Origin of the sequence: Paenarthrobacter sp. RAF54_2, assembly GCF_052113945.1 — a bacterium.
In the GTDB taxonomy this organism is placed as follows: Bacteria; Actinomycetota; Actinomycetes; order Actinomycetales; family Micrococcaceae; genus Arthrobacter.
On the sequence record NZ_JBFRDV010000006.1, the window covers coordinates 283684 to 340253 of the forward strand.

Genomic DNA, 56570 nt, shown 5'->3' on the forward strand with positions numbered 1-56570 from the left:
CTCCAGATGCGTGTCGTCGCGGCTACGCCCCCGCTGCGCTGGACGGTGATTTTCATGACCGGCTACTTCTCGTTTGACGTACTGGCGGCAAGCCGACGACGACGGGACTGCCCGGGCCGGACGGTCCCGCCGACTGGTCTAAACCTTGACCTTCACAGTCTCCCATGCCTTCAGGACGGCGTCATGCTCTACTGAGCCAACGCCAAAGAGTTCTTCGGCGGTAGCCGCAGTGGTCTTGGCGAACTTGCCAAAGGTACAAGCTGGCGGCAGCGACCCGCTGGTGAGTGTGCCATACCAGATCTGCCCTGGCACACCCCATGCATTGCCGCCCAACTCCGCGGCAACAAGGTAGAACGCCCTGTTGGGGATGCCCGAATTGATGTGTACGCCACCGTTGTCGGCACTGGTCCGAACGTATGTGTCCATCGAGTCCGGCTGCGGGTCCTTACCCAGGATGTCGTCATCATAAGCGGTGCCCGGGGCCTTCATCGAGCGCAAGGCGGCACCTTGGACCTTGTCGGTAAAAAGGCCCTCCCCGATCAGCCAGCTTGCTTGCTCAGTGGTCTCCTTCTTGAAGTATTGCTCCACGAGTACACCGAAGACGTCCGACAAGGACTCGTTCAAGGCGCCTGCCTGGTTGCGGTAATTGAGCCCGGCCGTGAACTGTGTGACCCCATGAGCGAGTTCGTGGCCAATGACACTGACGGACTTGGTGAATCGCTGGAAAATCTCCCCGTCGCCGTCCCCGAAGACCATCTGTTTTCCGTCCCAAAAGGCATTGTCGTACAGATTGCCGTAATGAACGGTGGCGTCCAGCGCCAGGCCGGCACCGTCGATGGAATCCCGGCCGAAGATCTCTGCATACAGTCGGTGCGTACTCCCCAAGCCGTCATAGGCCTCATCGGCAGCGGCGTCCCCAACAGGAGCAGTTCCTTCCTTGCGGACCAAGCGGCCGGGCAGGTTTTCCGAGGTGTCGGCATCGTAGATGGTGCGCTTTGGCGGGCCGGGCTTTGCCGCCACTGCACTGGGGGGAACGGAGGGTGCCGGCGCCGCGCGAACCGCCTGGAGATCCTTGATGTGCAGGAGTGACTCCTTCGCGGCACGGGCAACAGCCCAAAGCCGTGGTTCACTCTGGGCGGCAATCCTTCGAAGCATGTAAGGCGGAACGATTGAACAAATCACGGCAACCCCTTTGGCTCTTGGCGACTGGCAACTGTGATCAGCCTAGGAGTGGGGGGTGACAATTTTGGGGTGTTCGCCCGGCAAGCCCTGAATTGATAGTGGCGACCCGGGTAGCGGTGGCTGGAGTGGGCGTTGGAACACAAAAAATACCCCGCCAGTTGGACTGGCGGGGTATCGTGTGTGCCCTCGATAGGATTCGAACCTACGGCCTTCTGCTCCGGAGGCAGACGCTCTATCCCCTGAGCTACGAGGGCATCCGGGGTTCCCTCCGTTGCCGGTGGGACGTCCTAGAGCTTAGCAGCCACCGCGCCCCAAAAGAAAACCCGGCCATGATCTTTAGCGCCCTGCACCTTAGGGTCCACCGGTACCTGCAGCTCAGTACCCCGCAAACGAGTCAACATGCACCCGCCGCGCACCTGCGCCGCGCGCCGCGGCACGCAGGGAATCCACGCTCGCCGGGGAACCGGAGACGTAAACCTCGCGGGCCTCGATGTCCGGTACCAGCTCCTTCAGGCGCTGTGCATCGATCCGGGAAGTACCGGCGTCGTGCATGAAATCGGGGGGAGTAGAGCCGTCCGCAAGCCGGGCGATCACTTTTGCCCCCGATGCCTCCAATTGCTCACACGCGGCTAGTTCATCTCGCCCCTGGGCAAGGTAAAGGACCATGGTGTCGCGGGGTGCGGCGTCGGACGCAAGGTGGGAAAGAAAGGGAGTGATGCCAATACCTGCGGCAATCAGCAAGACCGGCTTGGCGGCGCCGCGCGGGAGCACGAAGTCTCCGCCAACCGCTGTGGCGGAGATCATGTCACCAGGCTTTAGCGCCAACAACGTCTTCTTGGCAGTGGACAAGGGCTCGGCAGTTCCGACGCCGAAAGTTACTTCTGGAGCACCCGGGGCGCTGGTGATGCTGAAGACACGGCGGCGGCCTTTGCCATCTGACCCCGAATGCGGAAGGTTCAGCTCCATGAATTGACCCGCCGCGTAGCGGACTGGGCGCCTTGGCTCGAAGCGGAACTCCCTGGTCCCCGGCGTTAGGGCCCGGGATCCCTTGAACGTCAGTTCCACGCGGCCCCGCTGGCCCAGGAAGAAAGCGATGAGGTTCCCCACCAGGAGCGCGAGTTCAGGGGAATTGGCCACGAAGCCAAAGTTGTACGGAACCGCAAAGACAACACCTACGACGCCGGCAAGCGCCAATTGCTGCCAACGGCGTGGGGGGAGCGTGAGCGGCTCGGTAAGCATGAAGCCGACAAAGAAGAGCAGGGGGCGCTGAGCCAACGGCTGCCACAGGGCCTGGCCGAAGGTCATGCCGCGGCCCAACAATTCGACACAGACGATGCTGGTCGCCACCAGCAGGAAAACTGTTGCCATCAGCATTTTGCGTGTGCGGTACAGGACAGCCAGGACGCCGGGAACGAGGAGCCACAACATGGCAGGCGTTGCAGCCCACCACGTAGCTATGTTCAGTCCGGTCAAGCCCGTGATGAAAGCCCCTGCGGCCGCAGGGTTGAAAATGTGGCGCCCACGGAAAGCCAAAGCATACTTCGAAGCGCTGGCCAGGACACAAGCCAAAGCAACACCGAGCATGTCAGTGGGGACGAATGTGGGCCAGAACAGGAAATACAGGAGCAGGCCAGTGATGAGTGAAGACTCCGAATGTGGCGTGGTTCGGAAAAGCAAGGCCAGCAGGCGGTTCGATCCATAGGTAAGTCCCAGGCACAGGCATACGTGAACCAGCATCTGTGGCAGGCCGAACGTCAGCCACCCCAAGACGTTCAGAAGCAGGCTGTAGGCCACAAGTACCCCGAGAACCCACAAAATCAAGCGGTACATGGTGAAGCGGCCCAACCAGGTGTCCAATCGCGACTTCATGGCATTCATGTGAACAGTCTCCCCTCAAAGCCAGCCGAAAATGTGGCAGTCCCATTCGAAAACACCCGGAGCCAGGAAAAATCGAACTCAGCCTCCAGGGCAGCCGGCTCCACCATGAAGAGTGCCGTAGCCAGGGCATCTGCCACCATCGCGCTCGCGGCCATGGTCCACGTGGCTACTGTGGTTTGGATTGGTTGCCCCGTGATTCCGTCCAGTACATGGTGCAGCCCGTCGCCCCAGGCCCGCCGGTTGGAGGCGGAAGCGCAGAGGGCGGAATTGTCCAATTCCACAGTGCCGATTGCCTTCCTAGGGTTATAAGGATGCTCCAAGGCCACAGTGACGGGCATGCTGCCGGCATGCAGCATGTCGCCGCTGCCATCCACCAGGAAGTCAACATAGCCGGTCGAGCGGAGGACTTCAGCGAGCAGGTCCACGAGCTGTCCTTTTCCTGCGGCGCCGATGTCCAATACGAGCGGGACCTTGCCCGACACCGTGGTTCCCGACCATTCAAGGACGTCGTCTTCCCACTTGGCTGCGCCCTCAGGGGCTCCTGAAGGAACCAGGGAGTAGCCGGCATCGTAACCAAGACGGTTCAAACTGCTGCCGATCAGGGGTGTCATGGAGCCTCCACTGAGCCGGTACAGGGCCTCGTAGACGTCATGGAGGGCCACAGAGTGCCCGGGCAGGGAAATGCTGCCGGGGCCGCGCTGCAGAGCGGACACCAGGGAATCAGGCCTGAACCGCGAATACGTGTGGTCGTAATCCGCCACCGTTCCAAGCAGTTGGCGCTGCACATCCGGCGCAAGCGTCGACGACGTCGAGATCTCCCAGTGCGTACCGATCCCTTCGAAGCTAAAGCGGCTCCAGCCCGGATGCGGCATGACTGCTACTTTGCCTGGGACTTGATCTGCTCCACGGCCTCGTTGAAGCCGCCGGAGGTCAAGGAGGAACCGGCCACCTTGGAAACGTTGAGTTCGTCGATGTCTTTGCCAACGATCTGCGCCGCGATACCGCTGGCAAACTCGCCTTGGAACTTCTTGGTATTGGGGTTGGAGGGGTGGACGGTGATATTCACTGCCTCCACCTTGTCCGCGGCCAGCGTGAGCTGAACGCCAACCGTCTCCTGGCCGTTCGGCGATGTGTATGTTCCGTCGGCGCTGTACGTGCCGTCCTTGTAGGTGGAACCACCCTTTCCAGCCGAAGAGGAGGAAGAAGGGCTGCCAGTGGAGGCCTGGCCACCATTCTGGGTAGCGGGTGTCTGGGTTGACGGGGCTTCCGTTGTGGGGGCACAGGCAGCTGCGGTCCCGATGATGGAGACGCTGGCGAACCCGACGTAGAGGCTCTTGCGGAGTGACGTAGTCATGTTCTGCTCGTTTCAACTGGACAAGATGTAATCATCAACATGCGGTCAACGGATGGTTGCGGTCTCTGGACGACCGTTAAGGCCACCTCTTACGTCTTCACAACGTTGAAATCAGCCTAATGGTTCAGTCTGTGAGTGCCCCCCGCCGTTAATGTATAGGTGCTATGTCCAGTCATGGATAGGCGCAGTGTCCAAGATATCCACATAAACGAGCCTTAATTCCTCGAGTTCGCGGGCCCCCGGTAGGCTGGATGGGTGACTCCCGAAGAACTCTCTGCTGCCATATCCACCTGCCTTAAGGATGCCGTCTCTGCCGGCGAAATTGCCTTGGCGGAATCCGCTGTCCCCGACGACGTCCGGGTGGAGCGCCCCAAGAACAGGGACCACGGAGACTGGGCCACCAATATTGCCCTGCAATTGGCCAAGCAGGCCGGCACGAATCCGCGCGTCTTCGCGGGAATCCTCAGCCACCGCCTACAGGAAATCGCCGGCGTGACCGCAGTGGAAATCGCAGGTCCGGGCTTCCTGAACATCACCGTTGATGCTGCTACGGCAGGCGCGCTTGCCAAGGCAATCGTTGAGGCGGGTTCCACTTACGGAACCAACCAGGCGCTCGCAGGACATGTTGTGAACATGGAATTCGTTTCCGCCAATCCCACGGGTCCTCTTCACATCGGCCATACCCGGTGGGCCGCCCTGGGCGACGCGATCGCCCGCGTGCTGCGGGCTTCGGGCGCGGACGTCACCGCCGAGTACTACATCAACGACGCCGGTTCGCAGATGAACGTCTTCGCCAACTCAGTCCTTTCCCGGCTCCACGGCCGTGGCGTCCCCGAGGGCGGCTACCCGGGCGAGTACATACGCGAGCTCGGTGATGAAGTACTCAAGGCGCACCCTGATATCCGTGAACTCACAGACGAGGCTTCCCTGCCGGTCATCCGTGCTGCTGCCTACGAGGCACAGATGGCGGATATCAAGGCAACGCTGGCAGATTTCGGCGTTGAGTTCGACGTCTTCTTCTCGGAGAAAGAACTGCACGACGCCGGTGCCATCGAATCTGCCGTTGCCCGCCTCCGCGAACAGGGCCATGTGTTCGACGACGGCGGCGCCGTTTGGCTGCGCACCACTGACTTCGGTGATGACAAAGACCGCGTCATGATCCGCGCGAATGGGGAACCCACTTATTTCGCCGCCGATGCCGCGTACTACCTCTCCAAGAAGGACCGCGGTTTCACCGAGAAGATTTACCTTCTTGGCGCCGACCACCACGGCTACATCAATCGCCTCAAGGCTATTGCAGCGTGCGCGGGCGACGATCCCGAGGTAAACATTGAGGTTCTCATCGGACAGCTGGTGTCCGTCAACGGCGCCAAGTTGTCCAAGCGTGCGGGCAACATCATTGAACTCAAGGACCTCATTTCCTGGTTGGGCAAGGACGCAGTGCGCTACTCCCTTGCCCGGTTCCCTGCCGACTCGCCGCTGACACTGGACCCGGAACTGCTCAAGAAGAACAGCAACGAGAACCCCGTGTTCTACGTGCAATACGCCCATGCCCGCTCCAGGGGAACGGCGCGCAACGCCGCCGAGGCGGGGGTCGACCGATCTGTGTTCGACGCATCGCTGCTGGATCACGCCACGGAGAACGAGCTTCTTTCCTATTTGGGCAGCTACCCTTCCATCGTGGCCAAAGCAGCCGAGCTCCGCGAACCGCACCGCGTTGCCCGCCATCTTGAAGTCATCGCCGGTGCCTACCACCGCTGGTACGACGCCTGCCGGGTCTCCCCGCTGGGCGAGGAACCAGTGCTTGACGTGAACCGGACCCGTCTCTGGCTCAACGACGCAACGAGCCAGGTGCTTGCCAACGGACTCGGACTGCTGGGCGTTTCCGCGCCGGAACGGATGTAAGGCCATGACCACAAACGCCGCACCAAATTCACCCCAGGCCTCTCCGCTTGCTCCCGAATGGCTGGCCGTCCCGGAAGACCTTAACGCCCTTCAAGCACCGATGTGGGCAGCCGGTGTGGAGAAGAACGAAGCCGGTGAGGTCACCATTGACGGGATTTCAGTCAGCGATCTCAAGGCGCAATTCGGCACTCCTCTCTTTGTGATGAGCGAATCTGACTTCCGCGCGCGTGCCCGTGCTTTCAAAGACGCCTTCGACGACGCTTTCGCGGACATCTGTGGGGGAGTGGATGTCTACTATGCAGGCAAGTCTTTTCTCTGCACGTCGGTGGCACAGTGGGTGGCAGAGGAAGGCCTTCGCCTGGACACATGTTCCGGAGGTGAACTGGCAGTTGCCGCCCGCGCAGGAATCCCCGGGCCCAACCTGGGGCTGCACGGTAACAACAAGTCCGACGCCGAGATCAACCGGGCACTGGATATGAGGGTGGGCCGAATCGTGGTGGACAGCCTCGATGAATTGGAACGGGTCGCCAAGATTGCCTCCAGCCGCGGCGAGACCGCCAAGGTCATGCTGCGCCTCACGCCAGGGGTGCACGCCCACACCCACGAATTCATCGCCACAGCGCACGAGGACCAAAAATTTGGCCTGTCCATGGCTGAGGACTCCACAGAGGAAGCTGGCCTGTCCGCCGCTGAAGAAGCAGTGGCAGCCGCGACGTCGTACCCGAGCGTGGAGCTCCTGGGATTGCACTGCCACATCGGCTCCCAGATCTTCGAAGCCGACGGATTCGCCCTGGCCGCAGAAAAGCTCCTCGGCTTTCAGGCAGCGATGCAGGCCAAATACTCCGTCATCCTGCCGGAATTGGACCTCGGGGGCGGCTATGGAATCGCCTATACGCCAGTGGACACCCCCCGCCCTCCGGCGGAAATTGCGCAGGCGATGGCCGCCGTCGTGCGTTCAAAGTGCGCAGAACTCGGCATCGAACCGCCCCGCGTTTCCATCGAACCTGGACGCGCGATCGTCGGGAGCACTACGTTCACTTTGTATGAGGTAGGCACGCTTAAAACTGTCCGCGTGGACGTTCCGGGCACCGAAACAGGTCCAGAGAACGTTACGTATCCGCGCCGGTATGTGTCGGTGGATGGCGGAATGAGCGACAACGCCCGTCCGGTGCTTTACGACGCGGATTATTCGGCGATTTTGGCGTCCCGTGACTCGGATGCAGCTCCGCAACTGTCCCGCGTAGTGGGCAAACATTGCGAGAGCGGCGACATAGTTGTTAGAGATGTATATCTGCCCGCGGATGTGGCAGCCGGTGATTTGCTCGCAGTACCGGGTACCGGCGCCTATTGCTGGGCCCTCTCAAGCAACTACAACTACCTGGCCCGGCCTGGCGTTGTCGCTGTGCGCGACGGAGCCGCCAGGCTCATTGTCCGCGGGGAAACCGAAGAAGATCTCTTGAACCGCGACATGGGAGTGGCGAATGTCTGAAGTGCGAACCCTGAAGGTGGCCCTGCTGGGCTGTGGCAATGTAGGGGCCCAGGTCGCGCGCATTCTTATTGACGACGCCGAGGCACTGGCCGCCCGAAGTGGTGCCCGCCTCGAGCTGTCCGGTATTGCCGTGCGCAACATCGACTCGCCGCGCGACGTCGAACTGCCTCGTGAGCTCTTTACCACGGACGCCGAGACCCTCGTCAAGGACGCAGACCTCGTCATCGAGCTCATGGGCGGCATCGAACCCGCACGTACGCTCATCGTCACCGCCATCCAGAATGGCGCGTGCGTTGTCACCGGCAACAAGGCACTGCTCGCGCAGGACGGCCCCACTCTCTACGAAGAGGCTGACAAGGCCGGCGTCCAACTGTCCTACGAAGCCGCAGTTGCCGGTGCCATTCCCATCCTGCGCCCGATCCGTGACAGCCTCTCCGGCGATCGCATTACGAGGGTTCTCGGGATCGTGAACGGGACCACCAACTTCATCCTTGACCAGATGGACACTACTGGTGCACAGTTTGCGGACGCCCTTGCCGAAGCGCAGCGCCTCGGATACGCCGAAGCTGACCCCACCGCCGATATCGAGGGCCATGATGCGGCTGCCAAGGCCGCGATCCTGGCATCGTTGTCCTTCCACACAAGGTTCTCCCTGGACGACGTCTATTGCGAGGGGATCACCAAGGTCAGTGCTGCGGACATCGCTTCGGCCAAGGAAGCCGGCTTCGTCATCAAGCTTCTGGCCATCGCCGAGAAGATCGAAGCTTCAGGGAACGGCAGCGGAATCTCGGTACGCGTGCACCCCACCCTCCTGCCACGCGAACACCCGCTTGCCGCTGTCCGTGGCGCGTTCAACGCCGTCTTCATTGAAGCCGAAAACGCCGGTGAACTGATGTTCTACGGCCAGGGTGCAGGGGGGACTCCCACTGCCTCAGCTGTGTTGGGTGACCTCGTCTCCGCTGCCCGACGCCTGGTGCTGGGCGGTCCCGGCCGCACGGAAACAACTACCGGGCATGTTCCGGCACTGCCCATTGATGCCTCCAACACCAGCTATTACATCGGTCTGGATGTAGCAGACCAAGCAGGTGTGCTGGCTCGCATCGCCCACATTTTTGCGGAGAACGGCGTATCCATCGAGATCATGCGTCAAACGATCCACCGCGACTCTGCCTCGAATGTTGAGTCGGCTGAGCTGAAAATCGTGACGCACCGTGCATCCGAAGCTGCACTCGCAGCAACCGTCGAGGCCGTCAAGGGCCTGGACGTCATCAATTCTGTGACATCCGTACTGCGGGTAGAAGGGGTCTAAGTGGCTCACCAATGGCGCGGAGTAATCCGCGAATACGCTGATCGTTTGCCTGTAACGGAAGCCACCAAGGTCATCACCCTCGGCGAAGGCGGCACCCCGCTCGTCCACGCTCAGAAGCTTTCCGAGCTGACCGGCTCCCAGGTGTACCTGAAGGTCGAGGGCATGAACCCCACGGGTTCTTTCAAGGACCGCGGCATGACCATGGCGATGACGGCAGCAGTCGAAGCCGGCGCCAAAGCCGTTGTATGTGCTTCCACCGGAAACACCTCCGCCTCGGCCGCCGCTTACGCGACAGCCGCCGGCCTCAAGTGTGCCGTGCTGGTCCCCGAGGGCAAGATCTCCATGGGCAAGCTCAGCCAGGCGATCGCGCACGGCGCGACGCTGCTGCAGGTGGACGGCAACTTCGATAACTGCCTTGACATCGCCCGCAAACTTGGCGAGTCCTACCCGGTCTTCCTGGTGAACTCGGTCAACCCTGCCCGTATCCAAGGCCAAAAGACCGGTGCCTTCGAAGTTGTGGACTCCCTGGGCGATGCCCCGGACATCCATGTTCTGCCGGTCGGCAACGCCGGGAACATCACTGCCTACTGGAAGGGATACAAGGAGTACTCCGCCCCCTTCGAGACCGCCAACGGCACACTGCCGGCAGTGTCCACCAAGACACCCATCATGTGGGGTTTCCAGGCTGCAGGTGCAGCGCCGTTCGTTGCGGGGCACCCGATCACTGAACCGGACACCATTGCCACTGCCATCCGCATCGGCAACCCGGCATCATGGGACACTGCCGTCGCTGCCCGCGACGAATCGGGTGGCCTGATTGAAGCTGTCACGGATGAGGAAATCCTGGACGCCCACCGTTGGCTCTCCTCCAAGGAAGGCGTCTTTGTCGAGCCCGGCTCTGCTGCCGGCGTGGCAGGCCTGATCAAGAAGCATGCTGCTGGTGAGGTTCCGTCCGGCAAGACTATCGTCATCACCGTTACGGGCCACGGACTGAAGGACCCGCAGTGGGCCCTCCGCACGGAGGACGGCAGCGATGTCCAGCCGGTCAAGGTTTCCAATGACGTCGTTACCGTTGCCGCGGAACTGGGACTGGAAGAAAAATAAGAGTGGAACAAACGCAGCCCACCGCGACCGATCGTCAACTCGTCGCGGCAGGCCAGCGGCTGACCGTCAAGGTCCCCGGTACGAGCGCCAACCTGGGTCCCGGCTACGACAGCCTCGGCTTGGCCCTGTCCATTTATGACACCTTGACGGTGGAAACGCTCACCACCGGAGAGCTCGAATTCGAGCTCTCCGGTGAGGGCGCCGATACTCTTCCGCGTGACTCCAGCCACTTGGTGGTGCGTGCGATCGACCTCGCCTTGGAACGTTTGGGTTTCCGCCACTCCGGTCTAAGGATCACGGCTGACAACGTTAATCCACATGGACGCGGGCTGGGTTCCTCAGCGTCCGCAGTTGTAGCAGCCGTTACGGCGGCCAATGCCTTGGTTCCACAAGAGGCGCAGCAGGATCTCGACTGGATCCTGCAATTGACCAGCGAAATGGAAGGCCACCCGGACAACGTCGCCCCCGCCATTTTCGGCGGACTGGCGCTCTCTTGGCAGGACAGCGAGCAGTACAGCAGTACTCGTGCTGAAGTAGCCCGGACCGTAGTTCCCGTGGTGGCCGTTCCGGATTACGAACTCTCCACCGAAACTGCCCGCGGACTCTTGCCCGCGTCTGTGGGCCACCATGCTGCTGCAATGAACTCCGGACGCGCAGCATTGCTTATCCACGCGCTGACAACGCAGCCGGAATTCCTGCTGCCCGGTACCGAAGACTACCTTCACCAGAGCTACCGGGCCGAAGCCATGAGGCCCAGCGCGGACCTTATTGCGGCGCTGCGGACCGCCGGTCACGCTGCCGTGGTTTCCGGTGCCGGTCCTACTGTCATGGTCCTGGCCAATGGGCCGGGCGAAGCGGCAACCGTTGCCGAATTCATCGAGGCATTTACTAGTGCCAACACACCGAACGTCGGTTGGCGCGTGATGACGCTGGCTGTGGACGTTGAAGGTGCTAGAGTGGAAGTGCACCGGCGGTAAAGCCGCGGGCAGTTCCCTGATTTTGGATCTTGGCGGTTTCGCTGTTCCTTTCGTCAACTGTGCCAACGTCTGGCGGTGCCGTCTCCTTCCGGCCTGTCTCAGGTGCCGCAGAACTCTCTCTGTTCCCTGAATATTCAGTCGGCTGTCCGGGCAACTGGATTCAATGAAGACGATCAGTATCCGGCCCTGTTGGCCACAATCCATCAGGCACGGCCGAAATCACCGGCTGCAGATCTGAACTGCAGCCCAGAACAAATCATCGCGTCCAGCTCTCGCTCTGGACGCCGTCGAGGGGGAAGGATCCTTCGTGACAGAAACCACTGAGCTGGCTTCAGCTGTGGACACAACAACTTCTGCTGCTGAGTCGTCAACAGCAGCAACCACCAAGAGCAGCGGCCTTGCCGGCCTTAAGCTCGCCCAGCTCCAGGCTCTTGCCAGCCAGCTGGGGATCTCCGGTGGGTCCCGTATGCGTAAGGGGGACTTGGTAACAGCCATTTCCGCCCATCGTGCCGGGACTTCTACCGCCAAGGCCCCGGCCAAGGCATCGACGAAGGCAGCCACCGCGCCCAAGGCAGCGCCGGTCGCCGACGTTAAGGTTGCGGAGAAGAGCGCGCCTGCTGCTGACGCAAGCGCAGAGGCGCCGGTCCAGGAAGCCCCTCGTGGACGGGGACGTGGCCGTAGCCGCCGCGCCACCAGCGATGGTGTTGTGGCCGTAACAGAGGCCGCTGCACCCGCTGAAGCGCCGGCCGCGCCGGTTGCAGAGCCCGAGGCAGCGCCGGAAGTCAGCGAAGCCGGCACCGAGCGTCGCCAGCCCCGCACCCGTAACCGTCGCCGCAGCGAGGCTGCTGCAACTCCCGACGAAACTGCAGAAGCCCCGGCTGCTGAGCAGCGTCCCGAGCGCACCGAACAGCGCGCCGAGCGGACCGAGCAGCGTGAACAGCGCGCCGAGCGGACCGAGCAGCGTGAACAGCGCGGCGAACGGACCGAACAGCGCGCCGAGCGCACTGAACAGCGTACCGAGCAGCGCGAACAGCGTGCCGAGCGCACTGAACAGCGCGAACAGCGTGCCGAGCGCACTGAACAGCGCACTGAACAGCGCGAGCAGGCCGACTCTGGCGATCAGTCCCGCGAACGTCGTGACTCCCGCGGCCGCCGCGAGGACACCAACGACCTCGAAGACGGCGGCAACCGCCGCAATCGCCGCAACCGCCGTGATCGCAACGATCAGAACGAACGCAGCGACCGTCGTGGCGCTCAGGACAGCAGGGACGGCAACACCCGCAGCGACCGCTTCCGCGACCGCAACGAGCGCCGCCGTGGCCGTGCACAGGGGCCGGATGTTGACGACATCGAGGTTACCGAAGACGATGTTCTGCTCCCCGTAGCAGGCATCCTGGACGTCCTGGAGAACTACGCATTCATCCGTACCTCCGGGTACCTCCCCGGTGCAAACGACGTCTACGTTTCGCTGGCACAGGTCAAGAAGTACAACCTCCGCAAGGGCGACGCCGTCGTTGGCGCCATCCGTGCACCCCGCGAAGGTGAAGACCGCAACCAGCAGTCTTCGCGCCAGAAGTTCAACGCCCTTGTTCGTGTGACTTCGGTCAACGGCAAGACTCCTGAAGAACTCAAGGACCGCGTCGAGTTCGCCAAACTGGTGCCGCTGTACCCGTCCGAGCGCCTGCGCCTGGAAACGGACCCCAAGAAGATCGGTCCGCGTGTCATCGACCTCGTGGCTCCGATCGGCAAGGGCCAGCGTGGTCTGATCGTCTCCCCACCCAAGGCCGGAAAGACGCTCATCCTGCAGTCCATTGCGAACGCGATCACCACCAACAATCCTGAGGTCCACCTCATGATGGTGTTGGTTGACGAACGTCCCGAAGAAGTCACGGACATGCAGCGCACCGTCAAGGGTGAGGTCATTGCCTCCACCTTCGACCGTCCCGCAGACGACCACACCACGGTTGCCGAGCTCTCCATCGAACGCGCCAAGCGCCTCGTTGAAATGGGCATGGACGTTGTGGTCCTCCTGGACTCCATGACCCGCCTGGGCCGCGCCTACAACCTGGCAGCACCGGCCTCCGGCCGCATCCTGTCCGGTGGTGTGGACTCCGCAGCGTTGTACCCGCCGAAGCGCTTCTTCGGCGCCGCCCGGAACATCGAAAACGGTGGCTCACTGACCATCCTGGCAACGGCGCTCGTAGAGACCGGCTCCAAGATGGACGAAGTCATCTTCGAGGAGTTCAAGGGCACCGGCAACATGGAGCTCCGCCTGTCCCGCCAGCTGGCAGACAAGCGCATCTTCCCGGCCGTGGACGTCAACGCGTCCGGTACGCGCCGCGAAGAGAACCTGCTCTCGCCTGAAGAAGTCAAGATCATGTGGAAGCTGCGCCGCGTCCTTTCAGGCCTTGAGCAGCAGCAGAGCCTTGAGCTGCTGACCAACAAGATCCGGGAGACGCAGAGCAACGTCGAGTTCCTCATGCAGGTTCAGAAGACGACGCTCGGAGCGAAGTCGGACAACGACAAATAGCTGTAATCGGGGCGGGGTGTCGGGTATTCGTGCGGTTGGTGCCGCGCGGATTTCCCGCCCCCGCCCCTTCGCGTGGCGGCTCTGTCCTGACGGACTTGAAGAGGTTTGAAAATGTTTGAGTCCGTACAGGGATTGCTTGATGAGCATGCTGCTATCCAGGCGCAGTTGAGTGATCCTGCTGTTTATGCCGATCAGTCAGCTGCCCGGAAATTGGGGCGGCGTTCTGCGCAGCTCCAGGGCATTGTGGAGGCGTACAACAAATGGCGCGGGCTCAATGATGATTTGGAAGCTGCCAAAGAGATGGCAGACGAGGATCCCGAATTCGCTGCAGAAGTTGTGCAGCTGGAGGAGCAGATTCCTGCGGCACAGGAGCGGCTGCGCCGTCTGTTGATCCCTCGTGATCCGGACGATGCCCGCAACGTCATCCTTGAGGTCAAGGGTGGCGAAGGCGGCGACGAAGCTGCGTTGTTCGCCGGTGACCTTCTGCGTATGTACATGCGGTACGCCGAGTCGCGGGGCTGGAAGACTGAGATGATCTCCGCTACCGAATCCGATCTTGGTGGATACAAGGACGTTGCCGTGGCCATCAAGGGCAACTCGAACGACCCCGCGGAGGGCGTCTTTGCGCGACTGAAGTTCGAAGGCGGCGTGCACCGGGTGCAGCGTGTTCCGGTTACAGAGTCGCAGGGCCGTATCCACACATCCGCGGCCGGTGTCCTGGTGCTTCCCGAAGTGGATGAACCCGAAGAACTTGAAATCAACCAGAACGACCTCAAGATCGACGTCTACCGTTCCTCCGGTCCTGGTGGCCAGTCCGTGAACACCACTGACTCCGCAGTTCGAATCACCCACTTGCCTACGGGCATCGTGGTGGCCATGCAGAACGAAAAGTCGCAGCTGCAGAACCGCGAAGCCGGCATGCGCGTTCTCCGTGCGCGTCTTCTGGCCCACCAGCAGGAACAGATCGACGCCGCCAACTCCGAACAGCGCAAGTCGCAGATCCGTACGATGGACCGCTCAGAGCGCATCCGCACCTACAACTTCCCGGAAAACCGCATTGCGGACCACCGCACCGGGTATAAGGCATACAACCTCGACGCCGTGATGAATGGTGACCTGGAACCCGTTATCCAGTCGGCAATTGAAGCGGACGAGCAGTCGCGACTGGACGCCCTGGGCGAATAGCAGAGCACCACAAGCCTGCCGATTTCCAGCTATCAACCGATTTCCAGCTGTCAGGGCATAGATATGACGATTTTCCCCGGCCAGAGCCTCGCGGACGCCGTTCGCGAGGCCACTGCGGTTTTGTCCGACGCCGGAGTCCCCACCCCGCGCGTCGATGCCGAACTTCTTGCGGAGCACCTGTTGGGAGTGGGGCTGGGCCGGTTGCGGGCCATGCTGCTGGGGGATTCGCCCGCCCCTGAAGGCTACGCCGAACTGGTGGCCGAGCGTGCCGGACGCGTACCGCTTCAGCACATCACCGGCGTCGCGTATTTCCGCCACCTTGAGTTGCAGGTGGGGCCGGGTGTGTTCATTCCCCGGCCCGAAACGGAATCCGTTGTCCAGCTTGTCATCGACCACGTGGCTGGCATGTCCCACCCAAAGATTGTGGACCTCGGGACCGGTTCGGGCGCCATTGCCGGTTCAATCGCCCACGAGGTTCCAGGAGCCGACGTCCATGCTGTGGAATTCAGCACTTTTGCCCATGCGTGGGCAAGCAGGAACCTTGAACCGCTGGGTGTCTCGCTGATCCAGGGCGATCTCAGGGATGCCCTGCCTGAACACAACGGCTCCTTTGACGTTGTGGTGTCCAATCCTCCCTATATCCCTGCCGAAGCCATTCCGAACGAGCCCGAAGTTGCCCTGCATGATCCGCCCGAAGCACTGTACGGTGGGGGAGCGGATGGCATGGAACTCCCGACGGCGGCAGCGGCCTCTGCAGGCCGCCTCCTGAAACCTGGCGGCTACTTCGTGATGGAACACGCAGAAGTCCAGGCCGATTGGATCAGCGGCATGTTGCGTCGAGCGGGACGTTGGCAGGACATCACCACGCACTTTGACCTCAACGGCAAGGAACGTGCCACGAGCGCAGTGCTGGCAAACAAGGCTCCTGATGAGTGAAAGAATAGCGCTGTGACCACAACCTACAATTGCACTTCCGATGACCAGCGGGCTGAAGGACTTCAACACGCGCAGCGTGCCATCAGCGAAAAGAAGTGCATCGTGCTGCCGACGGACACCGTGTACGGCATTGCCGCTGACGCCTTTTCCCCCTTGGCCGTGACAATGTTGTTGGCCTCCAAGGGACGTAGCCGGCAAATGCCCCCACCGGTGCTGATTCCCCGCATCAATGCCCTGGACGGACTCGCGAGCGATGTATCCGCCAACGCCAGGGCCTTGGCACAGGCATTCTGGCCTGGTGGCCTGACGCTCATCCTCCACGCCCAGCCGTCTTTGGATTGGGATCTGGGTGATACCAAGGGCACTGTTGCCCTGCGGATGCCTGACGACGAACTCGCGCTGGAGCTCCTGGGCCTTACTGGGCCGCTGGCTGTTTCATCGGCCAACCGGACAGGGCAGGAAGCAGCGCAAACCGCTTCAGAGGCCCGGCTCCAGCTGGCAGATTCCGTGGAGGTTTACCTTGAAGGTGGCTTCCGGCCCGTGAAAGGTACTGCTGCCCTGCCTTCCACCATCGTGGATGCAACCTCAGAACCCTTCAGGGTGGTTCGCCAAGGCGCTATCTCCCTGGAACGCTTGCGTGAAGTTGTTCCTTCCGTCCTCGGCGTTGACGAAGTAACGGAAGCACCCGCCGTCGAGGATCCCGCAGCCGCTGTTTCAGCATCGGCACCCGACGCTCCACGTGAAGCCAAACCCGAATGATTCCGGACCGCCAGCGCGTCCCCGTCCTTGACGTCGACGCGACTCCGCTGCGCGTCAACGAATTGATCGATGCCCTGCACGGACTCATCGCCACCGGAACCACCCGTACTGTGCTCGGCCACAATCTTCACAGCATTACGCTGTTTCATTCCCGTGCAGATTTCCGTTCACTTTACGATCAAAGCTCGGTCATCCTCCTGGACGGTGCCCCGGTAGCCATGCTTTGGGGATTGGCCCACAAACGGCAACTAAAACCGTTGGGACAGGGCCCCATGGCATATCGCCTCGGGTCCATGGACTGGATCCCGGCACTCGGGGGAGTAAAGGGTCTGGAAAGGGTGGCCGTGATCGGCGCCGGACGGGCTGCAAATACGCAGGCTGTGGCCCGGCTGCGCACGATTATTCCGGACGCAACCGTAGATGGCATGCCCGGCGAAGGATGGGACGACGAGTTGGAAATGGCGGTCGTCGAGTGGTTGGATCGATTCCGTCCCCAACTGGTGCTGCTGGGCCTTGGCATGCCGCTCCAGGAGACGGTCCTGCAGCGACGACTCATTCAGTTTCCGCCCGCCGTATATTGTGCCGTTGGCGGTGCCATTGAACAGGTGGCCGGCGTCCAGAAGCTCGCGCCGCGTTGGCTCGGGCGCCTTGGGCTCGAATGGGCGTGGCGCCTGGTTCTCCATCCGGGCCGTGTTGCCTACAGAGTTTTTGTTGAACCGTGGAAGTTGGCGGGCCTGCTGATTCGGCGGCACTTCCAGCCATCCCAGACCAAAGGCAAGTAAATGACGTCCAAACCTGTTGTGGTCGCCGTTGTGGTGACCTTTAACCGGCGTGAACTCCTTGAGACCACCTTGGCCGGAATCACCGCCGGGACGGAGGTGCCGGACGCTGTCGTCGTTGTGGACAACGCCTCCACGGACGACACACCGGAATTCCTCAGGACCTACCGCGGCCCTGTTCCCACGGACGTCGTAACGCTCAACGCCAACATGGGCGGTGCAGGGGGATTTGTTGTGGGTATGGAACGTGCAGTCCTGGACCACGGTGCAGACCACGTTTGGATCATGGACGACGACACCGAGCCGCAGCCCGGCGCGCTTCGCGAGGCACTGGATGTATCCGAGGCCTACGAACAGTTAGCAGGGGAAGCTCCCGCGTTCATCGCCAGCCGCGTAGTGTGGACCGATGGGCGCGAGCACCCAATGAACCGCATGCGTCCACGCATCGGCGCCAGTGAGGCGGCGCGCAGCATGGCTGCCCGCCTGGGTGCCGTTCAGATCCGCAGCGCATCCTTCGTCTCTGTCCTGATTCGCGCCGACGAGATCCGGCGTCACGGACTGCCCATTGCCGATTACTTCATCTGGAACGATGACCTCGAATACACGGCAAGGGTTTCGCGCCGGGGAACTGCCTTGGCTACCAGTGCGTCAGTAGCCAACCATCATACGAAAGTGTTTGGAGATGCAGGGGCGGACCCCGGCCCTCGTTTCTACTACGAGGTTCGTAACAAACTCTGGGTTTACACCAGATCCAACGCTTTGGCCCCTTGGGAAAAGGTCCTCTTTACCGGGGCTTCGCTCCGCAATTGGGCAAAGACCATTGCTGGGTCCTCAAACCGCAAAGTACTGCTTGACGGCTTGTTCAAGGGCCTGCGCCACAGTTTGAAGGCGCCCCGGTCCAACGCCGAAGTGCTCAAGGGGATCTACGCCCTGCGCAACGTCCAGGAGCCCGCCAAGTAGAAGCCTGCCGCTTGGCCACAGCACATCAGCTGTGGCTTTGCGGCTGCGTCACGCCGTTGGTCACCGCCGTTGGCATTAGTATCGTGACTAGAGTCCACAGAAATCCCAGCATCATTTGGCACAGCCGGTGCAGGCATGGCGACGGAGTAGTTCCATTTATCGACAGACAGAAATCCACACCTTGACCTGCCCAGAACTACACGGCTTTCCAGCGGCGCACCGGCTGCATACGTTGGTCCGTGTACCTGATTCCGGCATTGGGCTGTTTTCCGGAGCCGCGTCATGATCATGTACCTGCTGATGGCGCTCACGGCTGCAGTGGTGTCTTACACCGGTACGTGGGGAGCCCGCGTACTCGGGAACAAATTACGGCTTTACCGTCCCATCCGCAGCAGGGACATGCACTCCGCACTCATCTCAAAACTGGGCGGCCTTGGCATCTTTGCAGGCTTTTTTGTTGCGCTCGTGGTGGCAAGCAACTCTTTCTTCGTCAAGGACATTTTCAGGCATAACGATGCTCCGTGGGGCATATTGGCCGGAGCAGTAGTGATCGTCGCGGTGGGGGTCGCGGACGATATCCTCGACATCCGCTGGTGGATCAAGCTCCTGGGACAGGCAGCAGCGGCTTTCATCGTCGCCATTTGGGGTGTGAGGATGTCGGTGGTTCCGTTCATCCCTGAACCGATCCTGATTCAATCCGAGCTCGTCCAGATTGTCCTGACAGCCGGGCTGATTGTTACCACTATGAACGCAGTCAACTTCATTGATGGCCTGGATGGACTGGCCGCAGGTGTGGCCACCATCGGCGGCGGCGCCTTCTTCCTCACGGCGTACTGGGTGCACCGGAACAACCCGTCCACTGACAATTCAGACCTTGCGACACTCCTGATGGCGATCCTGGTGGGTGGCTGCATCGGCTTTCTGCCGCATAACTGGTTTCCAGCCAAGATCTTCATGGGGGACTCCGGTGCCATGCTCATCGGTCTCCTCATGGCTTCAGCCGGCGTAGTGGCCACGGGGCAAATCGGATCCGGGCTCTACGACCGCGCCAACGGCATTCCCACGATCATCCCGATCCTCCTGCCGTTCGCCGTCCTCTCCCTTCCGCTGCTGGATTTCGGGATGGCTGTGGTTCGCAGGACCGCCCGGGGACAGTCTCCGTGGTCTGCAGACCGTGGGCATCTCCACCACAAGTTGGTGGACCTCGGCTACTCGCACCGCACCGCCGTCGTCATGCTTTATGTCTGGACGTGCATCCTGGCGTTCGGCGGTGTTGCTTTCGCAGTGTTCCCTTGGCAGATTGTGTTGATCGTGGTGGTTGTAGCTGCCCTTGTCATGGCCGCTGTTACCGCATGGCCGTACTTCACGCGGAATGCGGCAGGACCAGGGGAGCGCGCATGACTTCCGGTTATGGTCACAGTTCTATCTCATGTAGAATTCTTTCTGCGGACAGTCACTCGCCCGTAACCCCACTTTGAGAATATGGCACCCGTGCCACGAGGATTGGTATCCCCATGACATCCAACGCCGATTCCGGACGCCGGTCCGGTAAACGTGTTGTTGGAGTTTCCGGGGAGACGTCCAATCTGTGGCTCCGCCTGCTGCTCTTGAGCTCTGCTGCTGCTCTGGCCGGATTGGTCGTGACGAGTATCGTCGCAGCGTTCATTAACGGTGGCCAAGGCGCGCTTTCCGCAGCATTCGGGGCTGCGCTGGTCATGCTCTTCTTTGCGATCAGCCTTCTGATCGGTCATTTTGTTGGCCGCAATAATCCTTCCGGCGCTGTCGGCCTGTTCGTGGCGACGTACTTCGTAAAAGTCGTTGGATTCGCCGTGGTCCTCTTTGTTATTGGTACTCCGTCCTGGTTGCACGGCCGATGGTTCATCATCGGCGCAGTTGTTGCCGTCGTCCTTTGGCAGGCTGCAGAGATCTACGGTTTCAGCAAAGCCCGCCTGCAGATCTACAACGATCCTGCGGATGAGAAGGGCGGCACGGATGTCTCTGCGTAAGCGCAACTCCCAGCTGACCGGCCACACCCGATCGCAAAGTGCGGCCGACGATTCTGCCGACGCCGGAAGCGATGGTGGATACAACGCCGGCATCGCCGTCTTCAGCTACATCGTTGGCGGGATCATTGTCTGGAGTTTGATAGGCTGGGGTCTGGATAATCTGTGGGGGACCCGCTGGATTGTGCTCCTTGGCGCTCTGCTGGGAGCCGCAGGAGGGTTCTATCTTTCCCATATGCACGGCCTCACCAGGCAAAGCTCTTCTTCTGGCGAGAGCAACGCAGACAGCGGTCCGTCCACGGACGGGGACAGTAATGCCAAATAATTTCACACGGAATATGGATGCGTCGAGCGCGTCCGGCTTCCAACCAATGCCCAATGATGGACACAGCAGAGAGGAAACGCGTTGATCGCGCTTGCGCTCCCCGCCCAGGATTCGGGGTCATTCACCCCACCCGGAATCGACGAAATGCACCTGCCGGCAATCCTGCCTTGGGGTGCGCACGATGGCTTCTCCAAGCAGATGCTGCTGGTGATCCTTTCGGTCGTCATTATCGCTACATTCTTCATCCTCGCTGCACGTAAGCAGCAGCTGGTTCCCGGCAAGCTGCAGTTCGCAGGCGAAATGGCCTATGGCTTCGTCCGTAACAGCATCGCCAAGGACATCATCGGCGGCAAGGACTTCATCAAGTACGTCCCGCTGTTGTTCAGCTTGTTCTTCTTCATTCTGGTGAACAACATCTACGGCGCTATCCCCGTGATCCAGCTCCCGAGCTTCTCGCACGTTGGCGGCGCCTATGTGCTCGCTGCAGTTGTATACGTCACATGGATCGCAATCGGCATCAAGAAGAACGGCCTGAAGTACTTCAAGCTGGCAACGGTTCCTTCGGGCGTGCCGTGGTACATCCTGCCGATCGTGGTCCCGATCGAAATCATCTCGAACTTCATGGTCCGCCCCGTCACGCACAGCCTCCGTCTGTTCGCGACCATGCTGGCCGGCCACTTGATCGTCATGCTCGCCGGATCCGGCATCGAGTTCCTTGTCATGCAGGAGAACGTCCTGCTCAAGGGAGCCTCGGTCCTGGTCCTGGCCGGCGCCATCGCAATGTACATGCTGGAAGCACTGATCATGGCCCTGCAGGCATACGTGTTTACTCTGCTGACCGCGATCTACATCGAAGGCGCACTGCACGCCGACAGCCACTAGGCTCCCAAATCTTCCCCTCGCGGGGATGAAGCAACCCAAACAACCTGCCGCACGGGCGGCATCTTGAAAGGAAGAAAAAATGGAAGGCTCCATCAACGGCTCCCTCAACCTCATCGGCTACGGTCTCTCGGCCATCGGCGGTGGTATCGGTGTGGGTCTCGTGTTCGCCGCCTACATCAACGGTGTTGCACGTCAGCCGGAAGCTCAGCGCGTGCTGCAGCCGATCGCGTTCCTTGGTCTTGCTCTGACCGAAGCCCTCGCCATCCTCGGCCTGGTCTTCGCTTTCGTTCTCAAGTAAACCGAAGAACCAGGCGAATTCCACACACGAGTAGATAGGACGGGTGAAATATGAATCAGCTGATCATCTCAGCCGCCACTGAAGGCGAAGAGGCCACTAACCCTCTCGTTCCCAATGTTTGGGAAATGGGTGTCGTCCTCGTCGGCTTTGCTGTCCTCCTGTACATCGTGGTCAAGTTCATTGTCCCGATGTTCGAGAAGACCTTCGCAGAGCGCGCCGAAGCGATTGAAGGTGGCATCGCAAAGGCAGAAAAGGCACAGGCCGAAGCTTCTGCAGCTCTTGAAGAGTACAAGCAGCAGCTCACCGATGCCCGCGCCGAAGCCAACCGGATCCGCGAAGAAGCACGCGCTGAAGGCGCCCAGATCCTCGCGGACCTGAAGGCGAAGGCTGCTGCCGAGTCTGCCCGCATCACCGAGCAGGCACACGCCGCCATTGAGTCCGAGCGTCAGGCAGCTGTTGTCTCGCTTCGCTCAGAGGTTGGCACTTTGGCTACCACGTTGGCTGGCCGCATCGTTGGTGAAGCACTCACTGACGATGAGCGTGCCGCACGCGTTGTGGACCGCTTCCTGGCAGATCTGGAGACCCAGAACGCAGGTGCAGCTAAGTAATGGCAGGTATATCGAGCGAATCGCTGACCACGGCGCTGGCGCAGTTGGAAGCAAAGCTTCCTTTTGCCTCGCTGCAGTTGGCAAAGGACCTCTTCGGAATCCTGGGAACGGTGGACAGCTCGGCTGGCTTGCGCCGCGCCTTGACTGACCCGTCCCGTAGTGGAGACGAGAAGTCGGCGCTGGTCAAGCAGCTGGTTAGCGGAAAAGTCTCCGCTGATGCTGCTGAAATCGCAGGCGGACTGGCTAGCTTACGCTGGGCATCTGCACGCGATATCGGCGATGCACTCGAGACTCTTGCCGCCACGGTTGTCATTGCCGTAGCTGAAAACAAGTCGGCCGTTTCTGCCTCTGGTATTACGGGGCTGGAAGAGCTGGAAAACGATCTGTTTGCTTTCAACCAGGCCGTCGCTTCCAGCCACGAAGTACAACGTGCTCTGTCTGAGCCGCAGGCATCCGCAGCGGCCAAGGTGGCACTGRCCGAGAAGCTTGTTCCTGGCGCCAGCGAGGAAGCAAAGGTTCTCATCAGCCAAGCCGTAACACAGCCGCGCGGTGTCAAGCCGAGCAAGCTCGTCGAGTCCTTCGCCAAGCTTGCAGCCAAGCGTCAGCAGCGCTGGATTGCTACTGTCAGCGTTACCCGTCCGTTGACGGAAACGCAGGCCAGCCGTCTGCAGGCCGGGCTTAACGCCCTGTACGGCCGCGAGCTGAAGGTCAACCTCAATGTTGACCGCCGCCTCATTGGTGGAATCCGGGTTCAGGTGGGCGATGAAGTGCTTGACGCTTCTGTTATCGGCCGCCTGACCGACCTCCGCCGTCAGCTCGCTGGCTAGCGAAGACAAAGCACAACTTAACTGATATAAAACCCGGTCATCGTGAGCAACGATGATCACGAAAACAGGAGAGCAGGGACTGCAGATGGCCGAATTGACCATCAACGCCGACGACGTCCGTAATGCGTTGAACGAGTTCGCGGCGTCCTACGAACCCGGAAACGCAGAGCGCGTAGAGGTTGGTCGTGTGACCACCGCAAGTGACGGCATCGCCCGTGTTGAGGGTCTTCCCTCGGTCATGGCGAACGAGCTGCTTCGCTTCGAAGATGGCACGCTGGGCCTCGCCCAGAACCTTGACGTCCGCGAGATCGGTGTCATTATCCTCGGTGACTTCACTGGCATCGAAGAGGGCCAGGAAGTTCACCGCACTGGTGAGATCCTGTCCGTTCCGGTTGGCGATGCCTTCCTCGGTCGCGTTGTCGACCCGCTGGGCCAGCCGATCGACGACCTCGGCGAGATCAAGGCCGAGACCACCCGCGCACTGGAACTCCAGGCTCCGGGCGTCACCGAGCGCAAGTCGGTTCACGAACCGATGCAGACCGGCCTCAAGGCTATCGACGCCATGATTCCGATCGGCCGTGGCCAGCGTCAGCTGATCATTGGTGACCGCCAGACCGGCAAGACCGCAATCGCCGTGGACACCATCATCAACCAGAAGGCCAACTGGGCTTCGGGCGATGTCACCAAGCAGGTCCGCTGCGTTTACGTTGGTGTTGGCCAGAAGGCTTCCACCATTGCCGCAGTGCGCCAGACCCTTGAGGACCATGGCGCGCTGGAGTACACCACAATCGTGGCCTCCCCGGCCTCGGACCCCGCCGGCTTCAAGTACTTGGCACCGTATGCAGGCTCGGCTATCGGCCAGCACTGGATGTACGGTGGCAAGCACGTTCTGGTGATCTTCGATGACCTTTCCAAGCAGGCCGAAGCCTACCGCGCGGTTTCCCTGCTGCTGCGTCGTCCGCCGGGACGCGAAGCCTACCCGGGCGACGTCTTCTACTTGCACTCCCGTCTGCTGGAGCGTTGTGCAAAGCTCTCTGACGAGCTCGGCGCAGGCTCGATGACCGGTCTTCCGATCGTCGAAACCAAGGCCAACGATGTTTCTGCTTACATCCCCACCAACGTGATCTCCATTACTGATGGCCAGATCTTCCTTCAGTCTGACCTCTTCAACGCCAACCAGCGTCCTGCTGTTGACGTTGGTGTGTCGGTCTCCCGCGTCGGTGGCGCTGCCCAGGTCAAGTCCATGAAGAAGGTCTCCGGTACCTTGAAGCTGGACCTGGCGCAGTACCGTGACATGCAGGCATTCGCCATGTTCGCTTCGGACTTGGATGCGGCTTCCCGCCAGCAGCTGACCCGTGGTGCACGTCTGATGGAACTGCTCAAGCAGGGCCAGTACTCACCGTTCCCGGTTGAGGACCAGGTTGTCTCCATCTGGGCTGGTACCAACGGTTACCTGGACGACGTCCCGGTTGAAGACATCAGCCGCTTCGAGTCCGAGTTCCTGGAACACCTGAAGCACAAGTCCTCCATCCTGACCACGCTGGCTCAGACCAACGTCCTGGATGACGACACCGCTGCCGCACTGAAGGAAGCCATCGTCTCCTTCAAGAAGGGCTTCTTCGGCGAGGGCGACAACCACCTGGTTGGCGCCGGACACGAAGAGCACGCACCGATCTCCGGTGGCGACGTCGACCAGGAAAAGATCGTCAAGCAGAAGCGCTAGTTTCGATGACCTGTTCTGCCGGGGTCCGCAAGGGCCCCGGCAGGGCAGTACGTCGGGAACTTAGGAAAGGATAAGTATGGGAGCCCAGATTCGGGTCTACCGTCAGAAGATCAGCTCGACGACGTCGATGCGCAAGATCTTCAAGGCGATGGAACTGATCGCTACCTCGCGCATCGGTAAGGCCCGCGCCCGCGTAGCAGCTTCACTGCCTTACGCGAACGCGATTACCCGCGCCGTTTCTGCTGTCGCAAGCCAGACCGAAATCGACCACCCGCTGACCACCGAGCCGGAGCAGATCCGCCGTGCCGCAGTCCTGATCATTACCTCGGACCGTGGCCTTGCAGGATCCTACTCTGCGAGTGTGCTCAAGCAGGCTGAAGGTCTCACCGAGCTTCTTCATGCAGAAGGCAAGGAAGTCAAGGCGTACCTGGTGGGCCGCAAGGCGCAAGCGTACTTCGATTTCCGTAACCGTGACTACGCCCGTGTATGGACTGGCGGCACGGACGCACCGGAATTCGAAACCGCACAGGAAGTCGGAGCTGCACTTCTCGAAGACTTCGCCAGTGACTTCGAAGAGGGTGGCGTGGACGAAATCCACGTCGTCTACACCCGCTTCAAGTCCATGGTGACCCAGGAGCCGACGGTAATCCGTTTGCTTCCCTTGGAGGTCGTCGAAGAGGAAGCAGCCTCGGAGTCAGAGCTGCTGCCGTTGTACGAGTTTGAACCGGAAACGGAGCAGGTCCTCGACGCCCTGCTTCCGCGTTACATCGAGTCCCGCATCTTCGCAGCCATGCTGCAGGCGGCAGCTTCCGAGCTCGCAGCCCGCCAGCGCGCCATGAAGTCGGCCGGTGACAACGCTACGGACCTGATCAAGAAGTACACGCGCCTTCGCAACACGGCCCGTCAGGCCGAGATTACGCAGGAGCTTTCCGAGATCGTGGCTGGCGCCGACGCCCTCGCGTCCTAGCCGATACGGATTCGGCTCGAAGCCGCACCTGCACCAAACAGATAAACTTAACCCCACGCCATCTACTGAGTGAAGTGAGAGAGATGACTGCCACTGCTACCGAACACGTAGCAACGGCCGGTGCCACCGGCCGCATTGCCCGTGTTATTGGTCCGGTTGTCGACGTCGAATTCCCGGCTGACGCAATCCCCTCGATTTACAACGCTCTGACCACTGAGATCACTCTCAATGGCCAGACCAAGACCATCACGTTCGAGACCTCCCAGCACTTGGGTGACAATCTCGTTCGCGCCATCTCCCTGCAGGCTACCGACGGACTCGTCCGCGGTACCACTGTGCGGGACTCCGGCGCTCCGATCTCTGTGCCCGTCGGCGACGGCGTCAAGGGCCACATCTTCAACGTCCTCGGCAAGCCGCTGGATGTTGAAGAGTCCGAGATCAAGGCTGACGCCTACTGGCCGATCCACCGCAAGGCTCCGTCCTTCGCTTCCCTCGAGGGCTCCACGGAGATGCTCGAGACCGGCATCAAGGTTATCGACCTCCTCACCCCGTACATCAAGGGTGGAAAGATCGGCCTGTTCGGCGGCGCTGGTGTTGGCAAGACCGTTCTGATCCAGGAAATGATCACCCGTGTTGCACGCAACTTCGGTGGTACCTCGGTATTCGCCGGTGTTGGCGAGCGTACCCGTGAAGGTAACGACCTCTGGGTTGAAATGGAAGAGGCGGGCGTTCTCAAGGACACCGCCCTTGTCTTCGGCCAGATGGATGAGCCGCCGGGAACGCGTCTGCGTGTTGCGCTGTCGGCTCTGACAATGGCGGAGTACTTCCGCGATGTTCAGAACCAGGACGTGTTGCTCTTCATCGACAACATCTTCCGCTTCACGCAGGCAGGTTCGGAAGTTTCCACGCTGCTCGGCCGCATGCCGTCCGCAGTGGGTTACCAGCCGAACCTCGCTGACGAGATGGGTCTCCTCCAGGAGCGCATCACCTCCACCAAGGGTCACTCCATCACCTCGATGCAGGCTATTTACGTGCCTGCTGATGACTACACCGACCCGGCTCCGGCAACGACCTTCGCACACCTCGACGCGACCACGGAACTTTCCCGTGAAATCGCCTCCCGTGGTCTGTACCCGGCCGTTGACCCGCTGACGTCGACCTCCCGCATCCTGGACCCCCAGTACATCGGCAAGGACCACTACAACACGGCTGTCCGTGTAAAGCAGATCCTGCAGAAGAACAAGGAACTCCAGGACATCATCGCCATCCTCGGCGTTGACGAACTGTCTGAAGAAGACAAGATCGTCGTGTCCCGTGCACGTCGTATCCAGCAGTTCCTGTCCCAGAACACCTACACCGCCAAGCAGTTCACCGGCGTCGAAGGCTCCACCGTGTCCATCAAGGACACCGTGGAAGGCTTCACCGCTATCTGCGACGGCGAGCTGGACCACATCGCAGAGCAGGCGTTCTTCAACGTCGGCGGCCTGGATGACGTCGAGCGCCAATGGGCCAAGATCCAGGAACAGACCAAGTAGTATGGCTGAGCTCGAGGTTGAGATTGTCGCAGCGGACCACTTTGTGTGGTCCGGCGCGGCCAAGATGGTGAAGGCCCGCACCAGCGATGGTGAAATCGGAATCCTGCCGGGCCACTCGCCCCTCCTGGCCATCCTGGCTGAGGGTGAGCTGGCAATCCAGCCGGTTTCCGGTGACCGTATTGCGGTAGTTGTTGACGGTGGATTCTTCTCCGTGGACAACGATCGTGTGGTCATTGTTGCTGACAACGCCCAAATGGGCGAAGCGGCTACAGCGGGGATCCGATAGCACGACCTTGATGGACGATTCCCTTATTCCGTTCATCGCCCTGGCAACGGCGTTTGCGTTGCTGATTTTTTCACTGTGCCTTTTTGGGGTGCGCCGCTTCAACCTGCGGCGCGCCCTGGGCACGGTTGACGCCTCCATTTGCACGGCTGGAAACAGTTGGCAGATGGGGGTTTGTCGTTATCAGGACAATGAACTTGAGTGGTTCCGCTTGATGTCCCTGAGCGTGATCCCAAAACATAGATACAAACGCAGTTCCTTGGAGCTTCTTGGCCGGCGTCAACCGACTGAGGATGAGCTCGTCAAGGTGCAGCCTGGCGTCGTCGTGGTTGAACTCCAATATGAAGGTAAGAAGTTCATGCTTGCCATGAACTTCGATGCCTATGCCGGTCTTTCCTCCTGGCTCGAAGCCGGGCCTGTCATCGGCGTCGGAACCTGGCGTTAGGCCCCATGGATTCTCTTCTGGACATCAGCCTTGTTGATGGTCCATTCCTGTGGTTGAGCATCATTGCGGGCATGGCGGGGGCGGTGTACCTGCTGTGGAAGCGCCAATCTTCCTGGCCGCTGGCGGTCGCAGCCTGCTTGGCGGGTGCTGTTGGCCTTGTGGTCCTGGCACATTGGATCCTGGTTGATCTGATGGCCATCTTCTCGGAAAATCTTCCCTTTGAGACTGTGGCCTGGTCGGTTCCGGCTGTCGCGGCCGCCCTGCTGTTTGGGGCCCGCTTTCCGCGCGCCACCTGGAAGAGCCGTGTCCGAAGCCTTGCTGCCATGCTTGGCGTAGTCCTCGTGAGCCTCGTCCAGGTCAATGCGTACTTTGGCCTCAACAACACTGTCGCTGACCTTCTGGGCACGGCCGTCGCCCGGATTCAACCTTTGGAGTCAAGCCTTCAACGCGCTCCGGACAGCAAGCCGGGACCTGCGCCCTCGGTTTGGAAAGCTCCGGAGTCAATGCCGCGGAGCGGCATCCTTCGGAAGGCTCAAATCCCGGGAAACGCATCGGGCTTCACAGCACGCGAAGCCTACATCTACCTTCCACCGGCCTATCAAACTGAAGCACGGCCAAGTTTGCCGGTGCTGGTGCTCTTTTCAGGGCAGCCCGGTGGTCCGGCCGACTGGTTAACCGGGGGCCAACTCCGCGCACAACTGGACAGGTTTGCTGAAGCCCATGGCGGCATCGCACCGGTCGCGATCGTGGTGGACCCAAATGGCTCGGGAAACGCCAATACGCTGTGCATGGACAGCCGCATCGCGCAGGCTGACACTTACCTGTCCCAGGATGTGCCCACCTGGATCAGCTCCACCTTGGACGTATCAAAAGATCATCGGTTGTGGGCTGTTGGTGGTTTTTCGTTCGGCGGCACGTGCGCCGTACAGATGGGGACAAACCATCCCGAACTGTTCACTTCGATAGTGGGTTTTTCCGCTGAACGGGAGCCTTCCCTGGCGAAGGACCGGAATAAGACCATCGCAGACTCGTTCGAAGGCGACGTGGGCGCTTTCGAGTCAAGGACGCCATTGTTCTTGATGCAGCAGCGGAATTACGAAGGCAGCGGCCTGTACTTGGCTGCAGGAGCCACTGACACTGAGTTTACCGACTACATGCACGTTCTCGCGGATGCTGGGAAGGAAGCGGGTTTCACCACGGAAGCGCACTCCATTCAACACGCCGGCCACTCTTGGGACACAGTGGTCAGGGGTATGCCTGGTGCCTTGGAGTTCCTGTCTTCCCGATGGGGACTAAGCCAATGAGCCTTGCCCTGAAAGGCGTCGTGCAGCCGGCCTTGAGGCAGACCGCCAAACATCTCCGCGCCACACCGTTCACCACGTTCGTCCTTGCCTTGTTCGTAGCGGTGTCCCTTCTGTCCGGAAGTATCCTTGCGGGACCTGCAGAATCCTTGCTGCCTGTGGCGGGAGTGACCCTGGCCGGTCTGCGGTCGGGGCAGTGGTGGTCCATCTGGACGTCGCTGTTCTTCACCACAAACCTGCTGGCGTTTGTCACCGCAGCCCTCATGATCCTCTTCCTGTTGGGGCTGGCGGAGCGGCGTTTCGGCTTCCTCCGGACGGCCGGTGTCTTCCTGGGGAGTCAGTTTGCGTGCATTGCGGCGTTCCTCCTGGTCACCCAAGTGGCGCTGTACATGGATGACGGTTGGATCTCCAGGATGGTGGATACCCCGCTGATCGGACCCTATGGCGCCCTGATCGCTACGGCACTTGCAGCCAGTGCGTTGCTGCCGACGCTGTGGCAACGACGCCTGAGGACCGTGGTGCTCTCCTTGTCCCTGCTGCTGGTGCTGTACATCGGACATGCCGAGACAGTGATGGGCCTTGTGGGAGCGTTGATCGGCCTTGGAGCTGCCTGGTGGATGCAGAGCAGCCAGGGTCACCTTCATTTACACCGCTCCACGGGCCGCGAAGTCCGGAACCTGCTGGCCCTTACCATGGCCATTTTCGCTGCCGGCCCTATCCTGACTGCTGCCGCCAAGAGCCCGTCCGGTCCTCTGGCAATTTTGCGGGATGTCATCCTGAACCCGCTCCCGACACTGAGCCAATTGGAAAGCACTTGCGGTGGGACAATCGACGTTGCTTGCCTTGAGTTAAGCCGCCAGGGTTACACGGGCCCTTTCGGGCTGGCCCTGGCTGTCGTGCCCGTGGTGTTGTTGCTCATTTGCGCCGAGGGCATGCGTCGTGGCAGGCGTCTGGCCCTTGGGATAGCCATCGGTGTCCAACTATTGGTCGTGGCCCTTTCCACAATTTATTTGGGGCTTTTCGCCAGCATCCCGTTGCCTCAAGGGCGTCGAGTGCCGACGCTGAACCCGGCTGTTGTACATCTCATTCCCTTGGTCTTGGTTCCGCTGACCCTGGCCGTCCTCCTGTTCGCTTATCGTGGACATTTCCGCGTTGAGTCTTCTGCCCGGATGCGGCGGCGGGTCTTCTGGCTCGTTGGCCTCACCGGCGGAACACTGGCGCTCGCGTACGCTGGCGTGTGGTTGGCTTCAGGCGGTATGACGCGCGACGGCGGCCTCTTGGGTTTGGGTGCCGAGCTCGCCAGACAGTACCTGCCGGTTCCGTTGCCCAGCGTGTACCGGAAAGTGTTTGCTGAGCGCGACGCTCTTGAAGTGTTCCTGTTTTCCTACTCCGGCACCGTCTTCTGGCTAGTGGCATTGATTGGAGCGTGGGTACTCCTCATCCGAGGCCACCATTCCGCAGGTTTGGACCATCAAGGAAGGGATCGCGCACGTGAATTGGTGAAAACCGGCGGTGATTCGCTGTCTTGGATGGCGCTCTGGGAGCCGAACAAATACTGGTTCAATCCCCGGGGGACCGGGGGAGTGGCCTATCAGCAGCATGGCCATGTCGCCCTGACTTTGGCGGGTCCCGTAGGTGCGAAGGAGCACCATGCGGAGACGGCTGGAGGATTCCTTGACTACTGCTCCCAGCATGCCTTGATACCTTGCCTCTACTCCTGCACCGATGAATTATGGCCTATGCTTCAGGCCCGCGGTTTTCGAAGGGTTGCCGTCGCCCAGGAAACCCGCTTGAGGATCAGGGGCTTGGAGTTCCGCGGCAAGGAGTGGCAGAACGTCAGGACATCACTCAACCGGGCAGCAAAGATGGGAATCACCGCCACATGGGGTCGGTATGCCGCGCTTCCGCATGCCCTGCGGGCGCAAGTGGGCGAGGTGTCCGAAGAGTGGGCTGCGCAAAAACGCGTACCTGAGATGGGGTTCACGTTGGGCGGCCTGGATGAGCTCGAGGACCCTGATGTGTTGTGCTGCGTGGCAACTGACGCAAAGGGGTTCGTTTACGGTGTGACCAGCTGGCTTCCGGTCTACCGGGACGGCAACGTTGTGAGCTGGACCTTGGACTTCATGCGTCGCCGTGGCGATGCCTTCCCCGGAGTGATGGAATTCCTGATTGCCTCGGCCATCCTGCATCTCCGGGAGTCCGTGGACGTCATATCCCTTTCCGGTTCGCCCCTGGCACGGGAAAAGGGTGAGATTGATCAGCGGGCCGAGGGACTTGCCGGCATGCTGGACCTGGTTGGCCAGGCGCTGGAGCCTGTTTATGGTTTCCGATCGTTGGCTTCTTTTAAATCACGTTTCCAACCGGACTACCGAACTTTGTTCATGTATTACCAAGACCCGTTGCACCTCCCGGCAATAGGCAGGGCATTGAGTCGCGCATACCTTCCGGGATTGTCTGTTCGACAATCCGCCAGATTACTGCGAACCCTCGTTGCTTGAATTGTCAACGCCTATTCCAAGATGGCGTCCCGCATTTCTTCACGGTTTGTAACAGGAGTTGTTGAAATATCAGACATTCTGACTATTAAACATGTTGGTCCCGCCTCGAAAGCCGGGACCAACATGTCAGTTGAAACTGCAACAAACAAAATCAACAGGTAAGACTAGACGACCGTAACGCCGGTTGCCTGGGGGCCCTTGGCGCCCTGACCGATCTCGAACTGAACGCGCTGGTTCTCATCGAGGGTTTTGAAACCACCGGTCTGGATCTCAGAGTAGTGAACGAAAACATCCCCATCCGAGTCATCCGGGGTGATGAAGCCGAAGCCCTTTTCAGCGTTGAACCACTTGACGGTTCCCAGTGCCATGTATTTCTCCTCATTATGGAACATCAGTCCGATACACCTCGTACCGGCCCTTGTTACTCCGCGAGAAGATCCGGATTCCGTCCAGGCTTGGCCTGTATGGTTTCGCAGGAGCTTCACGCTCGCAACTCGTCTTGCGAGCATGAAAACCACCTACACAAAGACTGCTACAACACTTTCATGTGCCGTGCCGGAGGTCAACGGTCTTTAAGGCAATTCGGGAAAATTTTCGGTAAAAAGAAGGTAACGCTGACAACCGCAATTCACCGTCGTCTGATTGTCCTAAGCCAGCCACTGTCCGTTACGCATGACCGCAGTAAGGCCCAGTTCCTGATCGGTAGTAACAACGTCAGCGCGAAGGCCCCGCCGCAATCCACCCACCTCGTCAGAGAGTCCAAGAATGGCTGCAGGCACTGCAGTCGCCGAGCAGATGGCGTCCGGAAGGGCGACACCCGCCGCCACGGTTTTGCGGACCACTTCCAGGAGTGTGGCTGTGCCTCCTGCGATGGAACCAGTGGAATCCAGGGTTGCCACGCCATTGCTCACGGTCACCGGCGAGGGCCCGAGCATATAGTTTCCGTCCGAGAGCCCGGCAGCGGCCATCGAATCCGTGACCAGGAGAATATTGCTGGCGCCCACCAACTGAAATACGGTAGCCACAGTGCTGGGGTCCAGATGCGTGTCGTCGGCGATGAGTTCCAGCACTGCTTTCCCCGACTGGGCGGCCCGCAGGCAAGCAGCAACGGGGCCTGGCGCGCGGTGGTGCATTGGTGGCATCCCATTGAAAAGGTGCGTCACGGTCGGGAGCGAGCTGACGCCGTCGAACCCTGCCGATTCCAGTCCTTCACGGGCCGCAGCCAACGACGCAGCGGCTGTGGCGTCGTCGCAGTCGGTGTGACCCAACGATGGCGTCACGCCGTGGAAGGTCATTAAATCTACCAAGGCAGCGGCCCCCGGCAATTCCGGGGCATATGTCATGGTGGCAAGTTTGCCGGCGGCAGCACCCACGAGTTCGTTCATGAGGTCCAGGTCCGGCTCCAGCAGGTAGTCCGGGTTCTGGGCGCCGCATCGTGCATGGGAGAGGAAAGGGCCCTCCAGGTGGATGCCGGCCACAAGGCCTTCGTCGACGAGCTTCACATACAGTTCGATCCCGCGAAGGAGGTCCTCCCGGGGCGCGGTAACCATGCTCGCGAGGAAAGTTGTGGTGCCGGAGCGGTGCAGGAACTCAATTGCTTTGCGGGCCGAGGCCTCCTCCCCGCCTGGAAAGTCCCCACCATTTCCGCCGTGGCAGTGGACGTCCACCAAACCAGGGAAGATGAAGTGGCCGCTGGGCGCACCGATGCGTATGGCGTGCCCGAAGCCTTCAAACTCATCCGCGTCAAAGCCGTCCGCCGGCCCGGCATAAGCAATACGGTCGCCGTCGATGGCCAGGAGGCCGTCTTCCACCACCGCGCCGTCACTTACAAGTGTTCCCGTGAGGATCTGCTGGCTGGGCGCGGAAGAATGGGCAAAATGGTCTGCGGCAGTCATGACTCTGATTCTAGTGGCCTAAGGTTCCCCCCAGAGGGAGAACCCAGGGAAAACCCCAGGGAAAACCCAGGGAGAACCGAGCGAGAACAGGGAAGAATCAGAAGAGCCGGGATTCGCTGTCATCCACGCCGCGCATGGCGTCATAGTCCAGTGTTATGCAGTCAATTCCGCGGTCGTTGGCGAGGACTTTGGCTTGGGGCTTGATCTGTTGGGCTGCAAAAATCCCCCGGACCGGCGCCAGTAGTGGATCCCGGTTCAGCAGCTCCAGATACCGGGTCAGCTGCTCGACGCCGTCGATGTCGCCGCGCCGCTTCAGCTCAATCGCCACCGTGGCGCCGCTCGCGTCCCGGGCAAGGATGTCCACGGGTCCGATGGCGGTGAAGTACTCCCGGCGGATGAGTGAGTATCCGGTTCCGAGGGTCTCGATCTGTTCTGCCAGGAGGCGTTGCAGGTCAGCTTCCACGCCGTCCTTGATCAGCCCAGGATCAACACCCAGATCATGGGAGGTGTCATGCAGTTGTTCATAGATGTTGATAATGAGCCGATCATCGGTCTTGGCCGACTGCACGGTCCACTGCTCAACCACGCCCTCTTCCACTTCGGTTTCCTCAGGGGACGTAACGCGCAGCGTGGCCGGCGGGCTCATCCAGTTCAGCGGCTTGTACGAACCGCCGTCGGAGTGCACCAGTACCGAGCCATCGGCCTTGACCAGCAAGAGCCTGGTGGCGAGGGGGAGGTGGGCCTTGAGACGGCCAACATAATCAACAGAACAACGGGCTATGACGAGTCGCACCCGCCTTACCTTACCCGTTGGCGGCCGGTGGCTGGGGCAGAATGGAATCATGCCCCGCTCCAACCGCCCTCGTCGCAACGCCGCCAGCACACGTTCGAACAAACCTGCCGGCAAGTGGGCAGACGAGGCCCCGGAACTGGATCTGGAACGGGCAAGGGCGGGGATTGCGCGCAGGGAAAGCGCCCCGGATGGTGACTGGATGGTCCGTACCATGACGGCGAGGAAGGCGGAGAAGCAGTACATCTGCCCCGGCTGCTCGACAGCCATCCTCCCGGGCATCGCGCATCTGGTGGTGTGGTCGGATAACCACCTTTTTGGCGAAGCGGCCGGGCTGGCCGAGCGCAGGCATTGGCACACCAACTGCTGGACGTCACGGACCTACCGGTATCGCTGACCAGGTCCCGTTGGTTCCCTTAGGCTTGGTGGCATGACTTTTGACCCCGCCTCGTTCGTTTTCACTGCGCAGGATGCTCCGTCGGCGATTCGGGCCTCCACCGTCCTTCCCGCGCGTCGGGAGAATGTGGAATTCACCACGGAAGACGGAAAACTCCTGCTGGGGGAACTCGCCGTGCCGGAATCGGGGGAGATCAGTGCAACGTTGATCACCCTCCATCCGCTGCCGACCCATGGCGGCTTCATGGACTCCCATGTTTACCGCAAGGCTTCGTATAGGCTGCCGGCTTTGGCAGGCGTAGCGGTCCTGAGGTTCAATACCCGTGGCACACACTCGCCGCGCGGGACCAGCCAGGGCAAGTTTGAAGAGGGCATCGGCGAGCGTTACGACGTCGAAGCAGCTGTCCGTTTCGCTGTTGAGCGTGGCCTGCCGAATCGGTGGTTGGTGGGTTGGTCGTTCGGGACTGAACTTGCGCTGATGTACGGCGCAGTTGAACCCGTGGCGTCGCAGATCGAGGGCGCGGTCCTGTTGTCTCCGCCGCTGCACCGGGCAACGGATGTCCACCTCAAAGAATGGGCAGCCTCAGGCAAGCCGCTTACCGTGCTGGTTCCGGAACACGACGATTATCTTCGCCCTGCAGAAGCAGCCCAGCGCTTCAGCCTGGTTCCCCAAGCGCGGCTCGTCGGCGTCGACGGCGCCAAGCACCTGTGGGTGGGAGAGAAGTACGCGGCGCGTGTCCTGGACGAAATCGTCGACGACGTCACTGCGGCAGGTGCCGGTGTGGACGGCCTGCCACGTGAGTGGGCGGGCCTGGTCGCCAACGGCGCATAGCTAAGCGGAGGGGGTCAGTGCCTGTCTTGGCGCATGATGAAGACTTCCTTGATCAGCAGCATGATGGCCGCCGCTGTCGGAATGGCAATCAACGCACCCAGGACACCCAGCAGGCTTCCGCCGGCGATGACTGAAATCACGGCCACTGCGCCCGGCACGGCCACAGCCCGCTGCATGATGCGGGGCGAGATGAAATAGGCCTCGAACTGCAGGTAGGCAAAGTAGGCGATCGCATAGCTCACGGCCGTTTGCCAGCCGGCTGTGAGCGCCACGAGGATAACCACCACAGCGGCGATCATGCCGCCAACCAGCGGGATGAAGGCCAACAGCGCCACCACGAAGGCAAGCAGGACGCTGAAGGGAATTCCGAGGATGCTCATGACGATGAAGGCAAAGAATGCGTTCAGCAGGGCGACGCAGGCCTGGCCAATCACGTAGTTGCCTACTGAATCGGTAATCGCTTCCGAAAGTGCCTCGACGCGGGGGCGGCGTGACCTCGGCGCCAGGCGGTAGGCCCATTTCTTCATGGATGGCAGGGCAGCCAGGAAGTACAAGCTAAGCACCAGGACAATCAGCGTGCCGAACAATCCGTTGGCCACAGTGGAACCGAAGCCCACAACGCCGCCGAAGATGCCGCCCATGGCTTCGGGATCCTTGACGAACTTATCCAGTTCGGTAGTGATGCGGTCACGAATGCCGAACTGGCTGTCCACTGTCCGGAAGAAGTCCGAGTCCAGGAAGCCCCGTATCCACTCTGGTGCCTGCCGGACGATCTCGGACACCTGTTCCACGATGGTGGGAATCAACGTTGCAAAGAACCCGGCAACCGCAAGGACCAGGACAGAGACAGATAACAGGATGCCGCCAGGGCGCGGGACCTTCCTGGTCTCAAGCCACCGGACTACCGGATCCAGCCCGAGGGCGATGAAGAGCGCGGCAACAATCCATAGGATCAGCTGGGTGGTATTGCTGGCGATGTAAAAGACCAGCAGGGCCACGCCAACCCCGGCCGTGCCCATGAAGCCCACATACAGCGGGTGCTGGGATGACATACGGGGTCCTGGAGCGCCGAAATCGTTGTCCTCGTCGGCTTTGACACCCTCCGCTACGACAACGGCCTCGTCTTCGGGAGGCATCTCGAACCTGACCCGTGTGCGGGCTCCCGGGATTGGTTGCCGCAGCTTGCGGGCTATTGCGGCCAGGCGTCCGGTGCGGACCGGAACGGTGGCGGAGGTCCCATCCGCGGGGGCGTCCACCACAGTTGAGCCTGACTCATCGATGGGACGGGGCTCCAAGTGGTCTTTCACGCGGTTCTGCTGCCTTTTCTACCGGATATCATGATCATCGCCACACTATCAGGAGCCCGGAATCCGGCCTTCGCGGCGCCAGTGCAGGGATCTGGGCGTCTCCGTTGCCATGGGCCGATCTGACTCTTTGATAACAAAACGGTTACCCTTGAAGTTCAACGACCGCTGATGATAGGTGATCCTGTGCGTTTGAAGACTGCAGCCTTGCTGGTGCTGCTGGGCCTGCTGACGATGCTGGCCGGCATTGGCCAGCTGACTTTCTGGGCCCCCGCCGAGACCGTGACGGCCTCGGTTCCCAGTGACACAAAAGCTGCCCCGCTGACCGTGATCGACCAAAAGTTGATCGCCCTCCATGACGGGCCGGTGAAGATCAAGATCCAGGGTGAAGGCAACTTCATCGTCGCTACGGGCCGCCCGGACGACGTCGAAGCCTGGGTGGGTAAAACCGCCCACAATACTCTGACTGGTGTCTCCAAGGACCAGAAGTCCCTTGAAGTGGCCTCCTCCGACGGCGAACCAACAGCTCCCTCTCCTGTCGGTTCGGATCTGTGGGTTAACACTGAAGACGCCAGTGGAGAGCTGGACTACACCTGGAATCCGCCTGCCGGAGGCGAGTGGTCCCTCCTGGTTGCCAGCGACGGAACCAAGCCCGCGCCGTCGTCCATCTCGATGACTTTCCCCAATAACGCAACCACGCCTTGGGCCGTGCCGCTCATCGTGCTTGGCATAATCATCATGCTTGCCGGCGTAGCCCTCCCGTTCATTTCCAAGGCCATCAGCAACCGCCGCAAGGGCGATGAGCACCGCAATGGTGATGACTTCGGTGGGCCCCACAGTGGCGGGGAAACCACTTCCCTGCCCGTCCAGGCGCCACCCGGCAAGGTTGATGGTCCCCGGGGCGCTGGAGCGGAAGGCTCAAGCCTGCGGATTACTGCCGTTGCCGCGGCACTCGCCACCGCCCTTGTGGGAGGTACGGCAATCGCTGCCCAGGCAACGTCCACCCCTCAGCCTGCGAACACTTCCAGCCCCTCTTCTTCCGCTTCGACGGAAGGGGACGCAGCACCTGTGATGCTCGAATCGCAGCTGCAGCGCATCCTGGAGCAGGTTGCCAGCACTGTGGACGCAGCGGATGCCGCCAAGGATGCTGCAAAGCTCGCGCCGCGCGTGGACAAGATGGAACTCCAGGTCCGCACCCAGAACTACAAGATCCGCTCTACGGTGTCTGCCTACGAGCCCCGCATGCCGGTTCGTGCCACCAAGCTCCAGAGCAGCGTCATCAGTACCAAGCGCGACTGGCCCCGTACCGTGTTCGCCCTGACCCAGGGCGAGGGCAACGTCGTGCCCCAGGTCCTGACGTTGGTTCAGCTCTCACCACGGGAAAACTACAAGCTCTGGGGCAGCGCTCCGTTGCAGCCGGGCACCAACTTTCCTTCGTTCCCCGTTCCCCGCGATGGAACCGCTCCTGCGGCCGCCGATGACAAGACCGGTCTGGCTTACAGCGGCAACGAAGCCTTGGGAATCCTCGGTGAGATGCTGACAACTCCCGACTCGCCGAACAGGAGCAAGCTGGCTGATGGTCAATCCTCGCCGTACATCGCCGGTGCCCTTGCCTACCAGGCAGACACCGTGAAGAACGGGACGAGTGCCAACTTCAAGTTCTCCCACACCCCCGTGAACAACCAGACCGTGGTGCTGCGCACAGCCGACGGCGGCGCCCTGGTTGTGGGACGCCTGGACTTCGCATTCGAAGGGACGCCGAAAGCGGCAGGGGACAAACTCATTCTTGAGGACGACTCCGCTGTCTTCGCCGGCGGCAAGGAAACCACCACCGGCATGGTCCTGAACTTCGCCGAGTCCGTGGCGGTTTACATTCCGCCGGCAGGTTCAGCTGATCCCATGAAGCTCGTAGCGGCTACCCGCGGACTTGTGGGAGCCAGCTTCAAGTAGGGCACACCCTTGGCAGGGCAGCGGCTAGAGTGGACGGTATGAGTTCGCCCGGATACCGACCCACTCCAGCCGCTGCCAGCCAGCTCAACCTGCGCGGCGCCGTCGACCTCTCGTCGTTGCGCCGGCCCGCCGCCCCACCCCAGTCACCGCCCGCAGGCGCGGCTGCCGATTCCGGTACTCCGGAATCCGGCGGATCAGGCGGAGCTGAATCGGGACGTGCACCCCTTCGCGTGGACGCTACCGAAACCAATTTTCAGGATCTGGTGCAGTTGTCCGCCCAGATACCTGTCCTCTTCCTTCTCTGGTCACGCTATGCCGCCGAATCTCCGGCCGTCCTTGACGCTGCCCAGCGCGTCGTCGAAAGCTACAGCGGTCGATTGATTCTTGCTGCCGCTGACGTGGACGCGTTCCCTCAACTCGCACAGGCCTTCCAGGTCCAGGCCGTTCCCACGGCTGTCGCCGTGGTCAAGGGCCAGCCCGTGCCGCTCTTTCAGGGTCCTGCCGACGACGAGCAGATCCGTGGCCTCGTTGATGAACTGCTCAAGGTTGCGGCGGCCAATGGCGTCACCGGGAGCATCGGCGATGCTGCGCCGGAGGGCGAAGCGGAACCAGCACCGCTGCCTCCCCTCCACCAAGCAGCCATCGACGCGATCGAGGCCGGAGACTACGGGGCGGCAGCCGCGGCCTATAAGCAGGCACTGCTGGAAATGCCTGCAGACGCCGATGCCAAAGCAGGTCTGGCGCAGGTGGAGCTGATGGCCCGGCTTGAGAAGATGTCAGCTGCCGAAGCTGAAAACCTGCGGGAACTGGCCGCACAGGAGCCCGATAACGTGCAGGCCCAGTTGGGCGTGGCCGACCTCGACGTTTCCGGCGGGCACATCGAGGATGGATTCAACCGCATCATTGCATTCATCGGCCGGAATTTCGGCCCCGAGCGCGAGACCGCCCGTCTACGCCTGCTTGATCTTTTCGAGGTAGTGGGCACCTCGGATGAGCGGGTGGCCAAAGCCCGTCAAGGGCTTGCGAGGGTTCTTTTCTAGTGCCCTCGGCGCTGTTCACACCCCTGCAGCTCCGTTCGCTGGGCACTGCGCACCGTGGGTGGGTGTCACCCATGTGCCAGTACAGTTGCACGCCGGAAACAGGTGAAGGCGTACCCAACGACTGGCACTTGATGCACCTCGGATCCTTTGCCGCCGGTGGTGCTGCTTTGATCCTGAGTGAAGCTGCTGCGGTGAATGCATCCGGCCGTATCAGCCCCAGGGACGCTGGAATGTACTCCGATGAGCAGGCAGCGGGCTGGGAGCGGATTGTGCATTTCGTTCACCGGCATGGCGCTGTCGACTGCAAGATCGGCGCCCAGCTGGCGCACGCCGGGCGTAAGGCGTCGACTTACTGGCCGTTTTCAGACCGGACCGGCTCCGTGCCAGCAGCCGACGGCGGGTGGGTCACTTTTGGTCCTGCCCAGCAGCCCTACGACGGCTATGCAGCGCCCGAAGCCATGAGCGAAGAAGACATCCAGGGAGTCATTGCCGACTTTGCTGCCGCAGCTGAGCGGGCTGTGGCCGTAGGTTTCGACACCGTGGAGATCCACGGCGCCCATGGATACCTTCTGCACCAGTTCCAAAGCCCCCTTATCAACACACGAACGGACAGTTGGGGTGGAACGGAGGACGGGCGGAACCGGTTGATGCTGGCGGTGGTGGACGCCGTGAGGGAGGTCATTCCGGACTCCATGCCACTGTTGTTGCGGATCTCCGCAACTGATTGGGCTGAAGGGGGAGTGGATGTTGACGCCTCTATCCGCCTCGCGAAGGCGGTGGCCGAACACGGTGTCGACCTCGTGGACGTCTCCAGCGGCGGGGCCGTCGCCCATCAGCAGATCAGGCCCGCTCCCGGATACCAAGCTGGATTCGCTGAACAAGTAAAACGCGACGCCGGTGTACTCACTGGTGCTGTGGGCCTTCTCACAAGTGCCACGCAGGCCGAGGATATCGTGGCGAATGGACGTGCGGATGCGGTCTTCATGGCCCGCGCTGCACTGCGGGATCCGCACTGGTGGCTYAGGGCCGCCTACGAGCTCGGACACGATATTTCCTGGGTTCCGCAGTACCAGAGGGCCATACCCCGCCACGGCTTCTAGCACCTCCCGGCACCACTGGAAGCCGGGGCTAGGCTGGTCTCATGACGGAACCGCGCCATGAGCCACTCCCCGAGCCATCCCACATTCGCCAGCCTGCACCGCAGCAATCTGCCGTTGAACCCGGGTTGTCAGCAGACCCGCACACGGACTTGCCTGTATCGGCCCTGTCCATCCGTGGCCTGGCCAAGCGGTTCGGTGGGAAGATCGCCGTCGATGGCGTCAGCCTTGAGGTTCCTGTTGGTTCGTTCTTTGGAATGGTGGGCCCGAACGGTGCCGGCAAGACGACCACGTTGTCGATGGCCACTGGGCTGCTGCGGCCGGACTTTGGCACGGCGTTGGTCCACGGCGTGGATGTTTGGGCACGGCCGCTGGAGGCCAAGAAGCTTATGGGTGTGTTGCCGGACGGCGTCCGTTTGTTTGACCGGCTGACCGGGGAACAGCTGGTCACCTACGCGGGCCTGCTCCGCGGCATGGACCGGGACGTGGTTCGCCCGCGCGTATCTGAACTGTTGGCTGCCTTGGACCTTGAAGCCGATGCCGGATCCTTGGTGGTTGACTATTCGGCCGGTATGACCAAGAAGATTGCGTTGGCTTCGGCCTTGATCCATGCTCCCCGCCTGCTGGTATTGGACGAGCCCTTTGAATCGGTGGACCCGGTATCGGCAGCCAACATCAGGGGCATCCTTGAGAGCTACGTATCTTCCGGCGGTACGGTCATCGTCTCCAGCCACGTCATGGACCTCGTGCAGCGCATGTGCAGCCATGTGGCCGTTGTGGCAGCAGGACGCGTCCTCGCAGCGGGGTCCGTGGATGAAGTACGGAACGGTTCCACGCTGGAGGAACGGTTTGTGCAATTGGTAGGCGGCGGGCACCGGACGGAGGGGCTGGAGTGGTTGCGCACCTTCTAAGCCTTAAATGGCGGTTGCTCCTGAACGGCTTCAGGCGCAGCCCGGCGCAGCTCATTGGCATGGGCATCGGGCTGTTGTATGCGCTGGGAATCATGGTCCTTTTGATTGGAGCCTTGATTGTGCTGCGCTGGGCGGACGCTGAAATCGCCCACACGGTGGTGGTATTGGGCGGGGCTGCAGCGCTGCTTGGCTGGGCAGTGGTTCCCCTTCTTGCATCCGCAGCTGACATGACGCTGGATCCCGCCCGGTTCACCACGTCTGCGATCCCACCCCGCCAGCTTCTCACGGGCCTTGCCTTGGCAGGTTTCATTGGTATCCCGGGCCTCGCCACAGCCCTTACCGCGCTTGCCACTGTTGGTACGTGGTGGCGCAGTTTTCCAGCGGTGGCGGGTGCGTTGCTGGGCGCGTTTTTGGGGGCCTTGACCTGCATAGTGTTGTCAAAAGTAGTGACGACGGCGACTGCCGGACTGGCGTCGTCCCGCCGCTTCAAGGACGTCAGCAGCCTCGTCTTTTTCATCCCGCTCATGCTGATGGGTCCCATCATCGTGGGTATCGTCGACGGCGTTCGTGGCACGGCGGATTATCTCCCTGCGCTTGCCCGTACAGTGTCCTGGACTCCTCTTGGCGCGGCCTGGTCCCTTGGTGGTGACCTTGAGGCTGGAGACGTTGCTTCCGCCGGACTGAAACTCCTCATTGCTGGGGCAACTGTTTCCGGATTGCTGCTGTGCTGGCACGCGTTGCTTCAACATGCTCTAGTGACGCCGCCGTACGCCGGAGGTTCGGCCAAGAAGGGCGGTAAGCGTGGCTTGTTCGATGTCTTGCCAGGTACGCCGGCTGGCGCGGTTGCTGCCCGCGCCTTGATTTATTGGATGAAAGACCCCCGTTATGCGGGCTCGCTGGTGGTGGTTCCACTGTTTCCTGTGATCTTCTTCTTCAGCGGGAGCCAAAGCGGCGATTACGGCATGCTCATGCTTCTCGGGCCATTGACGGCGTTTGTCATGGCGTGGTCCATCTGCGCTGATGTTTCCTATGACAACACCGCTTTTGCCCTCCATCTGGCATCGGGTGTCAGGGGTGTGGATGACCGCCTGGGCCGTGCCATGGCGTGCTTGACCATTTCGCTGCCTCTTGTGCTTCTTTTTTCCATAGGTCCGTTTTTCTTTACTGGTTCCTGGGCATGGGCTCCGAACCTGATCGGCCTGTCGCTGGGCACTTTGTTCACTGGTTTGGGGTTGTCCTCGGTGATCTCCGCGCGATACAACATTGCCGTGCCCTTGCCCGGTGACAGCCCGTTCAAGAAGCCACCCGGAAACGTTGCCCAGACACTGGCCGTGCAGATGATAGGCATGGGTGTCCTGGTTCTTTTGCTCCTCCCGCAGCTTGCGCTGATGGGAGCCCAACTGTTTACCGGCAGCGTCGTCCCTGGCTGGATTAACCTTGTGGTGGGTCCACTTGTGGGAATGGTTCTGTTGGTTGCCGGGGTGCGCCTTGGCGGTAAATGGCTGGATGCGCGGGGCCCGGAAATGTTCGCCCAGCTCAGTGTGAACCGCTAAACGCCGTAACATCCATGACCAGCTCATGGGACATGGGATAACCTCTTTCTCAATACCTCGCAATTCCTACCTAGAAAGGCTGTGACGATGGAAGTTGTCATTCTCCCTGGCACCAAGCAGATTGGCGCCTTGGCGGCAGATGCCATCGAAGCCCTTGTGCGCCGTAAGCCCAACGCAGTCCTGGGCTTGGCTACGGGTTCCTCACCATTGCCGATCTACGATGAATTGGCCCGGCGTTACGAAGCCGGGAGCGTGGACTTCAGCGAGGCACACGGTTTTGCGCTGGACGAGTACGTCGGACTTGAAGCAGGTCATCCGGAGTCGTACCGCGAGGTGATCCGGCGCGAATTTACCAACCGGGTGAATATCAAGCCTGAGAATGTGCATGGGCCGGACGGTGCTGCCGAGGACCTCGAAGCAGCCTGCCAGGCCTACGAGGATGCAATTAAAGCCGTCGGCGGCGTGGACCTCCAGATCCTGGGCGTGGGCACTGACGGCCACATTGGATTCAATGAACCCGGTTCATCGCTGGCGTCCCGCACCCGGATCAAAACCCTGATCGAGCAGACCCGCAAGGACAACGCCCGCTTTTTCAACAGCATCGACGACGTCCCGCACCATGTGGTCACCCAGGGCTTGGGCACCATCATGGATGCCCGGCACGTCATCCTGGTGGCTACAGGTGCACAAAAAGCCCAGGCAGTGCGGGACTTCGTCGAAGGACCGGTAGCTGCCATTTGCGCTGCATCCATCCTCCAGATGCATCCTCACGCCACAATTTTGGTGGACGAAGCCGCGGCGTCGTCGCTGAAGTTGGCCGATTACTACCGCCACACCTACGACAACAAGCCGGAGTGGCAGGGCCTGTAGACGGTAAGATGGATGCCATGACTACGCTTCCTCCGGATCCATTCGAAAACGACCCCATGCGCGAGCTTTCCGGAGCCGGAACGTCCACATCCACCATTGAGCGCGAGGAAACGCGCCAGGAAGTGGAGCCCGGCGACCGCGAGCGGTTCTCGCACTATGTTCGCAAGGAAAAGATCATGGAGTCGGCCATGACCGGCGAACCCGTCATTGCCCTTTGCGGCAAAGTCTGGACGCCGGGGCGCGATCCCCAGAAGTTCCCGGTCTGCCCGGAGTGCAAGGAGATCTATGAGGGTCTCCGCCCGGGCAAAGACGGTGGAGACAGCGGCCCGGGCAATTCCAAGTAGTGGGTGGGAAGAGAACACAGGTCCCTTCCGATCGTGATCGCAATGCGGTCCACTGCCGCGTGCCCGGAGAACCGGGGCTAATTTTCGCTGCCATCAGGCCGGGGGAGTCCGCATGACAGAAACATTATTTGGTGGTCCATCCCTGCCTCCGGCATACCCGGAACGCGCCGCCTGGGGTACAGCACCCAAGCTGCGCGCCTGGCAGCAAGAAGCCCTGGACCTCTACATGGCCAGGCATCCAAAGGATTTCCTTGCAGTGGCTACACCTGGCGCTGGTAAAACCACCTTTGCCTTGCGGATTGCCACCACGCTGCTGGATAGCGGCGTTGTTAACAGGATCACCATCGTTGCCCCTACGGACCATCTGAAACGGCAGTGGGCTGACGCCGCTGCCCGGGTGGGCATTGCCATCGACCCCAACTTCAAGAATTCCGACGGCCAGCATGGCCGTGGGTTCGTTGGTGTCGCTGTGACATATGCCCAGGTGGCGAGCAAGCCGATGCTGCACCGTGCCAAAACAGAAGCCGCCCGGACACTGGTCATCCTGGACGAAATCCACCACGGTGGAGAGGCCCTGTCCTGGGGTGACGGCTTGCGCGAGGCCTTTGATCCAGCGGCAAGGCGCCTTTCCCTGACCGGTACGCCGTTCCGTTCCGATACCTCACCCATCCCGTTCGTGGAATACGCCGAGGACCGCGACGGTATTCGGCGCTCCAAAGCCGATTACACGTATGGCTACGGCAATGCCCTCCGGGACCACGTGGTGCGTCCCGTGCTTTTCATGGCTTACTCAGGCCAGATGCGCTGGAGGACCAGTGCAGGTGACGAAATGGCCGCCTCCCTCGGGGAAGCGGCTGTCACCAAGGACATTACCTCGCAAGCGTGGCGTACTGCGTTGAACCCGACCGGTGAATGGATCCCGGCTGTCCTTGCCGCCGCGGATAAACGCCTTGGCGAGGTTCGCCGGACCGTCCCGGACGCCGGTGGGCTGGTTATCGCCACTGACCACGACGACGCCCGCGCCTATGCGGGGCAGCTTAAGAAGATCACCGGGCAGTCGCCCACAGTGATTCTTTCTGACGACTCGAAGGCTTCCAGCAAGATCGAGGAGTTCTCCGCGGGAGACAAACGGTGGATGGTCGCCGTCCGCATGGTGTCCGAAGGCGTGGACGTTCCGCGCCTCTCGGTGGGCGTCTACGCCACGTCCACCTCTACGCCGCTGTTTTTTGCCCAGGCCGTAGGCCGCTTTGTGCGTGCCCGCAAAAGGGGCGAGACGGCGTCGGTCTTCCTACCGTCAGTACCACCATTGATGGTGCTGGCCAACACGATGGAGGCCGAGCGCGACCACGCCCTTGACCGCCCGGAAAAGGATGAGGACGGACTTTTCAACCCGGAAGAGAACCTCATGGCCGAGGCCAACCGCGAGGACAAGGCATCGGACGAACTGACCAAGGGCAAGTTCGAAGCTCTGGACTCGCAGGCTTCCTTTGACCGCGTCCTTTTCGACGGCGGTGAATTCGGTACGGGAGCGGACATCGGCTCTGATGACGAGTTGGACTTCCTGGGCATTCCCGGACTTCTCGACGCCGAGCAAGTAGGGACGTTGCTGCGTCAGCGGCAGCACGAACAGCAATCGCGCAAAAAACGTCAGTCGCCTTTGGCTGCCGCAGCTGCACCAGCCGTACCCGACCACCGCATGCTCATGGACTTACGCAACGAACTGGCCAAAAACGTAGCAGCCTGGTCCGCCCGGACAGGCACACCGCATGGAGTGGTGCACACAAAGCTGCGCGAACTGTGCGGTGGACCTGCTGTAGCCCAGGCGAACGAGGAACAACTTCAGGCGCGCTTGCGTAAGTTGCAGGATTGGTTCATCGGCCGAAAGTAGCCGGGCTTAGCTGCGTTCAACCTCGACGCCGGCGGCTTCCATTTCGTCAAAGGTTTCAGTGAGGTCCTCGGCGATTCCGGCTGTGAGATCCGCGATGACCGTAGTGGTGTACCCGGCTTGGACAGCATCCAGGGCCGTTGCCTTGACGCAGTAGTCCGTCGCGATGCCCACGACCACCACTTCCTCGACGTCGTGGCTTTGCAACCAGTCATCGAGCCCGATTGCATCTTCATCCAGGACCTCGGCCTGGGCGGTGCCGGCCTTGAGGTCCCCGGAAGGAACATCATCCTCCGGGGCAAGGACGCCCTCAAAGCCGGAGTAAGCCGCTGTGTACTGTCCTTTACGGAAGTAAGCCTGGATGTATTCCGGGTCCAGGTCCTCGTGGAGTTCAGCTCCTTTGGTCCGGGCCCGGCAATGCGGCGGCCAGGAATCCACCATGTCCGGCTCATCGGAGAAATGGCTTCCCGGTTCGATGTGCCAATCCTGGGTGGCCACGATGTGGTCGAAATGCTGTTGGTTTGCATCCACGTACTCGGTGATGGCGCCGGCAACTGCAGCGCCTCCTTCGACGGCGAGGCTGCCGCCTTCGCAGAAGTCGTTCTGGACATCGACGATGATCAGGGCCCTGGACATCAGTTCTCCTCGTAGATGGTGGGGATGGCGGCTTCGCCGCGCTGCAGGCGGTTCACTACGGCAGGCAGTTCGGCCATGGTGGCGGCATGCCGTTCTTTGGCGCGGACCACGCCTTCGGGGCCCGTCCAGCCGGGCAGGAGTTCACCATTCTTGATGAATTGGTGCAACAACGAACGGTCGTTTCCGTCGTCCTCCGGCCGGCGACCTATTCCAACGATCTCCTGCGTAGCCCTTCCATGTTCGTTGAGCTTGCGCAGGGCGTACTTGCGTCCCCCGACGCTGGCCTTGTTCTTGGCCGCTTTAGCAACGGAGATGAACTCGCCGGCGTCGTTTGTCCTGCTCACCAGCTTGTACACCATGCTGGCGGTCGGAGCGCCGGAGCCCGTCACCAAGGACGTGCCAACCCCGTAGGAGTCCACTGGGGCGGACTGGAGGGCAGCGATGGCGAATTCGTCGAGGTCGGAGGTCACCACGATCCGGGTGTTCACGTTTCCAAGGTCGTCCAACAGTTGGCGGACCCATTGCGCCTGGGCAATCAGGTCGCCCGAGTCCAGGCGGACGGCGCCAAGTTTGTCCCCTGCGAGTTCGACGGCGGTGCGCACCGCTGCTTCGACGTCGTACGTGTCCACCAGCAGCGAGGTTCCCGGGCCGAATGCGGCGATCTGGGCTTCGAAGGCCTCGCGTTCGGTGTCATGCAGGAGGGTGAAGGAGTGCGCGGCAGTACCAACGGTCTTGATGCCGTAGCGCCGCCCGGCCTCAAGGTTGGAGGTGCTGGCGAAGCCGGCGATTACTGCGGCGCGGGCAGCCGCCGTCGCGGATTCTTCCTGGGTGCGCCGGGAACCCATTTCGATGCATGGCCGGTTACCGGCCGCCGACGTCATCCTTGACGCGGCAGAAGCGATGGCGCTGTCGTGGTTCAGGACGGAGAGGATGTAGGTCTCCAGAATGCAGGCTTCGGCAAACGTGGACTCAACGATAAGGATGGGGGAGTTGGGGAAGTAGGCGTCGCCTTCCGCGTAACCCCAGATATCTCCATTGAATTTGTAGTTGGCCAGGTAGTCCAGTGTCTCCTGGTTGACCACCTTGTTCCGCTCAAGGAACGCGAGCTCGGCCTCGCCGAAGCTGAAGTCGGCGATTCCTTCCAGGAGGCGTCCGGTTCCGCCCACCACGCCATACCGGCGGCCGTCAGGCAGACGCCGGGCGAAGGCTTCAAACACTGAGCGGCGATGCGCAGCCCCGGAGTGCAGGGCGGCCTGGAGCATCGTCAACTCGTAGTGGTCGGTGTACAAGGAAGTGGCGGGATGGTCCCAGGACGCGGCTCTACTCACGAATTCACTCTAGTGCGAGCCGCCATAGAATGGACAGATGACCCCTAGCGTTGCATTTGGCACGGACATCGATGAGCGGACGAAAGCTGTAGAGCAGACGTCCACCGATGTCCTGACTGCCCCGGACATCCCCTGGAATTTGGTGATCTGGAATGATCCCGTCAACCTCATGAGTTACGTCAGCTATGTGTTCCAGAGTTACTTCGGCTACTCCGAGTCCAAGGCACACAAGCTCATGATGGAGGTCCACAAGAAGGGCCGATCCATCGTGGCGCACGGCAGCAAGGAACAGGTTGAGCAGCACGCAGTAGCCATGCACGGCTTTGGCCTGTGGGCCACTGTGGAGAAGGCCGCAAGCGGAAACGAAGCACCCGGGAAGGGCGGCCGCCAGCGTGGCTAAGGCATTCAAATACGGACTCAAGGGAATCACCGGCTACCTGGAGCCTGCCGAACGGGATCTTTTACGTGGGCTGCTGGACGACGTCATCTCGATGCTGGAGTCCGACGCCAGGGAGAACGAGGACCCGCTGGCCGCCTTGATCGGCCTGGACATGGACGTGAAGCAACCGAGCGATCGCGCCTTGTTGCGGCTTCTGCCGAACGTCATGAAGGACGACGACGGCGGCTCGCTTGAGTTCCGGCAATTGACCGAACGCTCGGTGCGGGAAAACAAGATTGGCGCCTTGAAGGCCACGGCGATGGGCCTGGACAAGGACGATCTTGTGCTGACCCCGGAGGACGCAACGCGCTGGTCCATGGCCCTGAATGATGTTCGCCTGGTTTTGGCTGAACGCCTGGACATCCGTGACGAGGCGGACGCCGAGCACATCCACAGCATGCAGGACTGGAGCCAGGCGGAGGATGTGGAGAGTTACCTGGCATTGGTCTACAACTTCACCACCTGGCTTCAGGAGTCGCTGGTGCAATCGATGATGGCGGCCAGGCAGGCAAAATCCTGATCGCGGAGGCCATCGCCGGGCCCACCTGTGTGACACATCAGACACGAGGCGGAGGCCACAGGTAATGGCCGCAACACAGGGGAAGCCTTATTCTCGAATAATCATGACTTCAGCATCTGGCAGTTCAACGGGCGGCAGTTCAACAGGGGTGTCCAATGAGCTCATGGGATCCCGCCCGATTGGTGTCTTTGATTCCGGCGTTGGTGGGTTGACGGTAGCTCGCTCCATCATCGATCAGCTCCCCAACGAATCGATCCTGTACGTGGGGGATACCGCCAACGGACCCTATGGCCCGCTGCCCATCGCCGAAGTCCGGGCCAACGCCCTGGGCGTCATGGACGAGTTGGTGGATTCCGGCGTGAAGCTTCTGACCATTGCCTGTAACTCTGCTTCGGCCGCAGTTCTCCGGGATGCGCGTGAACGCTATACGGCGCGTTACGGGATCCCTGTTATTGAGGTCATTCAACCCGCTGTGCGCAGGGCTGTCGCGGCCACCCGTTCCGGCAGGATCGGCGTTATTGGGACATCAGCCACAGTAGGTTCGCGCGCCTATGAGGACACGTTCGCGGCAGCCCCGGATCTTGCCATCACCTCCGTGGCTTGCCCCGCCTTCGTGAACTTCGTTGAAGCCGGCATCACCACAGGCCCGGATCTCCTGGCAGCCGCCAATGAGTATCTGGAGCCACTGAAACACGCTGGTGTGGACACCGTGGTGCTCGGGTGCACGCACTACCCCCTCTTGACCGGAGTGATCTCGTTCGTCATGGGCGAGGACGTGACCCTGGTATCCAGCGCGGAGGAAACTGCCAAGGACGTCTACCGTGCCTTGGCCACTCACGGTATCCAGCGAACCGACACAAGTGCCCCCAGCCATGAGTTCATCGCAACGGGCGATGCCGTTCAATTTGAAACACTCGCCCGCCGCTTCCTGGGCCCCGAGGTCCTGTCCGTCAAACACGTTGACCACGTGGCTGCCCAATATCCCACCGGCAGCCTGGCGCGCATCACCCCGGAAATGTTGGAAGCAGCACGGGGAGGGGCTGGACTGTCCCGCCGCTCCTACTTCGTACAACCGGACAACGGACCCAGCCCCGCTTCCAGTGCTGTCCCAGGACGTGGCCTGTGAAACTGACCATCGTGGGCTGTACTGGTTCCTTTCCCGGTCCCGGCTCGCCGGCGTCGTGCTATCTGGTGACTGCGCACGACGGTGAGCGGGAATGGAAGATCGTGATGGATCTCGGGAGCGGGGCGTTGGGCGCCATCCAGCGTTACACGGATCTTGAGGACATCGACGCCATATTCCTCACGCACCTGCACCCGGACCATTGCATGGACCTGTGTGGCCTCCACGTAGCAGTCCGGTGGAAGCCCGGCGGTTGGGGTCGGGACCGGATTCCCGTGTGGGGGCCGGCAGCAACCGCGGACAGGATGGCAACAGCCTATGGGCTGGACCTGGATCCGGGCATGCATGAGGAGTTCGACTTTACCCATTGGGCCGAACAGAAGCCTGTCACCGTTGGCCCCTTCACGGTGACGCCCTACGGCGTCAACCATCCCGTGGAAGAAGCCTACGCATTGCGAGTCACGGCAACGGAACCAGGCAAGGATGGAACGCCCATAACCCGGGTACTGACATATTCGGGGGACACCGATTCGTGCCAGGGGCTGGAGGAGGCAGCCAGTGGCGCTGACTTGTTCCTGTGCGAGGCCGCGTTCGAGGAAGGCCGCGACGACGCCATCAAGGACGTGCACCTGACGGGCAAGCGCGCCGGGGAAGCCGCCATGAACGCCGGAGCCAAGCGCCTGCTTCTGACTCATATTCCGGTGTGGACTTCGCAGACCAAGGTAATGTCCGAGGCCAAACCGGTGTTTTCCGGGGACGTTGCCGTTGCCGTTGCCGGGGTCCACTACACAATCTAGGTCGCATCGAGATGGTGACGCGCGCGCCTGACCCACTGTACGGCGTCGGGCGTTGTCCCATCCTCGCTAAGCTTGAAGCATGACTTCTGAAGCTACAGCCACACCCGTTATCCGCGCCGACGGCCGGACTCCCGATCAACTGCGCCCCATCAGCATCACCCGCGGCTGGTCCAAGCAGGCTGAGGGCTCTGCGCTCATCGAGTTCGGCAACACCCGGGTATTGTGCACGGCTTCCTTGACCGAAGGCGTTCCCCGCTGGCTCAAGGGCGAGGGCCGTGGCTGGGTTACCGCCGAATACGCGATGCTTCCCCGCGCTACGAACACCCGATCCGATCGTGAGTCCGTGAAGGGCAAGATCGGGGGACGAACGCATGAGATCTCCCGCCTCATTGGCCGTTCGCTGCGCTCCATCATCGATACCAAAGCGCTGGGCGAGAACACGATCGTCCTGGACTGCGATGTCCTGCAGGCCGACGGCGGTACCCGCACCGCCGCCATCACAGGTGCTTATGTGGCGCTTGCCGAGGCGATCCGCTTTGCCCGCGAAAACAAGCTGATCGCCCGTAATGCCCAGCCGCTGGTGGACACGATTGCTGCCGTTTCGGTGGGCATCATCGATGGCGTGCCCATGCTTGACCTTCCGTACGTCGAGGACGTACGCGCTGAAACCGACATGAACGTGGTGGTCACCGGATCCGGCAAGTTTGTGGAGGTCCAGGGCACTGCCGAGGGCGCCCCGTTCGACCGCGATGAACTCAACGCCTTGCTGGACCTCGCCCTGATCGGCACGGGCCAGCTGGCGGCTATCCAGCGTGAGACGCTGGCGGAAGCTCCGTGAGCAGCGACGGCGCCGCGGTTGCCGGTGCATCCAGTGCAGATGCAGCCGGTGCAGATCCAGCCAGTGCTCCGCGGCTTGTCCTCGCAACCCACAACCAGGGAAAGCTGAAGGAACTCCGCGAGCTGCTTCGCGGTCAGGTTCCAGGGCTCGACGTCGATACCCAGGTGGTAGATGCAGCTGCGGTTGGTGCGCCGGACGTAGCCGAAACCGGGGTCACTTTTGCTGAGAATTCACTCCTGAAGGCGCGTGCCGTGGCTGAGGCAACGGGTTTGGTGGCCATCGCGGACGACTCGGGCCTTGCCGTTGATGTCCTCGGCGGCGCGCCAGGCATCTTCTCCGCCCGTTGGTCAGGGAAGCATGGGGACGATGCAGCGAACCTGCGGTTGCTGCTCGCCCAACTCTCCGACGTGCCGGACGCCTTCCGCGGGGCAGCTTTTGTCTGCGCGGCCGCCTTGGCAGTGCCCGGAGCAGATGGGGTCACCCACGAAACGGTTGAGTACGGTCAGCTCGAAGGTACGCTGTTGCGCGAGCCACGGGGTGAGCGTGGGTTCGGGTATGACCCCGTGCTCCAGCCGGTGGGAATGGACCGCAGCTGCGCCGAGCTGACATCCGAGGAAAAGAACGCCATCAGCCATCGAGGCCAGGCATTCCGGGCTTTGCTCCCCGCGATCGTTGCTGCACTCTCGGGTGTTCATTCCAGTTAGAAGTACAACGAAGAAAGGCACCCCGCCTTGCGCGGGGTGCCTTCTCCTGTATGGCATCAAGTGCGGGAGGCTTACTTCTCGCGGTGCTTTCCGCCTTCGTGCTCCTCGATGAATTCCTCCAGGGGGTTGCTGCCTTCCGTGGCAGCCTTACGCTTGGCCACGACGCCGCGGGTTACCTCGATGATGATGGGAATGACCGAGATCAGGACAATGACGATGAAGATGATGTCCAGGTTGCTGCTGACCCACGGAACGCGGTCACCCAGAAGGTATCCAAGCAAGGTGACGCCGCCGCCCCAGAATGTGGCGCCGATGACGTTGAAGAGGAAGAACTTGCGTTTGTCCATCTGGGCCACGCCGACAATCACCGGAACGAAGGTACGGATGATGGGGACAAAGCGGGCAAGGATCAGGGCCTTGCCGCCGTGCTTTTCAAAGAAGGCGTGGGCGCTTTCGACATTTTCTTTCTTGAACAGCCTGGAGTCCGGGCGGTTGAAGATCGCAGGGCCGGCCTTTGAGCCAATGAGGTAGCCGGTTTGGTTGCCAATGATCGCAGAAACGATGATGAGGGCCGCCAATGCCCAGATGTTGAACTTGATGGTGTCTGTAGCTACAAGAAGGCCAGCGGTAAACAGCATGGAATCGCCGGGCAGGAAGAAGCCCACCAGCAGGCCGGTTTCGGCAAAGACAATGCCGCAAACCAGCAGCACGACCCACGGCGCCAAGGCTGGATCAGCCAGGAAGACCTGGGGGTTCAGCCAGTCGGGCAGGAACGAGGCCATGGGTGGACGCACCGGTCCTGCGCCTCCGAAAGTGGATACGGCTAAATCGCTCATCGCAGTAAAGATCACCTATCAAGCCTACTGGACGGCCGTCGTCGGGCAGGAAAGGCCGCCCCGCCGCGGAAATCGGCAAGAGCGCACCCTTTGCGCCTGTAACCTTGTCCAGTGGCATTGGACTTTACGGCGATCGACTTTGAAACAGCCAACGGCTTCAGGGGGTCGCCGTGTTCGGTTGGCCTCAGCAAAGTCCGTGGCGGTGTGGTGGTGGAAGAAGCTTCCTGGCTCATGCGGCCGCCGGAGAACCATGACCACTTCGAGTTTCACAACACCCGCATTCACGGCATCCGTGCCGAAGATGTTGCCGGCCGTCCCAGGTTCGGGGACCTCTTCCCTGAAATTGGCGCCTTCATCGGCAAGGATGTTCTAGCGGCACACAACGCAGCCTTTGATCTCGGCGTTATCCGATCCGGCTTGGAGGTTTCCGGGCTTGCGGGCCCAGCTTACGAATACGTCTGCACCGTGATGCTGTCCCGCCGCTGCTACTCCTTGGTGTCCAACTCCCTGCCGTATGCAGCGGAGGAAGCTGGAGTACCCCTGGTCAACCACCACGATGCCGCCGAGGACGCACGCGCCTGTGCAGGAATCCTGGTGGACATCGCCCGTCGGAACAACGCCAACAGCATCGCCGAACTCTATCTTTCGCTGGGTCTCACGTTGCCCAGGCAACCTGCCTTCGATCCCATGAACGGCCTCTCCAAGCCCACCCTTGCCGCTCTCGCAGGCAAGGCTCTCGCAGGCACGGGGTCCGCGGGTAAGAAGGCAGGCAGCCCCGCGGAGCAGACCCTGGACGGTGCCTTGAACGGTTTCGGTCGTCCATTCTCGGCGTGGCCGGAGGAAGGCCCTAATCCTCTGCCGAATCCCACAGCCGAACCGGGGCATCCATTGTTCGGCCAGACGGTGGTCTTCACGGGCGACCTCATCATGACCCGTCCCGAGGCTAAGTCACGTGCTGCAGAGATGGGTGCAAGGCCTGAAAGCAGGGTGACCGCACGCACTACTGTCCTTGTGGTGGGCGACGGGTTCGTGGCAGGAGACCTGCGAGCTGGACGGCTTACAGGAAAGGCGAAGCGGGTTTTGGAACTCCACGCGAAAGGTCAGCAGATCGAGGTTGTCTCGGAAGGGGAATTCCTGCAAATGGTGGGCGGGAACTAGCGCGCCTGAGTGGGCGGCAGATCAGCCTGTAGTGACAGCGAGTAGCCGGTCCGCCATTCCACGAATGACCTCCGTGCCTTCCAGCGCCCCGAGCCACTGGCCAGGAAGGCATGCTTCGCCGTAGTAGGCGCCCAGGATGTTTCCCGCGATGGAACCAGTGGAATCGCTGTCCCCACTGTGGTTGATGGCCACCGCGACAGCCTTGCGGAAATGCTCCGTCGGCTCACTCCCTTGCGTGGACAGGACGGCATAAAGCCCGACGGCGAGTGCCTCCTCCGCCACCCAGCCCTCACCCAGAGTGGTTACCAGCTTTTCAGGACTGAGGGGAGTGGGCTCCAATGACAACCTCAATGCCGTTTCCAAACGTTCAGGGAGTTCGGGGGCTTTGGTGGGCACGCCGCTCACGTAATCCAGGGCGGCCGTAGCTGCCGTGTGGATGTCGCTGCCAGCCACAATATTGTGGATCAATAAGCTGAAGGCAGCAGCGCTCAACCGCGCTGATGGGTGTCCATGCGTCAACGATGCAGCATCTGAACTGAGTTTGTAGACGGCTTCACGGGAGATATGGGGTACGAGTCCAAAGGGTGCTGAACGCATGACAGTGCCGCAACCCTTGGAATCGGGATTGACTGGCCTGGCCACAGTGCCCATTTCTCCTGAAGCCAATCCGCTGAGGCACGTGTTTCCCGGGGCCCGACGATGGCGCAGGACTTCCTGGCCATCAATCCACCGCGGTTGTGGAACGGGAGCGGAAGGGGAAACGGCGACGTCCTGGGTTGCGAGCCAGCGAAGGTAGGCCAGCCAAAGGCAGGCGATCTCGTCGGCCGCGACACCGTCATTGGCCCATTCGAGGGCGTCCACCAGCCCATCCACTGTGTACAGCGTCATTTGCGTGTCGTCCGAAAACTGGCCGACGGCGTCGAGCTGGTCAAAGGACGTGAGCCCGGCGGAACCGTAACGGGCACGAATTGCATCAAGCCGGTCGAACTCCACTGCGTAGCCAAGGGAGTCACCCAACGCCCCTCCCAGCAGCGTCCCGTGGACTCGGGATTCAAACGACGGGGCGGCGGGGGAGGACGCTTCAACACTCATGCCATCAACTTACCGCGCCCTGCTACATGGGTACGCAACCGATGTGAACAGCCGCTGATATGGTGGGGAGGCTGCCCAGCACTAGGAAAACTTGGAGAGACGACGTGCGTGAACCGGCTTGGCGACGAACAGGCAAGACACCTGACTACAGGTTCTCCTTGGCGAACGAACGCACCTTTCTTGCCTGGAT

General features: G+C 61.3%; 56 protein-coding genes and 1 tRNA gene (2 of these 57 only partly in view). 43 read left to right on the forward strand and 14 right to left on the reverse strand.

All coding sequences use genetic code 11. The features are described 5' to 3' along the window. From AB4Y87_RS07860 to AB4Y87_RS07885, 6 genes are all read right to left on the reverse strand, one after another. On the reverse strand, positions 1–56 hold the 5' end (the start) of the coding sequence (locus tag AB4Y87_RS07860) for a protealysin inhibitor emfourin (protein ID WP_442003832.1). It extends 247 nt beyond the left edge of the window; 56 of the gene's 303 nt are visible here — the first part of the coding sequence; the start codon lies at positions 54–56; its stop codon lies beyond the left edge, outside the window. A gap of 82 nt (positions 57–138) precedes the next feature. Further along, on the reverse strand, positions 139–1155 hold the full coding sequence (locus AB4Y87_RS07865; protein ID WP_442003984.1) for a M4 family metallopeptidase: 1017 nt from the start codon (positions 1153–1155) through the stop codon (positions 139–141). 208 nt (positions 1156–1363) lie between these two features. After that, positions 1364–1436: transfer RNA gene (locus tag AB4Y87_RS07870), tRNA-Arg, on the reverse strand. Between the two features lie 121 nt (positions 1437–1557). Next, positions 1558–3060, reverse strand: coding sequence for an FAD-dependent oxidoreductase (locus AB4Y87_RS07875; RefSeq protein WP_442003833.1), 1503 nt, complete (start codon positions 3058–3060; stop codon positions 1558–1560). Continuing rightward, positions 3057–3932: an FAD:protein FMN transferase gene (locus AB4Y87_RS07880; protein WP_442003834.1), complete on the reverse strand. Its 876-nt coding sequence runs from the start codon at positions 3930–3932 to the stop codon at positions 3057–3059. Before AB4Y87_RS07880 ends, AB4Y87_RS07875 begins: the two co-directional genes overlap by 4 nt. 5 nt (positions 3933–3937) lie before the next feature. After that, on the reverse strand, positions 3938–4414 hold the full coding sequence (locus AB4Y87_RS07885; protein ID WP_442003835.1) for an FMN-binding protein: 477 nt from the start codon (positions 4412–4414) through the stop codon (positions 3938–3940). Positions 4415–4669: 255 nt separating this feature from the next. Here AB4Y87_RS07885 and argS point away from each other — a divergent pair, with 255 nt between their 5' ends. The 25 genes from argS (at position 4670) to AB4Y87_RS08010 (ending at position 32042) form a co-directional block, all read left to right on the forward strand. Then, entirely contained in the window at positions 4670–6319 is a 1650-nt protein-coding gene (gene argS, locus AB4Y87_RS07890; protein WP_442003836.1) for an arginine--tRNA ligase, read from the forward strand. A gap of 4 nt (positions 6320–6323) precedes the next feature. Next, positions 6324–7808, forward strand: a complete 1485-nt coding sequence (gene lysA, locus AB4Y87_RS07895; protein WP_442003837.1) for a diaminopimelate decarboxylase — start codon at positions 6324–6326, stop codon at positions 7806–7808. Continuing rightward, positions 7801–9117: a homoserine dehydrogenase gene (locus tag AB4Y87_RS07900; RefSeq protein WP_442003838.1), complete on the forward strand. Its 1317-nt coding sequence runs from the start codon at positions 7801–7803 to the stop codon at positions 9115–9117. The genes lysA and AB4Y87_RS07900 overlap by 8 nt, the downstream gene beginning before the upstream one ends. Beyond that, positions 9118–10221 carry a threonine synthase gene (gene thrC, locus AB4Y87_RS07905; RefSeq protein ID WP_442003839.1) on the forward strand — a complete coding sequence of 368 codons (1104 nt, stop codon included), beginning with the start codon at positions 9118–9120 and terminating at the stop codon, positions 10219–10221. Between the two features lie 2 nt (positions 10222–10223). Next, entirely contained in the window at positions 10224–11198 is a 975-nt protein-coding gene (gene thrB, locus AB4Y87_RS07910) for a homoserine kinase (protein WP_442003840.1), read from the forward strand. Between the two features lie 307 nt (positions 11199–11505). Then, entirely contained in the window at positions 11506–13728 is a 2223-nt protein-coding gene (gene rho, locus AB4Y87_RS07915; RefSeq protein WP_442003841.1) for a transcription termination factor Rho, read from the forward strand. Between the two features lie 111 nt (positions 13729–13839). After that, entirely contained in the window at positions 13840–14913 is a 1074-nt protein-coding gene (prfA, locus tag AB4Y87_RS07920; protein ID WP_223933485.1) for a peptide chain release factor 1, read from the forward strand. Between the two features lie 63 nt (positions 14914–14976). After that, on the forward strand, positions 14977–15849 hold the full coding sequence (gene prmC / locus AB4Y87_RS07925) for a peptide chain release factor N(5)-glutamine methyltransferase (RefSeq protein WP_442003842.1): 873 nt from the start codon (positions 14977–14979) through the stop codon (positions 15847–15849). Between the two features lie 12 nt (positions 15850–15861). Further along, positions 15862–16608: an L-threonylcarbamoyladenylate synthase gene (locus AB4Y87_RS07930; RefSeq protein WP_442003843.1), complete on the forward strand. Its 747-nt coding sequence runs from the start codon at positions 15862–15864 to the stop codon at positions 16606–16608. Next, entirely contained in the window at positions 16605–17390 is a 786-nt protein-coding gene (locus tag AB4Y87_RS07935; protein ID WP_442003844.1) for a WecB/TagA/CpsF family glycosyltransferase, read from the forward strand. Before AB4Y87_RS07930 ends, AB4Y87_RS07935 begins: the two co-directional genes overlap by 4 nt. Then, entirely contained in the window at positions 17391–18347 is a 957-nt protein-coding gene (locus AB4Y87_RS07940) for a glycosyltransferase family 2 protein (protein WP_442003845.1), read from the forward strand. 282 nt (positions 18348–18629) lie between these two features. Continuing rightward, entirely contained in the window at positions 18630–19748 is a 1119-nt protein-coding gene (locus tag AB4Y87_RS07945; protein WP_442003846.1) for an MraY family glycosyltransferase, read from the forward strand. 113 nt (positions 19749–19861) lie between these two features. Next, entirely contained in the window at positions 19862–20353 is a 492-nt protein-coding gene (locus tag AB4Y87_RS07950) for a hypothetical protein (protein ID WP_442003847.1), read from the forward strand. After that, entirely contained in the window at positions 20340–20675 is a 336-nt protein-coding gene (locus tag AB4Y87_RS07955; RefSeq protein ID WP_442003848.1) for a hypothetical protein, read from the forward strand. The genes AB4Y87_RS07950 and AB4Y87_RS07955 overlap by 14 nt, the downstream gene beginning before the upstream one ends. A gap of 81 nt (positions 20676–20756) precedes the next feature. Next, positions 20757–21557: a F0F1 ATP synthase subunit A gene (atpB, locus tag AB4Y87_RS07960; protein WP_442003849.1), complete on the forward strand. Its 801-nt coding sequence runs from the start codon at positions 20757–20759 to the stop codon at positions 21555–21557. Between the two features lie 79 nt (positions 21558–21636). Beyond that, positions 21637–21855 carry an ATP synthase F0 subunit C gene (gene atpE / locus AB4Y87_RS07965; RefSeq protein WP_003804776.1) on the forward strand — a complete coding sequence of 73 codons (219 nt, stop codon included), beginning with the start codon at positions 21637–21639 and terminating at the stop codon, positions 21853–21855. A 50-nt stretch (positions 21856–21905) separates the two neighbouring features. Beyond that, positions 21906–22463 carry a F0F1 ATP synthase subunit B gene (locus tag AB4Y87_RS07970; RefSeq protein WP_216923955.1) on the forward strand — a complete coding sequence of 186 codons (558 nt, stop codon included), beginning with the start codon at positions 21906–21908 and terminating at the stop codon, positions 22461–22463. Then, the gene (locus AB4Y87_RS07975) at positions 22463–23290 is read left to right on the forward strand and encodes a F0F1 ATP synthase subunit delta (RefSeq protein WP_442003850.1); all 828 of its coding nucleotides are present in this window, start codon (positions 22463–22465) and stop codon (positions 23288–23290) included. Before AB4Y87_RS07970 ends, AB4Y87_RS07975 begins: the two co-directional genes overlap by 1 nt. A gap of 85 nt (positions 23291–23375) precedes the next feature. After that, positions 23376–25013 (forward strand): F0F1 ATP synthase subunit alpha, encoded by a 1638-nt coding sequence (gene atpA, locus AB4Y87_RS07980; RefSeq protein ID WP_442003985.1) that lies wholly within the window; start codon positions 23376–23378, stop codon positions 25011–25013. A 76-nt stretch (positions 25014–25089) separates the two neighbouring features. Continuing rightward, positions 25090–25980 (forward strand): F0F1 ATP synthase subunit gamma, encoded by an 891-nt coding sequence (locus AB4Y87_RS07985; protein WP_442003851.1) that lies wholly within the window; start codon positions 25090–25092, stop codon positions 25978–25980. Positions 25981–26063: 83 nt separating this feature from the next. Continuing rightward, on the forward strand, positions 26064–27515 hold the full coding sequence (gene atpD, locus AB4Y87_RS07990; RefSeq protein ID WP_431115631.1) for a F0F1 ATP synthase subunit beta: 1452 nt from the start codon (positions 26064–26066) through the stop codon (positions 27513–27515). A 1-nt stretch (position 27516) separates the two neighbouring features. Then, complete coding sequence (locus tag AB4Y87_RS07995; protein ID WP_442003852.1) at positions 27517–27801, forward strand: F0F1 ATP synthase subunit epsilon; 285 nt, start codon at positions 27517–27519, stop codon at positions 27799–27801. A 10-nt stretch (positions 27802–27811) separates the two neighbouring features. Then, positions 27812–28243, forward strand: coding sequence for a DUF2550 domain-containing protein (locus tag AB4Y87_RS08000; RefSeq protein WP_224091077.1), 432 nt, complete (start codon positions 27812–27814; stop codon positions 28241–28243). 5 nt (positions 28244–28248) lie between these two features. After that, positions 28249–29547, forward strand: a complete 1299-nt coding sequence (locus tag AB4Y87_RS08005) for an alpha/beta hydrolase (protein WP_442003853.1) — start codon at positions 28249–28251, stop codon at positions 29545–29547. After that, positions 29544–32042, forward strand: coding sequence for a phosphatidylglycerol lysyltransferase domain-containing protein (locus AB4Y87_RS08010; RefSeq protein WP_442003854.1), 2499 nt, complete (start codon positions 29544–29546; stop codon positions 32040–32042). Before AB4Y87_RS08005 ends, AB4Y87_RS08010 begins: the two co-directional genes overlap by 4 nt. Before the next feature lie 164 nt (positions 32043–32206). Here AB4Y87_RS08010 and AB4Y87_RS08015 read toward each other — a convergent pair whose 3' ends face one another. The 3 genes from AB4Y87_RS08015 to nucS form a co-directional block, all read right to left on the reverse strand. Beyond that, complete coding sequence (locus AB4Y87_RS08015; RefSeq protein WP_018776337.1) at positions 32207–32410, reverse strand: cold-shock protein; 204 nt, start codon at positions 32408–32410, stop codon at positions 32207–32209. Positions 32411–32689: 279 nt separating this feature from the next. Beyond that, positions 32690–33937: an N-acetylglucosamine-6-phosphate deacetylase gene (locus tag AB4Y87_RS08020; RefSeq protein WP_442003855.1), complete on the reverse strand. Its 1248-nt coding sequence runs from the start codon at positions 33935–33937 to the stop codon at positions 32690–32692. 97 nt (positions 33938–34034) lie between these two features. After that, positions 34035–34730 carry an endonuclease NucS gene (gene nucS / locus AB4Y87_RS08025; RefSeq protein ID WP_442003856.1) on the reverse strand — a complete coding sequence of 232 codons (696 nt, stop codon included), beginning with the start codon at positions 34728–34730 and terminating at the stop codon, positions 34035–34037. A 49-nt stretch (positions 34731–34779) separates the two neighbouring features. Between nucS and AB4Y87_RS08030 the strand changes: the two genes are divergently transcribed. Both AB4Y87_RS08030 and AB4Y87_RS08035 read left to right on the forward strand, forming a co-directional pair. Beyond that, positions 34780–35124, forward strand: a complete 345-nt coding sequence (locus AB4Y87_RS08030) for an ATP/GTP-binding protein (RefSeq protein WP_224090942.1) — start codon at positions 34780–34782, stop codon at positions 35122–35124. 33 nt (positions 35125–35157) lie between these two features. Continuing rightward, the gene (locus tag AB4Y87_RS08035; RefSeq protein ID WP_442003857.1) at positions 35158–35955 is read left to right on the forward strand and encodes an alpha/beta hydrolase; all 798 of its coding nucleotides are present in this window, start codon (positions 35158–35160) and stop codon (positions 35953–35955) included. A 14-nt stretch (positions 35956–35969) separates the two neighbouring features. Here the strand turns inward: AB4Y87_RS08035 and AB4Y87_RS08040 are convergent, their stop codons facing one another. Continuing rightward, positions 35970–37262: an AI-2E family transporter gene (locus tag AB4Y87_RS08040; protein ID WP_442003858.1), complete on the reverse strand. Its 1293-nt coding sequence runs from the start codon at positions 37260–37262 to the stop codon at positions 35970–35972. 168 nt (positions 37263–37430) lie between these two features. Between AB4Y87_RS08040 and AB4Y87_RS08045 the strand changes: the two genes are divergently transcribed. From AB4Y87_RS08045 to AB4Y87_RS08080, 8 genes are all read left to right on the forward strand, one after another. Next, positions 37431–39209 carry a hypothetical protein gene (locus AB4Y87_RS08045; RefSeq protein ID WP_442003859.1) on the forward strand — a complete coding sequence of 593 codons (1779 nt, stop codon included), beginning with the start codon at positions 37431–37433 and terminating at the stop codon, positions 39207–39209. 38 nt (positions 39210–39247) lie between these two features. Next, positions 39248–40249 (forward strand): co-chaperone YbbN, encoded by a 1002-nt coding sequence (locus tag AB4Y87_RS08050; RefSeq protein WP_442003860.1) that lies wholly within the window; start codon positions 39248–39250, stop codon positions 40247–40249. Next, complete coding sequence (locus AB4Y87_RS08055; protein WP_442003861.1) at positions 40249–41349, forward strand: NADH:flavin oxidoreductase/NADH oxidase; 1101 nt, start codon at positions 40249–40251, stop codon at positions 41347–41349. Before AB4Y87_RS08050 ends, AB4Y87_RS08055 begins: the two co-directional genes overlap by 1 nt. Positions 41350–41390: 41 nt before the next feature. Continuing rightward, entirely contained in the window at positions 41391–42257 is an 867-nt protein-coding gene (locus AB4Y87_RS08060) for an ABC transporter ATP-binding protein (protein ID WP_442003862.1), read from the forward strand. Further along, positions 42239–43810 carry a transporter gene (locus tag AB4Y87_RS08065; RefSeq protein WP_442003863.1) on the forward strand — a complete coding sequence of 524 codons (1572 nt, stop codon included), beginning with the start codon at positions 42239–42241 and terminating at the stop codon, positions 43808–43810. The genes AB4Y87_RS08060 and AB4Y87_RS08065 overlap by 19 nt, the downstream gene beginning before the upstream one ends. Before the next feature lie 87 nt (positions 43811–43897). Continuing rightward, entirely contained in the window at positions 43898–44680 is a 783-nt protein-coding gene (gene nagB / locus AB4Y87_RS08070) for a glucosamine-6-phosphate deaminase (RefSeq protein ID WP_442003864.1), read from the forward strand. An 8-nt stretch (positions 44681–44688) separates the two neighbouring features. Continuing rightward, positions 44689–45024, forward strand: coding sequence for a DUF3039 domain-containing protein (locus AB4Y87_RS08075; RefSeq protein ID WP_431120260.1), 336 nt, complete (start codon positions 44689–44691; stop codon positions 45022–45024). A gap of 112 nt (positions 45025–45136) precedes the next feature. Next, positions 45137–46912 (forward strand): DEAD/DEAH box helicase, encoded by a 1776-nt coding sequence (locus tag AB4Y87_RS08080; RefSeq protein WP_442003865.1) that lies wholly within the window; start codon positions 45137–45139, stop codon positions 46910–46912. Between the two features lie 6 nt (positions 46913–46918). On the opposite strand, the gene AB4Y87_RS08085 is transcribed toward AB4Y87_RS08080, so the two are convergent. Further along, entirely contained in the window at positions 46919–47545 is a 627-nt protein-coding gene (locus AB4Y87_RS08085; protein WP_442003866.1) for an isochorismatase family protein, read from the reverse strand. Further along, positions 47545–48873 carry a nicotinate phosphoribosyltransferase gene (locus AB4Y87_RS08090; RefSeq protein ID WP_442003867.1) on the reverse strand — a complete coding sequence of 443 codons (1329 nt, stop codon included), beginning with the start codon at positions 48871–48873 and terminating at the stop codon, positions 47545–47547. The genes AB4Y87_RS08085 and AB4Y87_RS08090 overlap by 1 nt, the downstream gene beginning before the upstream one ends. A gap of 37 nt (positions 48874–48910) precedes the next feature. On the opposite strand from AB4Y87_RS08090, the gene clpS reads away from it, so the two are divergent. The 6 genes from clpS (at position 48911) to rdgB (ending at position 53294) form a co-directional block, all read left to right on the forward strand. Then, positions 48911–49273, forward strand: coding sequence for an ATP-dependent Clp protease adapter ClpS (clpS, locus tag AB4Y87_RS08095; RefSeq protein ID WP_442003868.1), 363 nt, complete (start codon positions 48911–48913; stop codon positions 49271–49273). Then, positions 49266–49832: a DUF2017 domain-containing protein gene (locus AB4Y87_RS08100; protein WP_442003869.1), complete on the forward strand. Its 567-nt coding sequence runs from the start codon at positions 49266–49268 to the stop codon at positions 49830–49832. The genes clpS and AB4Y87_RS08100 overlap by 8 nt, the downstream gene beginning before the upstream one ends. Positions 49833–49896: 64 nt before the next feature. Beyond that, entirely contained in the window at positions 49897–50958 is a 1062-nt protein-coding gene (gene murI / locus AB4Y87_RS08105; protein ID WP_442003870.1) for a glutamate racemase, read from the forward strand. Continuing rightward, the gene (locus tag AB4Y87_RS08110; protein WP_442003871.1) at positions 50955–51752 is read left to right on the forward strand and encodes an MBL fold metallo-hydrolase; all 798 of its coding nucleotides are present in this window, start codon (positions 50955–50957) and stop codon (positions 51750–51752) included. Before murI ends, AB4Y87_RS08110 begins: the two co-directional genes overlap by 4 nt. 79 nt (positions 51753–51831) lie before the next feature. Next, on the forward strand, positions 51832–52590 hold the full coding sequence (rph, locus tag AB4Y87_RS08115) for a ribonuclease PH (RefSeq protein ID WP_442003872.1): 759 nt from the start codon (positions 51832–51834) through the stop codon (positions 52588–52590). Then, positions 52587–53294, forward strand: coding sequence for an RdgB/HAM1 family non-canonical purine NTP pyrophosphatase (rdgB, locus tag AB4Y87_RS08120; protein ID WP_442003873.1), 708 nt, complete (start codon positions 52587–52589; stop codon positions 53292–53294). Before rph ends, rdgB begins: the two co-directional genes overlap by 4 nt. A gap of 71 nt (positions 53295–53365) precedes the next feature. On the opposite strand, the gene AB4Y87_RS08125 is transcribed toward rdgB, so the two are convergent. Beyond that, a complete protein-coding gene (locus tag AB4Y87_RS08125) occupies positions 53366–54130 on the reverse strand; it encodes a DedA family protein (RefSeq protein ID WP_442003986.1) in 765 nt (254 codons plus the stop codon). A 111-nt stretch (positions 54131–54241) separates the two neighbouring features. Here AB4Y87_RS08125 and AB4Y87_RS08130 point away from each other — a divergent pair, with 111 nt between their 5' ends. Next, positions 54242–55288: an exonuclease domain-containing protein gene (locus tag AB4Y87_RS08130; RefSeq protein ID WP_442003874.1), complete on the forward strand. Its 1047-nt coding sequence runs from the start codon at positions 54242–54244 to the stop codon at positions 55286–55288. A gap of 21 nt (positions 55289–55309) precedes the next feature. Here AB4Y87_RS08130 and AB4Y87_RS08135 read toward each other — a convergent pair whose 3' ends face one another. Beyond that, positions 55310–56380, reverse strand: coding sequence for an ADP-ribosylglycohydrolase family protein (locus AB4Y87_RS08135; protein WP_442003875.1), 1071 nt, complete (start codon positions 56378–56380; stop codon positions 55310–55312). A 104-nt stretch (positions 56381–56484) separates the two neighbouring features. Here AB4Y87_RS08135 and AB4Y87_RS08140 point away from each other — a divergent pair, with 104 nt between their 5' ends. After that, positions 56485–56570, forward strand: the start of a protein-coding gene (locus AB4Y87_RS08140) for a YidH family protein (protein ID WP_442003876.1). It continues 271 nt past the right edge of the window; the window shows 86 of its 357 coding nt (coding positions 1–86); its start codon is at positions 56485–56487; its stop codon lies beyond the right edge, outside the window.

Excerpts from the sequence above, each read along its gene's own strand:
- AB4Y87_RS07900 (WP_442003838.1), top strand. The coding sequence starts at position 7,801 with ATGTCTGAAGTGCGAACCCTGAAGGTGGCCCTGCTGGGCTGTGGCAAT.
- AB4Y87_RS07955 (WP_442003848.1), top strand. The coding sequence starts at position 20,340 with ATGTCTCTGCGTAAGCGCAACTCCCAGCTGACCGGCCACACCCGATCG.
- AB4Y87_RS08075 (WP_431120260.1), top strand. The coding sequence starts at position 44,689 with ATGGATGCCATGACTACGCTTCCTCCGGATCCATTCGAAAACGACCCC.
- AB4Y87_RS07945 (WP_442003846.1), top strand. The coding sequence starts at position 18,630 with ATGATCATGTACCTGCTGATGGCGCTCACGGCTGCAGTGGTGTCTTAC.
- AB4Y87_RS08080 (WP_442003865.1), top strand. The coding sequence starts at position 45,137 with ATGACAGAAACATTATTTGGTGGTCCATCCCTGCCTCCGGCATACCCG.
- AB4Y87_RS07940 (WP_442003845.1), top strand. The coding sequence starts at position 17,391 with ATGACGTCCAAACCTGTTGTGGTCGCCGTTGTGGTGACCTTTAACCGG.
- AB4Y87_RS08060 (WP_442003862.1), top strand. The coding sequence starts at position 41,391 with ATGACGGAACCGCGCCATGAGCCACTCCCCGAGCCATCCCACATTCGC.
- prmC (WP_442003842.1), top strand. The coding sequence starts at position 14,977 with ATGACGATTTTCCCCGGCCAGAGCCTCGCGGACGCCGTTCGCGAGGCC.
- AB4Y87_RS07885 (WP_442003835.1), bottom strand. The coding sequence starts at position 4,414 with ATGACTACGTCACTCCGCAAGAGCCTCTACGTCGGGTTCGCCAGCGTC.
- AB4Y87_RS08085 (WP_442003866.1), bottom strand. The coding sequence starts at position 47,545 with ATGTCCAGGGCCCTGATCATCGTCGATGTCCAGAACGACTTCTGCGAA.
- AB4Y87_RS07950 (WP_442003847.1), top strand. The coding sequence starts at position 19,862 with ATGACATCCAACGCCGATTCCGGACGCCGGTCCGGTAAACGTGTTGTT.
- clpS (WP_442003868.1), top strand. The coding sequence starts at position 48,911 with ATGACCCCTAGCGTTGCATTTGGCACGGACATCGATGAGCGGACGAAA.
- AB4Y87_RS08010 (WP_442003854.1), top strand. The coding sequence starts at position 29,544 with ATGAGCCTTGCCCTGAAAGGCGTCGTGCAGCCGGCCTTGAGGCAGACC.
- prfA (WP_223933485.1), top strand. The coding sequence starts at position 13,840 with ATGTTTGAGTCCGTACAGGGATTGCTTGATGAGCATGCTGCTATCCAG.
- AB4Y87_RS07935 (WP_442003844.1), top strand. The coding sequence starts at position 16,605 with ATGATTCCGGACCGCCAGCGCGTCCCCGTCCTTGACGTCGACGCGACT.
- rph (WP_442003872.1), top strand. The coding sequence starts at position 51,832 with ATGACTTCTGAAGCTACAGCCACACCCGTTATCCGCGCCGACGGCCGG.
- AB4Y87_RS08005 (WP_442003853.1), top strand. The coding sequence starts at position 28,249 with ATGGATTCTCTTCTGGACATCAGCCTTGTTGATGGTCCATTCCTGTGG.
- AB4Y87_RS08035 (WP_442003857.1), top strand. The coding sequence starts at position 35,158 with ATGACTTTTGACCCCGCCTCGTTCGTTTTCACTGCGCAGGATGCTCCG.
- AB4Y87_RS07970 (WP_216923955.1), top strand. The coding sequence starts at position 21,906 with ATGAATCAGCTGATCATCTCAGCCGCCACTGAAGGCGAAGAGGCCACT.
- AB4Y87_RS07995 (WP_442003852.1), top strand. The coding sequence starts at position 27,517 with ATGGCTGAGCTCGAGGTTGAGATTGTCGCAGCGGACCACTTTGTGTGG.
- AB4Y87_RS08135 (WP_442003875.1), bottom strand. The coding sequence starts at position 56,380 with ATGAGTGTTGAAGCGTCCTCCCCCGCCGCCCCGTCGTTTGAATCCCGA.
- AB4Y87_RS08000 (WP_224091077.1), top strand. The coding sequence starts at position 27,812 with ATGGACGATTCCCTTATTCCGTTCATCGCCCTGGCAACGGCGTTTGCG.
- atpE (WP_003804776.1), top strand. The coding sequence starts at position 21,637 with ATGGAAGGCTCCATCAACGGCTCCCTCAACCTCATCGGCTACGGTCTC.
- AB4Y87_RS08045 (WP_442003859.1), top strand. The coding sequence starts at position 37,431 with ATGATAGGTGATCCTGTGCGTTTGAAGACTGCAGCCTTGCTGGTGCTG.
- AB4Y87_RS07865 (WP_442003984.1), bottom strand. The coding sequence starts at position 1,155 with ATGCTTCGAAGGATTGCCGCCCAGAGTGAACCACGGCTTTGGGCTGTT.
- AB4Y87_RS08050 (WP_442003860.1), top strand. The coding sequence starts at position 39,248 with ATGAGTTCGCCCGGATACCGACCCACTCCAGCCGCTGCCAGCCAGCTC.
- atpA (WP_442003985.1), top strand. The coding sequence starts at position 23,376 with ATGGCCGAATTGACCATCAACGCCGACGACGTCCGTAATGCGTTGAAC.
- atpD (WP_431115631.1), top strand. The coding sequence starts at position 26,064 with ATGACTGCCACTGCTACCGAACACGTAGCAACGGCCGGTGCCACCGGC.
- AB4Y87_RS08030 (WP_224090942.1), top strand. The coding sequence starts at position 34,780 with ATGCCCCGCTCCAACCGCCCTCGTCGCAACGCCGCCAGCACACGTTCG.
- nagB (WP_442003864.1), top strand. The coding sequence starts at position 43,898 with ATGGAAGTTGTCATTCTCCCTGGCACCAAGCAGATTGGCGCCTTGGCG.
- murI (WP_442003870.1), top strand. The coding sequence starts at position 49,897 with ATGGCCGCAACACAGGGGAAGCCTTATTCTCGAATAATCATGACTTCA.
- AB4Y87_RS08015 (WP_018776337.1), bottom strand. The coding sequence starts at position 32,410 with ATGGCACTGGGAACCGTCAAGTGGTTCAACGCTGAAAAGGGCTTCGGC.
- AB4Y87_RS08020 (WP_442003855.1), bottom strand. The coding sequence starts at position 33,937 with ATGACTGCCGCAGACCATTTTGCCCATTCTTCCGCGCCCAGCCAGCAG.
- AB4Y87_RS07875 (WP_442003833.1), bottom strand. The coding sequence starts at position 3,060 with ATGAATGCCATGAAGTCGCGATTGGACACCTGGTTGGGCCGCTTCACC.
- lysA (WP_442003837.1), top strand. The coding sequence starts at position 6,324 with ATGACCACAAACGCCGCACCAAATTCACCCCAGGCCTCTCCGCTTGCT.
- AB4Y87_RS07880 (WP_442003834.1), bottom strand. The coding sequence starts at position 3,932 with ATGCCGCATCCGGGCTGGAGCCGCTTTAGCTTCGAAGGGATCGGTACG.
- AB4Y87_RS07985 (WP_442003851.1), top strand. The coding sequence starts at position 25,090 with ATGGGAGCCCAGATTCGGGTCTACCGTCAGAAGATCAGCTCGACGACG.
- AB4Y87_RS08125 (WP_442003986.1), bottom strand. The coding sequence starts at position 54,130 with ATGAGCGATTTAGCCGTATCCACTTTCGGAGGCGCAGGACCGGTGCGT.